This window comes from Salinisphaera japonica YTM-1, from assembly GCF_003788585.1.
GTDB classification, from domain to species: Bacteria; Pseudomonadota; Gammaproteobacteria; order Nevskiales; family Salinisphaeraceae; genus Salinisphaera; species Salinisphaera japonica.
This window is the reverse complement of record NZ_AYKG01000034.1, coordinates 1-57,671: the sequence shown is the minus strand read 5'-3', so window position 1 is coordinate 57,671 and position 57,671 is coordinate 1. Positions and strand designations below refer to the sequence as shown.

General features: G+C 62.8%; 54 protein-coding genes (1 of these 54 running past the window's edge). 17 read left to right on the top strand and 37 right to left on the bottom strand.

Going from position 1 to position 57,671, the window contains the following annotated elements:
* Positions 1 to 427, bottom strand: the 5' end (the start) of a protein-coding gene (gene kynU, locus SAJA_RS10645) for a kynureninase (RefSeq protein ID WP_123658659.1). Its footprint begins 830 nt before the window's first position; only the first 427 of its 1,257 coding nucleotides appear in the window; its start codon is at positions 425 to 427; its stop codon lies off the left edge, out of view.
* Positions 427 to 930, bottom strand: coding sequence for a GNAT family N-acetyltransferase (locus SAJA_RS10640; protein ID WP_184999848.1), 504 nt, complete (start codon positions 928 to 930; stop codon positions 427 to 429). Before SAJA_RS10640 ends, kynU begins: the two co-directional genes overlap by 1 nt.
* Before the next feature lie 123 nt (positions 931 to 1,053).
* On the opposite strand from SAJA_RS10640, the gene SAJA_RS10635 reads away from it, so the two are divergent.
* Positions 1,054 to 1,497, top strand: a complete 444-nt coding sequence (locus SAJA_RS10635; RefSeq protein WP_123658657.1) for a DUF6918 family protein — start codon at positions 1,054 to 1,056, stop codon at positions 1,495 to 1,497.
* Between the two features lie 15 nt (positions 1,498 to 1,512).
* Here the strand turns inward: SAJA_RS10635 and SAJA_RS10630 are convergent, their stop codons facing one another.
* On the bottom strand, positions 1,513 to 1,926 hold the full coding sequence (locus tag SAJA_RS10630; protein WP_123658656.1) for a hypothetical protein: 414 nt from the start codon (positions 1,924 to 1,926) through the stop codon (positions 1,513 to 1,515).
* A gap of 61 nt (positions 1,927 to 1,987) precedes the next feature.
* Positions 1,988 to 3,379, bottom strand: coding sequence for a class II fumarate hydratase (locus SAJA_RS10625; RefSeq protein ID WP_123658655.1), 1,392 nt, complete (start codon positions 3,377 to 3,379; stop codon positions 1,988 to 1,990).
* A 152-nt stretch (positions 3,380 to 3,531) separates the two neighbouring features.
* On the opposite strand from SAJA_RS10625, the gene purB reads away from it, so the two are divergent.
* The gene (gene purB / locus SAJA_RS10620) at positions 3,532 to 4,923 is read left to right on the top strand and encodes an adenylosuccinate lyase (RefSeq protein ID WP_123658654.1); all 1,392 of its coding nucleotides are present in this window, start codon (positions 3,532 to 3,534) and stop codon (positions 4,921 to 4,923) included.
* Positions 4,924 to 4,948: 25 nt separating this feature from the next.
* Complete coding sequence (locus tag SAJA_RS10615; RefSeq protein WP_123658653.1) at positions 4,949 to 5,560, top strand: nitroreductase family protein; 612 nt, start codon at positions 4,949 to 4,951, stop codon at positions 5,558 to 5,560.
* Positions 5,561 to 5,566: 6 nt separating this feature from the next.
* On the opposite strand, the gene SAJA_RS10610 is transcribed toward SAJA_RS10615, so the two are convergent.
* Complete coding sequence (locus SAJA_RS10610; RefSeq protein WP_184999847.1) at positions 5,567 to 6,007, bottom strand: acyl-CoA thioesterase; 441 nt, start codon at positions 6,005 to 6,007, stop codon at positions 5,567 to 5,569.
* Positions 6,008 to 6,107: 100 nt separating this feature from the next.
* Between SAJA_RS10610 and SAJA_RS10605 the strand changes: the two genes are divergently transcribed.
* From SAJA_RS10605 to SAJA_RS10595, 3 genes are all read left to right on the top strand, one after another.
* Complete coding sequence (locus SAJA_RS10605; RefSeq protein ID WP_123658651.1) at positions 6,108 to 6,743, top strand: TetR/AcrR family transcriptional regulator; 636 nt, start codon at positions 6,108 to 6,110, stop codon at positions 6,741 to 6,743.
* Positions 6,744 to 6,770: 27 nt separating this feature from the next.
* Positions 6,771 to 9,233, top strand: a complete 2,463-nt coding sequence (locus SAJA_RS10600; protein WP_123658650.1) for an acyl-CoA dehydrogenase — start codon at positions 6,771 to 6,773, stop codon at positions 9,231 to 9,233.
* A gap of 383 nt (positions 9,234 to 9,616) precedes the next feature.
* Positions 9,617 to 10,048: a DUF3293 domain-containing protein gene (locus SAJA_RS10595; RefSeq protein ID WP_123658649.1), complete on the top strand. Its 432-nt coding sequence runs from the start codon at positions 9,617 to 9,619 to the stop codon at positions 10,046 to 10,048.
* Here SAJA_RS10595 and SAJA_RS10590 read toward each other — a convergent pair whose 3' ends face one another.
* From SAJA_RS10590 to SAJA_RS10580, 3 genes are all read right to left on the bottom strand, one after another.
* Positions 10,049 to 10,342 carry an Rdx family protein gene (locus SAJA_RS10590; RefSeq protein WP_123658648.1) on the bottom strand — a complete coding sequence of 98 codons (294 nt, stop codon included), beginning with the start codon at positions 10,340 to 10,342 and terminating at the stop codon, positions 10,049 to 10,051.
* Positions 10,332 to 10,772, bottom strand: coding sequence for an acyl-CoA thioesterase (locus tag SAJA_RS10585; protein ID WP_123658647.1), 441 nt, complete (start codon positions 10,770 to 10,772; stop codon positions 10,332 to 10,334). The genes SAJA_RS10590 and SAJA_RS10585 overlap by 11 nt, the downstream gene beginning before the upstream one ends.
* 93 nt (positions 10,773 to 10,865) lie before the next feature.
* The gene (locus SAJA_RS10580) at positions 10,866 to 11,315 is read right to left on the bottom strand and encodes a DUF3015 family protein (protein WP_184999846.1); all 450 of its coding nucleotides are present in this window, start codon (positions 11,313 to 11,315) and stop codon (positions 10,866 to 10,868) included.
* 208 nt (positions 11,316 to 11,523) lie between these two features.
* Here SAJA_RS10580 and sufB point away from each other — a divergent pair, with 208 nt between their 5' ends.
* The 5 genes from sufB (at position 11,524) to SAJA_RS10555 (ending at position 16,836) form a co-directional block, all read left to right on the top strand.
* Positions 11,524 to 13,011: a Fe-S cluster assembly protein SufB gene (sufB, locus tag SAJA_RS10575; protein ID WP_123658645.1), complete on the top strand. Its 1,488-nt coding sequence runs from the start codon at positions 11,524 to 11,526 to the stop codon at positions 13,009 to 13,011.
* Positions 13,012 to 13,092: 81 nt separating this feature from the next.
* Entirely contained in the window at positions 13,093 to 13,854 is a 762-nt protein-coding gene (sufC, locus tag SAJA_RS10570) for a Fe-S cluster assembly ATPase SufC (protein WP_123658644.1), read from the top strand.
* Positions 13,851 to 15,188 carry a Fe-S cluster assembly protein SufD gene (sufD, locus tag SAJA_RS10565; protein WP_123658643.1) on the top strand — a complete coding sequence of 446 codons (1,338 nt, stop codon included), beginning with the start codon at positions 13,851 to 13,853 and terminating at the stop codon, positions 15,186 to 15,188. The genes sufC and sufD overlap by 4 nt, the downstream gene beginning before the upstream one ends.
* Positions 15,189 to 15,206: 18 nt before the next feature.
* Positions 15,207 to 16,478 carry a cysteine desulfurase gene (locus SAJA_RS10560; RefSeq protein WP_245963299.1) on the top strand — a complete coding sequence of 424 codons (1,272 nt, stop codon included), beginning with the start codon at positions 15,207 to 15,209 and terminating at the stop codon, positions 16,476 to 16,478.
* Positions 16,479 to 16,515: 37 nt separating this feature from the next.
* A complete protein-coding gene (locus tag SAJA_RS10555) occupies positions 16,516 to 16,836 on the top strand; it encodes a Rieske (2Fe-2S) protein (RefSeq protein WP_123658642.1) in 321 nt (106 codons plus the stop codon).
* A 345-nt stretch (positions 16,837 to 17,181) separates the two neighbouring features.
* On the opposite strand, the gene recJ is transcribed toward SAJA_RS10555, so the two are convergent.
* From recJ to surE, 8 genes are all read right to left on the bottom strand, one after another.
* Positions 17,182 to 18,897 carry a single-stranded-DNA-specific exonuclease RecJ gene (gene recJ, locus SAJA_RS10550; protein WP_245963298.1) on the bottom strand — a complete coding sequence of 572 codons (1,716 nt, stop codon included), beginning with the start codon at positions 18,895 to 18,897 and terminating at the stop codon, positions 17,182 to 17,184.
* A 10-nt stretch (positions 18,898 to 18,907) separates the two neighbouring features.
* Positions 18,908 to 20,296, bottom strand: coding sequence for a threonine synthase (thrC, locus tag SAJA_RS10545; RefSeq protein ID WP_123658640.1), 1,389 nt, complete (start codon positions 20,294 to 20,296; stop codon positions 18,908 to 18,910).
* A complete protein-coding gene (locus SAJA_RS10540) occupies positions 20,297 to 21,610 on the bottom strand; it encodes a homoserine dehydrogenase (protein WP_123658726.1) in 1,314 nt (437 codons plus the stop codon).
* A gap of 24 nt (positions 21,611 to 21,634) precedes the next feature.
* A complete protein-coding gene (alaC, locus tag SAJA_RS10535; protein ID WP_123658639.1) occupies positions 21,635 to 22,843 on the bottom strand; it encodes an alanine transaminase in 1,209 nt (402 codons plus the stop codon).
* A 102-nt stretch (positions 22,844 to 22,945) separates the two neighbouring features.
* Positions 22,946 to 23,899 carry a peptidoglycan DD-metalloendopeptidase family protein gene (locus tag SAJA_RS10530; protein WP_123658638.1) on the bottom strand — a complete coding sequence of 318 codons (954 nt, stop codon included), beginning with the start codon at positions 23,897 to 23,899 and terminating at the stop codon, positions 22,946 to 22,948.
* Between the two features lie 24 nt (positions 23,900 to 23,923).
* Positions 23,924 to 24,499, bottom strand: coding sequence for a YqaA family protein (locus tag SAJA_RS10525; RefSeq protein ID WP_123658637.1), 576 nt, complete (start codon positions 24,497 to 24,499; stop codon positions 23,924 to 23,926).
* A complete protein-coding gene (locus SAJA_RS10520; RefSeq protein ID WP_123658725.1) occupies positions 24,499 to 25,134 on the bottom strand; it encodes a protein-L-isoaspartate(D-aspartate) O-methyltransferase in 636 nt (211 codons plus the stop codon). The genes SAJA_RS10525 and SAJA_RS10520 overlap by 1 nt, the downstream gene beginning before the upstream one ends.
* A 41-nt stretch (positions 25,135 to 25,175) precedes the next feature.
* Positions 25,176 to 25,925 (bottom strand): 5'/3'-nucleotidase SurE, encoded by a 750-nt coding sequence (gene surE / locus SAJA_RS10515; RefSeq protein ID WP_123658636.1) that lies wholly within the window; start codon positions 25,923 to 25,925, stop codon positions 25,176 to 25,178.
* 140 nt (positions 25,926 to 26,065) lie between these two features.
* On the opposite strand from surE, the gene SAJA_RS10510 reads away from it, so the two are divergent.
* Positions 26,066 to 26,650, top strand: coding sequence for a Smr/MutS family protein (locus SAJA_RS10510; protein WP_123658635.1), 585 nt, complete (start codon positions 26,066 to 26,068; stop codon positions 26,648 to 26,650).
* 4 nt (positions 26,651 to 26,654) lie between these two features.
* Here the strand turns inward: SAJA_RS10510 and truD are convergent, their stop codons facing one another.
* The 21 genes from truD to rpsB form a co-directional block, all read right to left on the bottom strand.
* Positions 26,655 to 27,731, bottom strand: a complete 1,077-nt coding sequence (gene truD, locus SAJA_RS10505) for a tRNA pseudouridine(13) synthase TruD (RefSeq protein ID WP_123658634.1) — start codon at positions 27,729 to 27,731, stop codon at positions 26,655 to 26,657.
* Between the two features lie 219 nt (positions 27,732 to 27,950).
* Positions 27,951 to 28,376: a septum formation initiator family protein gene (locus SAJA_RS10500; RefSeq protein ID WP_123658633.1), complete on the bottom strand. Its 426-nt coding sequence runs from the start codon at positions 28,374 to 28,376 to the stop codon at positions 27,951 to 27,953.
* A gap of 80 nt (positions 28,377 to 28,456) precedes the next feature.
* A complete protein-coding gene (gene eno / locus SAJA_RS10495; protein WP_123658632.1) occupies positions 28,457 to 29,740 on the bottom strand; it encodes a phosphopyruvate hydratase in 1,284 nt (427 codons plus the stop codon).
* 85 nt (positions 29,741 to 29,825) lie between these two features.
* Positions 29,826 to 30,662, bottom strand: coding sequence for a 3-deoxy-8-phosphooctulonate synthase (gene kdsA, locus SAJA_RS10490; protein ID WP_123658631.1), 837 nt, complete (start codon positions 30,660 to 30,662; stop codon positions 29,826 to 29,828).
* Positions 30,662 to 32,326: a CTP synthase gene (locus SAJA_RS10485; RefSeq protein WP_123658630.1), complete on the bottom strand. Its 1,665-nt coding sequence runs from the start codon at positions 32,324 to 32,326 to the stop codon at positions 30,662 to 30,664. The genes kdsA and SAJA_RS10485 overlap by 1 nt, the downstream gene beginning before the upstream one ends.
* A gap of 70 nt (positions 32,327 to 32,396) precedes the next feature.
* On the bottom strand, positions 32,397 to 33,689 hold the full coding sequence (gene tilS / locus SAJA_RS10480; protein WP_184999845.1) for a tRNA lysidine(34) synthetase TilS: 1,293 nt from the start codon (positions 33,687 to 33,689) through the stop codon (positions 32,397 to 32,399).
* A complete protein-coding gene (locus SAJA_RS10475) occupies positions 33,686 to 34,657 on the bottom strand; it encodes an acetyl-CoA carboxylase carboxyltransferase subunit alpha (protein ID WP_123658628.1) in 972 nt (323 codons plus the stop codon). The genes tilS and SAJA_RS10475 overlap by 4 nt, the downstream gene beginning before the upstream one ends.
* 28 nt (positions 34,658 to 34,685) lie before the next feature.
* The gene (dnaE, locus tag SAJA_RS10470; protein WP_123658627.1) at positions 34,686 to 38,186 is read right to left on the bottom strand and encodes a DNA polymerase III subunit alpha; all 3,501 of its coding nucleotides are present in this window, start codon (positions 38,184 to 38,186) and stop codon (positions 34,686 to 34,688) included.
* Between the two features lie 83 nt (positions 38,187 to 38,269).
* Positions 38,270 to 38,890: a ribonuclease HII gene (gene rnhB, locus SAJA_RS10465; protein ID WP_123658626.1), complete on the bottom strand. Its 621-nt coding sequence runs from the start codon at positions 38,888 to 38,890 to the stop codon at positions 38,270 to 38,272.
* Positions 38,887 to 40,047, bottom strand: a complete 1,161-nt coding sequence (gene lpxB / locus SAJA_RS10460) for a lipid-A-disaccharide synthase (RefSeq protein ID WP_123658625.1) — start codon at positions 40,045 to 40,047, stop codon at positions 38,887 to 38,889. The genes rnhB and lpxB overlap by 4 nt, the downstream gene beginning before the upstream one ends.
* 13 nt (positions 40,048 to 40,060) lie before the next feature.
* Entirely contained in the window at positions 40,061 to 40,834 is a 774-nt protein-coding gene (gene lpxA, locus SAJA_RS10455; protein ID WP_123658624.1) for an acyl-ACP--UDP-N-acetylglucosamine O-acyltransferase, read from the bottom strand.
* On the bottom strand, positions 40,834 to 41,274 hold the full coding sequence (fabZ, locus tag SAJA_RS10450; protein WP_123658623.1) for a 3-hydroxyacyl-ACP dehydratase FabZ: 441 nt from the start codon (positions 41,272 to 41,274) through the stop codon (positions 40,834 to 40,836). Before fabZ ends, lpxA begins: the two co-directional genes overlap by 1 nt.
* A 16-nt stretch (positions 41,275 to 41,290) precedes the next feature.
* Positions 41,291 to 42,340, bottom strand: coding sequence for a UDP-3-O-(3-hydroxymyristoyl)glucosamine N-acyltransferase (gene lpxD, locus SAJA_RS10445; protein ID WP_184999844.1), 1,050 nt, complete (start codon positions 42,338 to 42,340; stop codon positions 41,291 to 41,293).
* Between the two features lie 53 nt (positions 42,341 to 42,393).
* Positions 42,394 to 44,703 carry an outer membrane protein assembly factor BamA gene (bamA, locus tag SAJA_RS10440; protein ID WP_245963295.1) on the bottom strand — a complete coding sequence of 770 codons (2,310 nt, stop codon included), beginning with the start codon at positions 44,701 to 44,703 and terminating at the stop codon, positions 42,394 to 42,396.
* 49 nt (positions 44,704 to 44,752) lie between these two features.
* On the bottom strand, positions 44,753 to 46,117 hold the full coding sequence (rseP, locus tag SAJA_RS10435) for an RIP metalloprotease RseP (protein ID WP_123658620.1): 1,365 nt from the start codon (positions 46,115 to 46,117) through the stop codon (positions 44,753 to 44,755).
* Positions 46,118 to 46,179: 62 nt separating this feature from the next.
* Positions 46,180 to 47,001 (bottom strand): phosphatidate cytidylyltransferase, encoded by an 822-nt coding sequence (locus tag SAJA_RS10430; protein ID WP_123658619.1) that lies wholly within the window; start codon positions 46,999 to 47,001, stop codon positions 46,180 to 46,182.
* 139 nt (positions 47,002 to 47,140) lie between these two features.
* On the bottom strand, positions 47,141 to 47,857 hold the full coding sequence (gene uppS, locus SAJA_RS10425) for a polyprenyl diphosphate synthase (protein WP_245963294.1): 717 nt from the start codon (positions 47,855 to 47,857) through the stop codon (positions 47,141 to 47,143).
* Between the two features lie 29 nt (positions 47,858 to 47,886).
* Positions 47,887 to 48,444: a ribosome recycling factor gene (gene frr, locus SAJA_RS10420; protein WP_123658617.1), complete on the bottom strand. Its 558-nt coding sequence runs from the start codon at positions 48,442 to 48,444 to the stop codon at positions 47,887 to 47,889.
* Positions 48,441 to 49,187, bottom strand: coding sequence for a UMP kinase (gene pyrH / locus SAJA_RS10415; protein ID WP_123658616.1), 747 nt, complete (start codon positions 49,185 to 49,187; stop codon positions 48,441 to 48,443). The genes frr and pyrH overlap by 4 nt, the downstream gene beginning before the upstream one ends.
* 211 nt (positions 49,188 to 49,398) lie before the next feature.
* Entirely contained in the window at positions 49,399 to 50,280 is an 882-nt protein-coding gene (gene tsf, locus SAJA_RS10410; RefSeq protein WP_123658615.1) for a translation elongation factor Ts, read from the bottom strand.
* A gap of 65 nt (positions 50,281 to 50,345) precedes the next feature.
* Positions 50,346 to 51,260 (bottom strand): 30S ribosomal protein S2, encoded by a 915-nt coding sequence (gene rpsB / locus SAJA_RS10405; protein ID WP_123658614.1) that lies wholly within the window; start codon positions 51,258 to 51,260, stop codon positions 50,346 to 50,348.
* Between the two features lie 228 nt (positions 51,261 to 51,488).
* On the opposite strand from rpsB, the gene map reads away from it, so the two are divergent.
* The 5 genes from map (at position 51,489) to dapE (ending at position 57,610) form a co-directional block, all read left to right on the top strand.
* Complete coding sequence (map, locus tag SAJA_RS10400; protein ID WP_123658613.1) at positions 51,489 to 52,256, top strand: type I methionyl aminopeptidase; 768 nt, start codon at positions 51,489 to 51,491, stop codon at positions 52,254 to 52,256.
* Position 52,257: 1 nt separating this feature from the next.
* Complete coding sequence (glnD, locus tag SAJA_RS10395; protein WP_123658612.1) at positions 52,258 to 54,939, top strand: [protein-PII] uridylyltransferase; 2,682 nt, start codon at positions 52,258 to 52,260, stop codon at positions 54,937 to 54,939.
* A 351-nt stretch (positions 54,940 to 55,290) separates the two neighbouring features.
* Positions 55,291 to 56,115, top strand: coding sequence for a 2,3,4,5-tetrahydropyridine-2,6-dicarboxylate N-succinyltransferase (gene dapD / locus SAJA_RS10390; protein WP_123658611.1), 825 nt, complete (start codon positions 55,291 to 55,293; stop codon positions 56,113 to 56,115).
* A 3-nt stretch (positions 56,116 to 56,118) separates the two neighbouring features.
* Entirely contained in the window at positions 56,119 to 56,472 is a 354-nt protein-coding gene (locus tag SAJA_RS10385) for an arsenate reductase family protein (RefSeq protein WP_123658610.1), read from the top strand.
* On the top strand, positions 56,444 to 57,610 hold the full coding sequence (gene dapE, locus SAJA_RS10380) for a succinyl-diaminopimelate desuccinylase (RefSeq protein WP_123658609.1): 1,167 nt from the start codon (positions 56,444 to 56,446) through the stop codon (positions 57,608 to 57,610). Before SAJA_RS10385 ends, dapE begins: the two co-directional genes overlap by 29 nt.
* The last annotated feature ends 61 nt before the right edge of the window (positions 57,611 to 57,671 follow it).

Below are 57,671 nucleotides of genomic sequence, written 5' to 3'. Positions count from 1 at the left end.
GTGCGGCCTGATCGGCGATATACAGATCGGTCGGAAAATTATCGCGCTCGGCGACGATTCGATGCCGGCCGGGCCGCTTGGCAAGCGCAGCCCCCAGCACCTTGTAAAGATTGACGCTCGTACTATCGCAACAGATCACATCTTCGGGCGCCGCACCGATCAAGGGCGCGATCATTGCCCCCACCCGATACGCCAGACCGATCCAGTCGGCCGTGTTCCAGGAGCCGACCAGTCCGCGGCCCCACTCGGTATCGACCGTCGCCGAGACGCCGTCCCGTGCGGCGTGGGTCAGTGGCCCGAGCGAGTTGCCGTCCAGATAGATCGTATCCACCGGCAGATCAAAGGCGGCGCGATAGCCGCCCAGAGGGTCCGCCGCATCGGCGGCTTTCGCGCGTGAGAACAAGTCGGCGTCAATTCGTGCTGCCATCAAGAACGCTCCGCCAGGCCGGGCCAGTCTTCGGTCGTCAACGCATAACGCTCGTGGTCACGCCATGCGCCGTCGATCCGTAGATAACGCGGCGAAAACCCCTCGAGCCGAAAGCCCAGTGACTGCACCAGGCGCTTGGAGGCTTGGTTGCCCGGCTGTACGTTGGCCTCCAGGCGATGCAGCCGATAGCCCGTAAAAGCCAGCTCGATAACCGCGGCCAGCACTTGGGTCATATAACCACGCCCGGCATAGGGCCGAAACACGAAATAGGCCAGATAAGCCGATTCCAGCGCGCCGTAGACGATCTCGTTGAGATGCACGGCGCCGATCAGTGCGCCGTTGGACGTATCCACCGCCACATGACTGGCCTGCGACGGCTGGCCGTAGCGCTTCAGATGCATACGAAACGAGGCTGCCGAGCGCGGCGGCGCAATCCACGGATGATGCAGGTCCCGGCTGGCCCGGGCGCCCGCGACGAACGCGGCCTCATGATGTGCAGCCAATGATTCGAGCCTGAACATAGCGTGCGCGGTCACCAAAACCTCAAGTGTAGCGATGTGATTGACCGCCTGCGGCCGATCTGGAAAGCTCGCCGACCTTTCACTTCCCCATAAGCAGGCCCTATCGTGCCCAGCGACCAACAAGGCCCTCTCGCCGATAAACTACTGGCCCCGGAAACATTCCCAAAGGTTCTCGAAGACAGCAAACAACTCGTGGCCAACGAGATCGACAAGAAGAACATCGCCCTGCGCACCGCGTTCAACATGGTGCGTCGTGCCAAGCCCGATCTGATCGATCGCGCCATGAATGCGCTACTGCCCGAGTTTGTCAGTGCCCTCGAGCCGTTCTATGCCGATGCACAAGCCAAACCGGACACCAGCTTTCGCGAGCATCTGGTCAACAACAAGGATGCTGCCGCCAGCGCCCTGCTGAGTGTGAGTGATCGGCGCGTGAAAGACGCCGACAACAAGATTGTTGAATCCGGTTACCAGAAACTGCGCGGGCGCGCGCACAAGGAAGTCATGGCCGCCATGCCCGGCGTGGCTGACGTGATGTCGCGTTACGCGTAACGCCTGCGGCCCGTCTCAACGCCGCGGCCCACGGGTCAGCGGCGTGGTGTTCGGGCGCTTGAACCAGCCGGCAGTGGGCTCGCGAAACACGATATAGAACCCGGCGATGGCAGCGATCGCCTGGCCGGCCGTCAATATCGCCAGTAGCGGTATCCGCGTGGCATAAGGCAGAACCAGAACCAGGCCGGGGGCGATCGCGATCAGAAATAACACGAACAGGCCGCCCCGAGCCCACGATGCCCCCTGCCACAGATAAACGATCAGCAGCGCCATCACCGAATAGGTCGCGGCGAAGGCAAAGATGGTGAAACCGTGGCCGCCGGCGCTGGGCGCCAGCGACAGGCTGCGCACCAGCTTGATCGCGCCGAACACCCAGACAGCGGTGAACAGCGCGGTGGCCAGACGTATCGCGGGCGGCTTGTTCGACATTGCTTTCCTCGATCATCACAGGGCGCGTCGACCGCCGGGCGGCGGCCGACGGCTATCACCCCTATTGCTTGATGCCGCCCTGGGTCAGATCGGCCGGATCAAGCAGGCGATCCAGCTCGGCCTCGGACAGGTCGGTCTGCTCCATGGCCAACTCCTTGACCGGGCGGCCTTCCTTGTAGGCCTGCTTGGCGATGGCCGCGCCCTTGTCATAGCCGATGACCGCGTTGAGTGCGGTGACCAGAATCGGGTTCTTCGACAAGGCCTCGGACAGATTGCCCTCGTTGACCGTGAAACCGGCGATCGCCTTGTCGGCCAGCACCCGAGCGGTATTGGTCAGCAACTCGATCGACTGCAGCAGGTTGTAGGCCACGACCGGCAACATCACGTTGAGCTGGAAATTACCGGCCTGGCCGGACACCGTGATCGTCGTGTGATTACCCATGACCTGGGCGGCCACCATGGCCGCGGCTTCGGGAATCACCGGATTGACCTTGCCCGGCATGATCGATGAGCCGGGCTGTAAAGCCGGCAGCTGAATCTCGCCCAGGCCGGCCAGCGGACCCGAGTTCATCCAGCGCAGATCGTTGGCGATCTTCATGACCGAGACAGCCACGGTATTCAGCTGGCCGGAAAGCTCGACCGCCGTGTCCTGGCTCGACAGGCTCTCGAAATAGTTCTCGCTGGTATGGAATTCACAGGAGCTGGCCTTGCTGATGGCCTTGGCAAAGCGCGCGCCGAACTCCGGATGGGCGTTGATGCCGGTACCCACGGCCGTACCGCCCTGGGCCAGCGCACGACTGCGGGTGAGCGCGGATTCGATCCGCGCGATGTTGGCATCGATCTGCGCGGCCCAGCCACCGAGTTCCTGATCAAAGCGCACCGGCATAGCATCCATCAGATGGGTGCGCCCGGTCTTGACCACTTCTGACAACTCGCTGGCCTTGTTGAGCAGCGTATCGCGCAGATGACGCAATGCCGGCAGCAGATGTTTTTCCGATTCCAGCGTGGCCGCCACGTGAATCGCGGTTGGGATCGTGTCGTTGGACGACTGGCCCATGTTGACGTGGTCGTTCGGGTGCACCGTCTGGCCGGCGGTCTCGCTGGCCACGTGTGCGATCACCTCGTTGGTATTCATGTTGGTCGAGGTGCCCGAGCCGGTCTGGAAGATATCGACCGGGAAATGCGCATCAAACTCGCCGGCGGCCACGCGGTTGCCGGCATCGACGATTGCCTGGGCGATCGCGTCGTCCATGAGCCCCAGATCACGGTTGACCTCGGCGGCACTGGCCTTGATCAGGCCAAGAGCATTGATCATGGCCCGCGGCGCACGCAGGTCGGAGATCGGGAAATTATCGACCGCACGCTGTGACTGGGCGCCCCAGAGCGCGTCCTGGGGCACGCGCAGCTCGCCCATGCTGTCTTTTTCGATACGGTAATTCTGGTCGGCGGCCATCGGTGTCTTTCTCCTGTACGCAAGCGATTGACGCGGCAGTTCGTCGATCTCGGGGACGACGAAGCCGGTCGTTCACGACGCCGCGGGCGACGGGCCCGGGACATTTTTGTAGAATCCGCGATTCTATCACCGCCCACCCGCGATTGGTTTTCATGGCTCTGCAACTCACAGCACTCACGGCGATTTCCCCGATCGATGGCCGCTATGGCAAGAAAACCGCCGATCTGCGATCGATCTGCAGCGAATACGGGCTGATCCGGTATCGCCTGATCGTCGAGATCCGCTGGTTTCAGGCCCTGGCCAACGAGCCGGCCATTCCTGAAATCACGCCCATGTCGCAGGCGGCCACCGATTATCTGGAATCCATCATCGAGGATTTCGACGAGGGCGAGGCCGAGGCGGTCAAGACCATCGAGCGCACGACCAATCACGACGTGAAGGCCGTGGAGTATTACCTGCGCGACAAGATCGAGCACTTCGACGAGATCGCCCACGTCAATCAGTTCATCCACTTCGCCTGCACCTCGGAAGACATCAACAACCTGGCCTACGCCCAGATGCTGCGCGATGCGCGCGACCGGTGTGTTCTGCCCCGCCTGGATCAGGTCATCGAGGCCCTGGCCACGATGGCCGATATCTACGGCGACTACGCCATGCTCTCGCGCACCCACGGCCAGGCCGCCTCGCCGACAACGCTGGGCAAGGAAATGGCCGTGTTCGTCCAGCGCCTGCGACGCCAGCGCGCAGCACTCGCCGCCATGCCCATGCTCGGCAAGATGAACGGCGCCGTGGGCAATTACAACGCCCATCTGGCGGCCTATCCCGAGGCCGATTGGCCGACGATCACGCGGGCCTTTATCGACGGCCTGGATCTGAGCGAAAGCCCGGCGACGACCCAGATCGAGCCACACGACTACGTCGCCGAGTTCTTCCACGGTTTGATGCGCACCAACACGATCCTCATCGATCTGGCACGCGATGTATGGGGCTATATCTCGCTGGGATACTTCCGCCAGGCCACGGTCGAGGGCGAAGTCGGCTCATCGACGATGCCGCATAAGGTCAATCCGATCGATTTCGAGAACGCCGAAGGCAATCTGGGCATCGCCAACGCACTGATGGACCATCTGGCGGCCAAGCTGCCGATCTCGCGCTGGCAGCGTGATCTGACCGATTCCACCGTGCTACGCAATCTGGGCGTCGGCGTGGCCCATTCCACCCTGTCCTATGACGCACTGCTGCGCGGCCTGGGCAAGCTGGAAGCCAATGCCGAGCGCCTGAATGCCGATCTGGAGAACAACTGGATCGTACTGGCCGAGGCCATTCAGACCGTCATGCGTGTACGCGGCATCGACCAGGCCTACGAACAGCTCAAGACGCTGACCCGCGGTAAACAGGTGGATGCCGACTCGATGAATGCCTTCATCGATACCCTGGCCCTGCCCGAAGACGACAAGGCCCGCCTTAAAGCCATGCATCCGGGCGACTATGTCGGCAACGCCCCGGCCCAGGCTCAGCGCGCAGCCGACGCCGTACAAGACTGACGCCCGCACCGATTCAAGGATTCTTTTGGACGTACTCGACGCTATTCGCGCCCGTCGCTCGGTGCGCAAGTTCGATCCCGATCACCGCATGCGTGAAGACGAGATCGACACCCTTCTCAGCCATACGCTGCTCTCGCCCACGGCCTTCAATATCCAGAACTGGCGCTTCGTGGCGGTCCAGGATGCCGAGATCCGGGCCGAGATTCAGAAAGCGGCCTGGGGCCAGAGCCAGGTCACCGAGTGCTCGTTGCTGCTCGTGCTGTGCATGGATCTGAAAAGCTGGGACAAATCGCCCGAACGCTACTGGGTGAATGCCCCGACGCACGTCTCGGATTCCATGGTGCGCAACATCCGGCATTTCTATCGCGACGATGACCTGCTGCAACGCGACGAAGGCATGCGCTCCTGCGGCATGGCGGCCCAGACGGCCATGCTGGCCGCCGTGGGCATGGGCTATGACTCATGCCCGATGGACGGCTTCGACTTCAAGCGCGTGGGCCACTTGATCAACCTGCCGCCCGATCATCGGATCTGTCTGATGCTGTGTATCGGCAAGCCGCTGACCGGCGCCCATCCACGCGCCGGCCAGCTCGATCTGTCCGAGGTCTTTCTGCACGACGGCTTCCCCGAGCGCTAGAGCGCCTCATTCCTCGGGGGCGACGGCTTCCAGCGCGCGGATACGCTCACGGACTGTCTCCGGAATCCGCATGCTGGTCTGGGCGCCGTAGTCGAACCAGACCACCACGTTGGCATAGACGGCGACCACGTCGTCGGTGCCGGCCAGGAACAGGCACTGCTCGATATCCAGACTCGAGCGGCCGATGCGCTTGACCCGGGTGCCGATCTCGACATCGGCCGGAAACCGCAGCTGTGCACGAAAGCTGCACTGCAGATCCGCCAGAATCGGCCCGTCGCTGGTCTGATGATCCGCGTCTTCACTGATTCCGTGGATATAGTCGATACGCCCGTCCTCCGAATAACGGAAATAGACTGCGTTATTGACATGCCCCAGGCTGTCCATCTCGCCCCATTTGACCTTGATCGGCGTCAGATGCGCGTAATCCGCGCGGTTTGGCTCGTGCATCAGCTGTTGGTCTCCCTGCATCCTTGTTCCATACGCCGGCGTATTGACACGTCAGCGATGGGCAAAGATTATACGTAGACGAGCCGATTTCGAAGCCTTCATGCCAAGCGAGACCAAAAACGCACTGTCTGCCAACGACTGGGCCGAGGCCGCACTGGCCGCGATCGCAGCCCGCGGTATCGAGGGCGTGGCCATCGAGCCGTTGGCGCGCGAGCTGGGCGTGACCAAGGGCAGTTTCTATTGGCATTTCGCCAATCGCGACGCACTGCTCAAGGCCGCGCTGGATTGCTGGGAAGCCCGTGAAACCGACGACGTGCTGGCCCGCGTGGCCGAAGAAACCGACCCGAAACTGCGTATTCAGCGCCTGATCACCGAGGTCAACACCTCCAAACGGGCCAGCCGGATCTATACCGCGCTTTCGAGCGCGTCCAAGCCGGCGCTGGTGCGCGAATACGTCGAGCGCGTCTCGCGCCGGCGGCTGGATTTCATCATCGATTGCTATGCCGGTCTCGGCATGCACGTGGATTCGGCACGACGCTGGGCCCTGCAGACCTACTCGGTGTTTCTGGGCTCGTTGCAGATCCGGCGTGACCTGCCCGATGAATGGCCGGCCTCGGACGACCCGGCGTTTGCCGAGTATGTCCGTTTTCTGATGATCAGCCTGTTGCCGCCGGAAGCACGTCCGGTCGCACAGGACACCCGTTATCAACGTGTTGCGCGCACCGGCACGTCGTAATCGTCTTATCACTCGAAGGAGGACGCCATGAGTGTCTTGTTGAGTATCGTGATCGCCCTGGCCGCGATCTGGTTCATGGCCTACAAGGGCTACTCCCGGGTGACCTGGAGTATCGCCACGGTCGTGTATTTCGCGGCGTTGGCCGTGTTTGGCGTCATCGGCCCGGTCGGGCTTTTGATTGCCGCCGTGGTCTTTGGCACGCCGATCGTCGTGTTCAACGTCGAGTCGCTGCGCAAGTCGTGGGTGACGAAAAAAGCGTTTGCCGGCTTCAAGGCCGTACTGCCGCCCATGTCGGACACCGAGCGCGAAGCCCTGGAAGCGGGGGCGACCTGGTGGGAAACCGAGATGTTCCGCGGCAAGCCTGACTGGTCCTATCTGCTGAATTTCAAGCGCACGCAGCTCACCGATGAAGAGCGCTCGTTTCTCGATAACGAGACCGACACCCTGTGCGCCATGCTCGACGAGTGGGAGATCCTCAACGAGCGCCACGATATTCCGCCCGAGGGCTGGGATTACATCCGCGAGCACAAGTTCTTCGCCATGCTCATTCCCAAAGAGCACGGCGGCCTGGGCTTTTCGGCCCTGGCGCAGTCGACCATCGTGGCCAAGATCGCCTCGCGCTCGTTGACCACGGCCGTCACCGTCATGGTGCCGAACTCGCTGGGCCCCGGTGAGCTGCTGGTGCACTACGGCACCAAGGAACAACAGGACAAATGGCTGCCTGGCCTGGCTGATGGCAGCCAGATCCCCTGCTTTGGCCTGACCGGCCCGGAAGTCGGCTCGGATGCAGGCGCCCTGCCCGATTACGGCATCGTCACCAAGGGCCAGTACAACGGCGAAGAAGTCGTGGGTATGAAGCTCACCTTCTCGAAACGCTGGATCACGCTGGCCCCGGTGGCCACGGTGATCGGCCTGGCCTTCAAACTGCAGGATCCCGAGCATCTGCTGGGCGATGAAAACAAGACCGATTACGGCATCACCTGTGCCCTGATCTCGGCCGACGAGCCGGGCGTAGAGATCGGCAAACGACATTTCCCGGGCGCGTTCATGAACGGCCCGATCCATGGCAACGAAGTATTCGTACCGCTGGATGCCATCATCGGCGGGCCGGAGCGTGCCGGCGGTGGCTGGCGCATGCTGGTCGAGTGCCTGTCGGCCGGGCGCGGCATTTCGCTGCCCGCACTGTCCTCGGCCGCGGCCAAGATGTCGTATCGCATGACCGGCGCCTGGGGTCGTATCCGGCGTCAGTTCAAGCTGCCGATCGGCAAGTTCGAGGGCGTGCAGGAAGCCACGGCGCGTATTTCCGGCCTGAACTACAAGATGGAGGCCGCGCGTATTCTCACCGCCTCCGGCGTGGATGAGTGCACGCCTTCCGTGGTGACGGCCATGGCCAAGTACCACATGACCGAATGGATGCGCACCGTGGTCAACGACGCCATGGACGTGCACGGCGGGCGTGGTATTCAACAGGGCCCGCGCAACTACCTGTCGAGCTCGTATGTCTCGATTCCGATCGCCATCACGGTCGAGGGGGCCAATATCCTGACCCGCTCGCTGATGATCTTCGGCCAGGGCGCGATCCGTTGTCACCCGTATGTCTTCCCCGAGATGGAGGCCGCGCGCGACGACAATCTTGACGAGTTCGATGACCTGCTCTGGTCGCACGTCGGCTATTCGGTCAACCGCGGCGCGCGTTCGTTCACCTTCGGTCTATTCGGCTCGTTCCTGGCCAAGGCGCCGGTCGACGGCGTGGCCGCGACCTACTATCGCAAGCTGGAGCGTTTCTCCTCGTCGCTGGCGATCGTCTCCGACGTGACGATGGGCATGATGGGCGGCGAGCTGAAACGCAAGGAACTGCTCTCGGCGCGTCTGGGCGATGTGTTGTCCGAGCTGTATTTCGCCTCGGCCACGCTCAAGTATTTCCACGACGAGGGCCAGCCGGCCGAAGACGTGGATCACCTGCACTATGTGATGGCTGAGTCGCTGGCCAATATCGAGAAAGCGTTCGATGCCTTCCTGCGCAACTTCCCGAACCGCTTCGTGGCGGGCTTCATGCGTGTGCTGGTCTTCCCGGCCGGGCGTCGGCACAAGGGCGCAACCGATGCGCTCATCAACAAGCTCGGCGATTTCATCATGGAGCCCTCCGCCTTTCGTGATCGGCTCTCCTCGGACATCTATCTCGGCAAGTCCAAGGACTCGGCCACCGGGCGTATGGAGCATGCCTTCAAGACGCTGATCGAGGTCGAGCCGCTGTATGACAAGTTCTTCAAGGCCGTGGCCAAGGGCCAGCTGGAGGGCCTGAACGTGGATGCACGCCTGAAGAGCGCGGTGGAAAAAGACATCCTGACCCAGGATGAGGCTGATCAGGTGAAGGCTTATGATGACCTGCGCTACGACGCGATCCTTACGGATGCCTTCTCCCCGGAGTATCTGGCGGACATGAAAAATCAGGACCACGTCGACGACCGTGTCGAAACCCGTGTTGCCTGATCGCGCCTTGTCCATCAGGCGGTGATAAAAAGCCCGGGTCATCAGATCCGGGCTTTTTTATGGCTCATCGCAGATTAGCGGGAAGTCAAGCCGCGCAGGCGACTCGTCCGCAAAGAACGCAAATGAGCGCAAATAACGTTCGATGTGGCATCGAAGCGGCGCGCGCCGTCCGAACGCGTGCGCGCTGCGCGTGGGTTATTTCGAAAGACGTCTTTCATGGGCCTTCATCGCAGACTTGATTCGCATGAATAGACGTGACCACTGTCGCCAGTAGTCTCTATTTGCGTTTTATTCGCGTTTATTTGCGGACCGCCATTCTCGAATCCCGATGATCTGCGAAGAACCTTTTTTATGTCGCAAATTCAGAAGAAAGGACCCTGCCATTGGCCTATTCGCACGACACGGACACGCCGCTGGCCCACGCGTTCGCGGCAACGATCTATCGCATCACGATGAACCCGGCAGTCGATCTATACGTGGATCACCCGGGCCCGGCCACGATCATCGAGTGGTGCCGGCGTGTTGCTGACGTACCCGGCGGCTGGATCATTACCGCCGATAATCCGGGCGCAAGCGCCCACTCGGCGATAGACAACCGCAGCCGCGGCGCTGCCCTGGACGCCGAACTTGCCAGCGCCGGCATCCCCGGCCTTGCAACCCGGCATATCGATCCCGCCGGACGATGGCCGGATGAATACGGGCAGCTGATCGCGACCGGCGACACCGCGTTCGTACAGGCGCTGGCTGCCCGCTTCGGACAGGCAGCGATCGTGTCCGTCGCGCCCGACCAATGCCGCCTGGTGTGGCTCGATTGATCAGCGATCACTGTGGCCAAGATCCTGATCCGGGGCGATGGCATCACGAATCATCTGCTTGACGGGCTTGGTTTCCGGAAAGCCCCCGGCCTCGCGCCGATCGTGCAGACAGACATCATTCAGCCAGATTTGAAACACCCCGGACTCGGCCGGGGCAATGGCGACTTCGTCAAGCGTGCCTTCAAAGGTCTGCAACAGCTCCTGGGCCATCCAGGCCGCGCGGGCCAGCCAGCGACAGCCCGGGCAGTAGCGGATAACGACACGACGCCGCGCCTGGCTCGTCTTATCCGTCATGGACGCGATAGGCCTCGGCGAACTCACGCGGCATGCGCCGCGGCCGCCCGTTCGATAACGTGATCGTCACGTACTGGGTGGCCGCACGAAAGATCGTTGCCCCGGTCAGATCGCGACGAATCTGAAAGCGTCGCCACATGGCAAGACGCTGGTCATTGGACTCGATCCAGGTCGCGATCCGAAGCGGCTGATCGATATGCGCAGCCGCCAGATAGTCGATCTCGTGCCGACGGACCACACAGGCCGCATCGAGCGCGCGATACGTCTCCCACGTCAGGCCCAGGGCTTCGGTATGCGCCCAGGCCGCGCGTTCCATGAAACGCAGATACGCGGCGTTATTGACATGATCGAGCCGGTCGATATCCGAGGCAGCGACCGTGACATCGATATGAAACGGTGCGATCACATCCCATTGATGGTTCACGGCCATGGGCAGGCGTCTCGTTGGCTTGATGAAACAGGCATGAAAAAGCCGGCGTCAGAAGCCGGCTTTTTGTCTGGCAACACTTGCGGTCCGGTTAGCTCAGCTCTGGGCGACGCGCTGTTGCGCGGCCATGTCGCTGGGCGCACCCATCACGTCGTAAAGACGGGTCAGGAATGCATCACCGGTGGCTTTACCCGAGAACAACACATCGTAGTTTGACTGCACGCGGGCCGCGAATGCCTGCTTGTCTTCGGCGCGCATCATGTACGCCAGCGCGTTCAGGTCTTCACCGTGACCGCGGGCGGCCTCGTTCTTGAGCATCGCATACTGCGAGTCGACGAATTTCCGACGCGCGTCGTGGTTCTGCGCGAACGCGCTGCGGCTGGCGTTCGTCGTGCCGTTGCTGGTCTGCTGGACCGCGTTGGTCGTGGCATCGGCGATACGTGCCGTGCCGTCGACGATCGTGTCCGAGGTGACGGTGATCTGCGAGCATCCGGTCATGGCCAGGCCGGCACCCAACACCAAACCGAAGCCTAGAAGATTACGCATCAGGTTCTCCCTGCGAATATTATTGTGAGCATCCATTAAAGCCTGACAGCACGTATAAACGCAAGATTGTTAGCACCTTGCTATGTCTTGAAATAGCAACATAGAAACCCACTATCATGTGCATCGAAAGTCGTCGATGTCGGGTGTACCGTCTTTCACGTTATACTTTCGTTTGCATCAACGATTTCAACCAACGATTCGAGTTGCTATGGCCGCACACGAACAAGATGTCGAACAACTGGTAGCCGAACGCGAGTATGAGGCCGGCTTTGTTACCGATCTCGAGTCGGATACGGTTGCCCCTGGTCTTGATGAAGACGTTATTCGGTTCATTTCCAGCAAGAAAGAAGAACCGCAGTGGATGCTTGACTGGCGCCTGGAGGCGTTCCGTCAGTGGAAGCAGATGAAGATGCCCAAGTGGCCACATCTGCACTACCCGCCGATCGACTTTCAGAAAATCTCTTACTACTCGGCGCCGAAATCGGCCGCCGACAAGCCCAAGAGCCTGGACGAGGTCGACCCGAAGCTGCTGGAAACCTACGAAAAGCTGGGTATCCCGCTGCGCGAGCAGGAAATGCTGGCCGGCGTGGAAGGCGCGCAGTATCCGACGTCCGGTAGCAATGTGGCGGTCGATGCCGTCTTTGACAGTGTATCGGTGGCCACCACGTTCAAGGACAAGCTGGCCGATGCCGGCGTGATCTTCTGCTCGATCTCGGAAGCGATCCGCGAGTATCCGGAACTGGTGAAAAAGCACTTGGGCACGGTTGTGCCGCGCGGTGACAACTTCTTCGCCGGCCTGAACTCGGCCGTGTTCACCGACGGCTCGTTCGTCTATATTCCGAAGGGCGTTCGCTGCCCGATGGAGCTGTCGACCTACTTCCGTATCAACGCGGAAAACACGGGCCAGTTCGAGCGCACGCTGATCGTGGCCGAAGAAGGCAGCCATGTCTCCTATCTGGAAGGCTGCACGGCACCGCAGCGCGACGAGAACCAGCTGCACGCCGCTGTCGTTGAGCTCGTGGCCGAAGATGACGCCGAGATCAAGTATTCGACGGTTCAAAACTGGTATCCGGGCGATGAGAACGGCAAGGGCGGCATCTATAACTTCGTGACCAAGCGAGGCGATTGCCGCGGCGACCGGTCCAAGATTTCCTGGACTCAGGTTGAAACCGGCTCGGCCATCACCTGGAAGTATCCGAGCTGTGTCTTGAACGGCGACAACTCGGTTGGCGAATTCTATTCGGTGGCCGTGACGCGCGGCATGCAGCAGGCCGATACCGGCACCAAGATGATCCACGTGGGCAAGAACACCAAGTCCACGATCATCGCCAAAGGTATTTCGGCCGCCCGCGGCGAACAGGCCTACCGCGGCCTGGTCAAGATTCTGCCGAGTGCCACAAACGCACGAAACTTCACCCAGTGCGATTCCCTGCTCATCGGCGACAAGTGCGGGGCGCATACATTCCCCTACGTCGAGTCCAAGAACAGCACCGCCAAACTTGAACACGAGGCCACCACCTCCAAGATTGGTGAAGACCAGATGTTCTATTGCCTGCAACGCGGGCTCTCGGAAGAGGACGCGGTCAGCCTGATCGTCAACGGCTTCTGCAAGGACGTGTTCAAGGAGCTCCCGATGGAGTTCGCCGTCGAGGCACAGAAGCTGCTGAACGTGACGCTGGAAAACGCCGTCGGCTGATCGCCGCCATTCATGCTCTTTTCGCCGGGCCCGCATCGCATTGATGCGGGCCTGTCTTAATTCAAACAGTCGATAACGAATATGATTTCAATCAAGAATCTGCACGCCGAGGTCGAAGGCAAACCCATCCTTCGCGGCGTCGATCTCGAGATTCCCGATGGCGAAGTACACGCCATCATGGGCCCCAACGGCTCGGGCAAATCGACGCTGGCCAGCATCCTGGCCGGGCGCGAAGAGTATGAAGTCACACAGGGCAGCGTGACCTACAAGGGTCAGGAACTGCTCGAGATGGATCCCGATGAGCGAGCCTGTGAAGGCGTGTTCCTGGGCTTCCAGTACCCGGTCGAGATTCCCGGTGTGTCCAATCTCTATCTCCTGCGCGCTGCGCTCAACGCGCGTCGCAAGTATCACGGCGAGCCCGAGATCGATGCCGTGGATTTCATGCAGATGGCCCAGGAGAAGATCGATCACGTCGGCATGAGCATGGAAATGGCCAAGCGTGGCGTCAACGAAGATTTCTCGGGCGGTGAGAAGAAACGCAACGAGATCTTCCAGATGCTCATGCTTGAGCCGAATCTCGCCATTCTCGACGAGACCGACTCCGGCTTGGATATCGACGCGCTGAAAGTGGTCTCCGACGGTATCAACCGTCTGCGCTCGCCTGAGCGTTCGGTCGTACTGGTCACCCACTACAAGCGTCTGCTCGAGCACTGTGTGCCCGACCGTATCCACGTCTTGTATCAGGGCCAGATCGTGCGTTCGGGCGGCCCCGAGCTGGCCGATACGCTCGAAGCCGAAGGCTATGCCAATCTCGAAACCGATGAGGCTGCCGCGACATCATGAGTGCTGCAGAACAAATCGATCCGAGCATCGATCACTATCTGGCAGAGTTCTCGCGCATCGAGCGTGACCTGCCGGGTAGCGACGATTCCAAGCGTGTCCGCTCGACCGAACTCAAGCGTTTCGCGGAAACGGGGTTCCCGACCGTTCGGGACGAGGAGTGGAAATACACCAGCCTCGCCGCCGTCGAAAAACGCCGGTTCGAGATCAACGATGAGTCGGCAGCGATCGACAAGAGCGCACTGGATGCGTTCATGCCCAAGGGCTTTGAAGCCCATCGCCTGGTCCTGGTCGACGGTTATTTCAATGCCGGGCTGTCCGATTTGAACGATCTGCCTGCCGGTGTGACCGTGCGCTCTTTCGCCGATCATCTGCGTGATAACGCCGGTGTCGGCGTCAAGGCACAGGAAGTCGACGACGAACCTGGCAGCCTTGCCGCGATGAACGCCGCTTTCTTTACCGACGGTGCCTACGTCGAGACGGCCTCGGGCGCAGTGCTGGAAAAACCGTTGCATATCATCTGTGTGTCCTCGGGCGCCCACGATGACCGCATGACGCAGGTGCGTCATCGCTATGTCTTTGGTGAAAACAGCCAGGCCACGATCGTCGAGCACGCGATCGGCTTGGGCGACAAGGCGTATTTCGCCAACGTCGTGACCGAAGCGGTCATGGGCCGCAACGCCCAGCTCAAGCGGGTGCGCCTGCAGGAAGAATCCGAGCGCGGCTATCACGTCTCGGCTTTTTTCGGCCAGCAGCGTCGCGATTCGCGGATTTTCAACCACGCCTTTGATCTGGGCGGGCGCTTGGCGCGTATAGACACCAACAGCCGGCTCGTGGATCAGAACGCCGAGGTGCATTTGAACGGCGTGTTCGTGCCGACCGGTCGTCAGCATATGGACAACCATACGATGATCGACCACGACACAGAGCACAGCATCTCTCGCGAGCAGTACAAGGGTGTATTGGCTGGCCATGGCCGCGGCGTGTTCAATGGCAAGATCCTGATTCGCAAGGACGCCCAGAAGACGGATTCCGATCTTTCGGTCGACGCCCTGCTGCTTTCGGACAAGGCTGAAGTCGATGCCAAGCCGGAACTGGAAATCTATGCCGACGACGTGACCGCCGGTCACGGCTCGACCGTGGGCCAGTTGGACGAAGACGCGGTGTTCTATTTGAAGAGCCGCGGGATCAGCGAGGAAGGCGCACGCGCCGTTCTGACCTACAGCTTCGCCAATGCACTGGTCGAGCAGCTCGGCATCGCCCCGATCGAACGTTATGTCGAGGCGACGTTGTTGAAGAAGTTGCCGGGCGGCGAGGCCTTCGCCGATCTGGCGTAAACCAATCGGAGACAGACCATGTCGCAAGTGACAATGCCCAATCGAGAAGACACGGCCGCGCCCCGCCCTGCGTTTGACGCAGAACGCGCCGCCCGGGATTTCCCGATTCTCGCCGAGGCCTTACCTTCCGGCAAGCGACTGGTCTATCTCGATAACGCCGCCACGACGCAAAAGCCGACGGCCGTGCTCGAGGCAAGCGACGCCTACTATCGACACGCCAATGCCAACGTGCACCGGGCGATTCATACCCTGTCGCAGCGGGCAACGGCCCAGTATGAAGGCGCACGCGACAAGCTGGCCGCTTTCCTGAACGCCGGCTCTCGCGATGAGATCGTGTTTACACGAGGCACCACCGACGGCATCAATCTCGTGGCTCAGTGTTATGCACGCCCGCGTCTGGCCGAGGGCGACGAGATTCTAGTGACCGAGCTGGAGCACCACTCCAATATCGTGCCCTGGCAGATGATCGCCGAAACCACGGGCGCCAAAATCGTGGTCGTGCCCCTGGGCGACGACGGCAGCGTATCGCTGGACGACTTCAAGGCCAAGCTGTCTGATCGAACCAAAATCGCCGCGTTCGCGCATATCTCCAACTCGTTGGGGACCGTGCTGCCGATCGCCGATATGATCGCCGCGGCCCACCAGGCCGGTGCGGTGACGTTGATCGACGGCGCCCAGGCAGTGGCCCATGCCCGCGTGGACGTGCAGGCGTTGGACGCCGACTTCTATGTCATGTCCTCGCACAAGCTGTTCGGGCCGACCGGGTTCGGCGCGTTGTATGGCAAGCGCGCACTTCTGGAGGCCATGCCGCCGTATCAGGGTGGCGGTGACATGATCGAGCGGGTCTCGTTTTCAGGGACCACCTATAACGAGATCCCTTACAAGTTCGAGGCCGGCACGCCCAATATCGCCGGCGCGGCCGCACTCGGCGCCGCCGTGGACTATGTCGAGCAGTTCGATATGGCCGAAGTCTTTGCCTATGAGCATGCCCTGCTGGCGCGTGCCACCGAGGCGATGGAGGCCATCGACGGCCTGCGTATCATCGGCACTGCGCCGGGCAAGGCGGGTATCATCTCGTTCGTGATGGACGGCGTGCACGCCCACGATATCGGCACGCTTCTGGATGAGTCGGGCATCGCGATTCGCACGGGTCATCACTGTGCCATGCCGGTGATGGAGCGTTTCGAGGTGCCAGCCACGGCGCGCGTCTCGTTTGCGCTCTACAACACCCAGGCCGACGTCGATGCATTGATCGACGGCCTGGGCAGCATCCAACGTATCTTCGGCTGATCGCAACAGCGCGATTCGATTAAGACAAGGAAACCGTATGACCGATTGGACCAAAGTCTGCGACGACGGCGAACTCAAGGATGGCCAGTGCCGTATCGTCGATGTCGACGACACGATGATCGCCGTGTTCTACAAGGACGGTGAATATCACGCCATCCAGGATATGTGCACGCATGACGGCGGCGAGCTGGCAAGCGGTGACGTTGAGGGCAACGAGGTGATCTGCCCGCGTCACGGCGCACGGTTCTGTATCAAGAACGGCAAGGCCCTATCGGCGCCGGCTTATGAGGACGTCGAAACCTTTCCGACCCGTGTCGAGAACGGCACGGTCGAAGTTCGCGACGACCGCTTCGACTAGCCGCTCATCAAACGCAGCGAACAAAAGCGACGTCGGCCGCCGGCGTCGCTTTTTTAATGGGCACTACAGCACTCGCCTGTTTTACCGAGCCGTCAGGTGATCCGCCGGGAATTAACGCGTGCTGCGCGCGATCGAGCAGATGCATTCAGCCCGGCGGCCCGGCAAGAAGTCATGGAAGTTCAGCCAGTCAAAGCACCCTCTCCAGTATACAGCGCAGCGGGCCGTCGTCCCCGAAGCGATCATTCAGCCGTCAACCCGCCGTCCCGCCAATTCCACATCTGCGCAATCTGCGTCATCTGCGGATAAAAAAAGAATAGGACGGTTGTTTGCGACGACGGCCGACGTTCAAACGCTCTGGCCATACTCGACCACCAGATCGAGCTTTTCCTCGCCGCGAAACTCATTGACCGAGAGCTTGTAGACCAGGCGATGCCCGATGGTTTCATCCAGTAGCGTGTCGTGATTGAACCAGATCCCATCGATTGTCGCCCCGCCGGTGGCCGGCATGAGCTTGAGCTTGAGGTGATGCTCGCCGACGATGCGCTGCGACACGACATGGAAGACACCGTGAAAGAGCGGCGCATCGAAACCCGCGCCCCAGGGCCCGGCTTCGCGCAGGCGCTTGGCCGTGGCCAGGGTGAGATCATGCGCAGCCAGCTCGCCGTCGGTATGAAAAGCCTGTGAAGCCAGCTCTGGTGTCAGGACGGCCCGCACCGCCGTATCGAAGGCTTCGATGAACGCAGGAAACGCGCTATAAGATAGCGTCAGGCCGGCCGCCTGGGCATGGCCGCCGAATCGTGTGATCAAACCTGGTTGGCTGGCCTGAACCGCTGCCAGCACGTCACGAATATGAACCCCCGGTATCGAGCGCGCCGAGCCCTTCAACTCGCCACCGGCACCCGGGGCAAAAGCCACCACCGGCCGATGACGCTGCTCGCGAATCTTCGAGGCGATCAGGCCCACGATCCCTTCGTGCCAATCCTTGCCGTGCACCACGATCCCGTCGCGCGATATGCCGTCGGCGTGCATGGCCGCCAGCGCGGCCTCGGCATCAGCGACCATGCGCCGCTGGCTGCGCCGCCGGTCACGGTTGATGCTCGATAGCTGCTCGGCTGCCTGTTGGGCCGGGCCGCTCTCGACGGCGCGCAGGCAATTCACGCCCAGCGTCATGTCGTCCAGCCGGCCGGCCGCGTTGATTCGGGGCCCGATGACAAACCCGATATCCTCGGGGCTGAGTTTACGCCAGTCACGCCCGGCCGCCTCGGCCAGCGCGTTGATACCCGGCCGGCCCCGACCGGCTCGAATACGCCGCAGGCCCTGGCTGACCAGCGTTCGGTTGACGTGATCCAGTGCCACGACATCGGCCACCGTGCCCACCGCGACCAGATCGAGATAGCTCGATAACGAGGCCAGCCCCGTGGTGCCGGTCGCGGCCAGGCGGGCCCGCAAGGCCGCCATCACGTAGAAGATCACGCCCACACCGGCCAGGCGCTTGGAGACAAACCGACACCCGGGCTGGTTCGGGTTCACGATGGCCTCGGCCGGGGGCAGCGTCTCGCCAGGCAAATGATGATCGGTGATGACCACCTGCCAGCCGGCGGCACGCGCGGCCTCTACCCCGGCAACGGCCGCAATGCCGTTGTCGACCGTAAGCAGAACATCGCCCGGGCCGGGTGCGGGCATCGCGGATACAACGAGCGGCGACAGCCCGTACCCGTGCGTTGCCCGCTGTGGCATGAAGAAATCCACGCGGGCGCCGAAGCTCGACAGGGCTTCGCAGGCCAGCGTGGTGCTTGTCGCGCCGTCGGCATCGAAATCACCCACGACGTGAATCGCCCGCTGCCGCGCCACGGCCTTTGCCAGAACATCCACCGCGGCCTCGATACCGGCCAGATCCGAGTAATCGGGCAGGCCGGCCAGACCGTAATCCAGCTCGGCCATGTCACACACGCCGCGTGCCGCATAGATCCGTTGCAGCAGCGGATGCCCGAGTGCGACAAGCGCGCCCGGATCACCGACCAGCCGGCGCTCGACGATACGCGAGGCCGTGGGGCTATCCACGCCGGGCGTGTCAGTGGCGATGACGGGCGACGAAAGCCTGTACCGTGGCCAGATCCGCATCGAGCACGTCGTAGTGCTCGTCCTTGGCCATCAGGTCGTGCATGGCCTCGGGCAGCGGCACCCCGTCGAAGCCTGCCCGCTTGATGGCGGCCTCGAACTTGGCCGGATGCGCCGTGGCCAGCGTGATCATCGGCGTTGTGGTATCCGTGCGGGCCACGTTGGCCGCGCGATAGCCACAGGCGGTGTGCGGGTCCAGCAGCTGACCGGTATGGGCCTGAGCCTCGCGGATGACCTCGAGAATGGTCTCGTCGTCCACGCGATGACTGGCGAACACGTCGCGCAGGCGGGCCAGCGGCGTGTCATCGATCTCGGCCCGGCCCTGGCCGAAGGCCTCAAGCAGGTCAGCCACGGCGTGGCTATCGCGTTCGTAGGCCTCGAACAGCAGGCGTTCGAAGTTGGACGAGACCACGATATCCATCGACGGCGCCAGCGTGGCTTCTAGAGCCCGACGCGAGAAATCGTTGTCGGCGATCGTACGGTGCAGGATGTCGTTGGCGTTGGTCGCGATCACGAACTGCTTGACCGGCAGGCCCATGCGCTTGGCCATGTAACCGGCATACAGATTGCCGAAATTGGCCGAGGGCACCGTGAAGGCTACCTCGCGATGCGGCGCACCGAGAGCCACCCCGGCCGCCACGTAATAGACAATCTGGGCCATGATACGGGCCCAGTTGATTGAGTTGACCGCGATCAGGCGTGTGCCTTCCAGAAACGCCTGATCGGCGAAGCTGGCCTTGACCATCGCCTGGGCATCGTCGAAATCCCCCTTGATGGCGATGTTGTGCACGTTGGGCGCATCGACCGTGGTCATCTGGCGTCGTTGCACCTCAGACACGCGCTCGTGCGGGTGCAGGATGAAGATATCCAGGTTTTCGCAGGGCTTGCAGCCCTCGATGGCCGCGGAGCCGGTATCGCCCGAGGTGGCGCCCATGATCACACCCTGCTCGCCCTTGGCGCCCAGGAAATGATCGAGCAGCCGGCCAAGCAGCTGTAGCGCGATGTCCTTGAAGGCCAGCGTCGGCCCGTGGAACAGCTCCAACAGATGGTGGTTATGGGACAGCTGAACCAGCGGCACCACGGCATCGTGGTTGAACGCGGTGTAGGTCTCGTGAACGATACGCCGAAACGTTTCATCGTCGATGGCATCGCCCACGAACGGGCGCATCACGCGATACGCGATTTCGGTATAGGGCAGCCCCGCCATCTCGGCGAGCTCGGCGTGGCTGAACTGCGGAATCGTCTCCGGCACGTACAGGCCGCCGTCCGGGGCCAGCCCGGTGAGCACGACGTCTTCGAACTCAATGGCCGGTGCAGTGCCGCGCGTGCTGATATAACGCATCTAGTCCTCGAACTCGGCCACGCGATAATGCACCACGCCGTCGCGCGTGGTCGGCAGCGCCACGATATGTGACAGCGCGTCCATGAGCGTGGCCTCTTTCGCGGTCTTGGTCACGATGATGATGCGTGCATCCTCGTCATCCCGCGGCGGGTCTTTTTGCAAAATCGCCTCGATGCCGATCGCGCGCTCGGCCAGAATCCGTGTGACCTCGGCCATAACGCCCGTCTGATCGGCCACCTGCACGCGGAAATAATGCCCGCAGACAAAGTCTTCGGAGCCAAGCACCGGTTCGGCGGTGATCTGATCCGGCTGGAAGGCCAGATGTGGCACGCGCCCGGCCGGGTCCACGCTCATCATGCGCGCGGTATCGATCATGTCCGCCACCACGGACGAGGCCGTGGGCCCGGCGCCGGCGCCGGCACCGTAATAAGCCGTGGCCCCCACGGCATCGCCGTAGACCATGATGGCGTTCTTCTCGCCCTCGACGTTGGCCAGCAGCGCGCGCTCGGAGACCAGCGTGGGATGCACACGCATGGAAACACCCTCGGGCTGACGCTGGGCGATGCCCAGATGCTTGACCCGATATCCCAGCTCGGCGGCGTATTCGATATCGTCGGCCGAGATCCGTCGGATACCGTCGGTCACGATCTTGTCGAATGACAACGGGATACCGAAGGCGATGCTGCCGATGATGGCCAGCTTGTGGGCCGCATCGATGCCCTCGACGTCAAAGGTCGGATCGGCCTCGGCGAAACCACGGGCCTGGGCATCGGCCAGGGCTTCATCGAAAGAGACATCCTCGAAGTTCATCTGCGACAGGATGAAGTTGCCCGTGCCGTTGATGATGCCGGCCACCCATTCGATACGGTTGGCGGCCAGCGATTCACGGATCGCCTTGATGATCGGGATACCGCCGGCGACAGCCGCTTCGAACGAAACCACCACGCCGGCCGCATCGGCTGCCGCGAATATCTCGTTGCCGTGTAGGGCTATGAGATGCTTGTTGGCCGTGACCACATGCTTGCCGTTGGCGATCGCGGCCATGACCAGATCATAGGCTTCGGTTTCACCGCCGATCAGCTCCAGCACCACGTCGATCTCGGGATCGGTGACGATTGAGTGGCAATCGGTTCCCAGATCGATATCGGCCGTGGCGCATTCGCGCGGAGCCTCCAGATTCCGTACGGCCGCCCGCGTGACACGAATCTCACGCCCGGCACGCCGGGCAATTTCGTCGCCGTTACGCGCCAGAAGATTGACCACACCGGCACCCACGGTGCCGAGGCCGAGCACGCCGACCTTGACCGCATCCATCATCGTCACTCTGCCTTTGTTGGTTTATGCCGCGACGAGACCGTCGCGTTTGAACATCCGTTTGATGTTACGCAGCGCCTGACGCGTGCGCTGATCGTTCTCGATCAGGCCGAAGCGCACATGTGTATCGCCGTATTCGCCAAAGCCGATACCGGGCGAGACCGCCACGTGAGCATCGGCCAACAGCTTCTTGGTGAACTCCAGAGAGCCCATCTCTTGATAAAACGCCGGGATCTCGGCCCAGACGAACATCGTGGCCTTGGGCGGCGTGACCGCCCAGCCGATATCGTTCAGACCGCGACACAGAATATCGCGGCGCTCGCGATAAAGCTCGCGGATATCGTCCACGCACTCCTGCGGGCCGTTCAAGGCCGCGATGGCGGCCACCTGTACCGGCGTGAACATGCCGTAGTCCAGATAGGATTTCATGCGCCCGAGAGCGGCGATCAGCTCGGGGTTGCCACACATGAACCCCACGCGCCAGCCCGGCATGTTGTAGCTCTTGGACAGCGTGAAACACTCCACGGCCACATCCTTGGCGCCCTCGACCTGCAGGATCGAGGGGGCTTCATAGCCGTCGAAGACCAGATCGGCATAAGCCAGATCCTGCACGATCCACAGATCGTATTCCTTGGCCAGCGCCACCATGCGCTCGAAGAACGCCAGATCCACGCCCTGGGTCGTCGGGTTGGAGGGGAAATTGAGCAGCAGCATCTTCGGCCGCGGCCAGCTTTCCTTGATCGCTTTCTCGCACTCGGCGAAGAAATCGGTATCGGGCATGGCCCGCACATGACGAACGTCCGCCCCGGCGATCACCGCCCCATAAGTGTGGATCGGATAGGCCGGGTTGGGCACGAGCACCTGATCGCCGTGCTCGAGAATCGCCAGCATCAGATGCGCCAGGCCTTCCTTCGAGCCCATGGTCACGATGGCCTCGGTGTCCGGGGCGAGCGTCACGTCAAAACGCCGGGCATACCAGTCGGTAATCGCCTTGCGCAGCCGGGGCACGCCCTTGGACACCGAATAACGATGTGTATCGCCGCGCTGGGCGGTTTCGGTCAGCTTGTCCACGATATGCGTGGGTGTCGGCTGATCCGGATTGCCCATGCCGAAATCGATGATGTCTTCGCCACGCGCTCGCGCGTCCTGCTTGAGGTCGTTGATGATCGCGAACACGTACGGCGGCAGCCGGTTGATACGTGCGAAGTTGGATTTCGACGAGATGGTGGCCATGACGACTCAAGGGATTTCAGCCGAACACAACACGACGAGAACACGCCGTGCAACGAATCCGCGAGTCTGCCAGATTCGGGCATCCGGCACTAGGTTGTCGCATCAACGCTTGGGCAGCCGGTCCTCGGGATCGATCGGTTTGCCGTCGCGCCGGATTTCGAAATGCAGCAAGGGCTTGTTGCCCGGGCCAAGGCCCATTTCAGCGATCTGCTGGCCCGCGGCTACTGTTTCACCCTGGCTCACTCGGCTGTCGCGCACGAAACCGTAGGCCGACAGATAGTGAGTGTCGTGCTTGATGATGATCAGCTGGCCGTAGCCTTTCAGGCCCGTGCCGTTATAGACCACCGTGCCGCTGGAGGCCGCATAGATCGCGCTGCCCGAGTTGCCGGTGATTTCGATGCCGCGGCCGCGTTCCTCATCGCCGTAGCTGCGATACAGGCTGCCGGTCGCCGGCCATTGCCAGCCGTCTTCGGACGGGCCGCCGGCCTTGATTGTCGATTGGTCGCTGGCGCTCTGATCCGTGGCCTGGGCGATTTCGCTGGACCGTGCGGCCTGCTCATCACGGCTTTCCTCGACCGAGCTGGTGGCGGGCGTCGATACGTCGGCGCCGGCAGACGGCGCCGGCGGCTCGGTCGACTCGGATGGATCCACACGCGGCGCCTGACCGGGCGGCGTGGTGTCTCCACGGCGTGCCGGCCGCGGTGGCGCTGGTTGCGGCGCCGGCGATGTCCGGCTCGCCCGCCGCGGTGCGCTGGGTTCGACCGGCCGACCCCGCGATGAGGCGTCACCGGATTCGAAACGGGCATAGTCGATCGGCGGGAACGGCTTCAAATAGAGCGTCTGGCCGACCGAAAGCCGATAAGGCGCATCGATGCGGTTCCAGCGCGCCAGCTCATGCCAGTCGACGTTGAAGCGCTGGGCGATTTCGGAGAGCGTATCGCCGCGGGCCACGGTGTAGGTATCGGCGCGCATCGCGCGGTCGACCGAACAGGCCGAGACACTTGCGGCCAGTGCCAGACCGATCGCCCACGTGCTGCAAAGACGCCCTGGATTCATGTCTTGTCTCCGCCGGAGTCCAGTTCAAAATAGCCGTATGGCGAGGTACACGATGATCGCCAACGCCACGAAGCTCCACCCGATCCAGTCCAGATACTTCAAAAATCGCTGCTCGAAAACCGGCCCCACCGCGCGGACCAGGCCGGCGACGATGAAAAACCGTAGCGCCCGCCCCACCGCCGAGGCCAACAGGAACACCAGGATCGGCATCGACAGCGCGCCGGCGGCGATCGTGAACAGCTTATAGGGGACCGGAGAGACACCGGCCAACAACACGGCCCAGAAGCCGTAATCCACGAACCAGTGACGCACCGTATCGTAACGGGCGGCGTAACCCAGCTCCGACAACCACGGCAAGAGCTGGTCGATGAAGAACAGGCCGATCAGATAGCCCAACGCCCCGCCGGCCACCGAAAACAGGGTCGCAATCGCGGCATATCGCCAGGCCCGCTCCGGCCGGGCCAGCGTCATCGGGGCCAGCAGCACATCACACGGAATCGGAAAGAACGAGCTTTCGATGAACGACAGGCCGGCCAGCCAGCGCGGGGCCGTGCGATGCGCGGCCCGGGCCACGGTCCAGCGATACAGACGTTGCCACATCAGCGGTCATTCTCGATCAGGGGTACGAAACTCACGGCGTCGAGAAACTCCTTGGAAAAATGATCGCCCTGGCGGCGCACCACCACCAGCCGCTGGCCGCCCGACTCGCCCACGGGCACGATCATGCGCCCGCCCTCGGCCAGCTGTTCGCACAGCGTCTCCGGCAGCTGGGCCGCACCACAGGTCACGATGATCACGTCGAACGGGCCGTAGTTGGGCAGGCCCAGCACGCCGGACGATGCCAGGCGTGCCCGCACGTTGCGATAGCCCAGATCGGCAAGACGCCGACGCACCAGGTTATGCAGCGGCTCGACCCGCTCGACTGTGTATACCTCGTCTACCAGCTCGGCCAGCACGGCCGCCTGATAGCCGCTGCCGGTACCGATCTCAAGAATCTTGCCCGGCAAGCCATAAGCCAGAACGAGCGTGGTCATCTGGGCCACGACATACGGCTGCGAGATAGTCTGGCCGTAGCCGATCGGCAGCGCCGTATCGTCGTAGGCCCGGCTGCTCATCGCCTCGTCGACGAACCGATGCCGCGGCACGCGGCCCATGGCCTCCAGCACGCGGATATCGGTGATGCCGAGTGCTTCCAGGCGATCAAGCAGACGGGCCCGGCTGCGCGCGCTGGCCATGCCATAACCGCGGACATGCGGATGCTTGTCGAACGTATCGCTCACAGACCGTCGAGCCAGCCGGTCAGCGGCTCGAGGCTGGCATGACGGGTCAGATCGATCTGCAAGGGCGTGATCGAGACGAAACCCTGGGCCACGGCATGAAAATCCGTGCCCGGCCCGGCATCGGCCTCGCCGCCGGCCGGGCCGATCCAGTACAGCCGACGCCCGCGCGGATCCCGGTCTTCAATGAGCCGCTCGGCGCGATGCCGATTGCCCAGGCGCGTGGCTCGAAAGCCAGCCAGCTCGGCCTCGGGAACATCCGGCACATTGACATTGAGAATCGTGTCGTTGGGCAGCGGATGACGCCGTATCCACTCGAACAGACGCGCGGTGACGGCACCGGCCGTATCGAAATGCGTGAAGGTCTCGCCAGTCAGCGAGACCGCGATCGCCGGCAGGCCCAGCGAGCGGCCCTCCGTCGCTGCGGCCACGGTGCCGGAATACAGCACGTCGTCGCCCATGTTCGCCCCGGCGTTGATGCCGGAGATGACCATATCGGCCTCGCGATCCAGCAGGCCAGTGGTGGCCAGATGCACGCAGTCGGTGGGCGTGCCATCAACGCTGAACACGCCTTCAGCAACGTCCTGAACCCGTAACGGCCGATCCAGCGTGAGCGAATTGGACGCCCCGCTGCGGTTACGGTCCGGGGCGATCGTGATGACATCGTCGCAGACCGCGGTGATCGCGGTGCGCAGCGCGGCCAGGCCGGGCGCATGACAGCCGTCATCATTGCTCAGCAATAAACGCATGTTCTCTTTTCGCTGGGGTCAGTGAGGCGTGCAGGCACGCAAGTACCCGGTTAGCATAACGTACCGACCGCTGCTTTGGCCGGCTCGTGTGGCCAGGCCCGCGGCGCAACCCGTGTTCGAGGCACAGGACGAGAAAGGCTGTGACGAAATCTCGCAACAAACCCCGACATCGCCCGGCCCGGAATACCCTGTCCGACGACGAGAGCGCCGTGTTTCGCGATGCCGTCGGCGCGGTGGCAACGGTCACGACCAATCGCAAACGCCGCCCGGAAAAGACGTTGCCCTCGACGCAGCCGATTATGCGCGAAGCCGACGAAGCCGCGGTGATGGCCGAGCTGCTCGACGATGCCCCGCCCGATCCGGATATCGAAACCGGCGATGATCTGGTGCACCGTCAGGAGGGTATCCAGCACGGCGTGGTGCGACGACTGAGGCGCGGGCATTATCGTTGCCAGGCAGAAATCGATCTGCACGGCATGGTGGTGGACGTCGCCAGACACTGCCTGGGTGTGTTCCTGCACGATGCCCTGGACAACGGTTATCGCTGCGTGCGTATCGTCCACGGCAAGGGGCTGCGCTCGGGCCATCGCGGGCCGGTTCTCAAGAACAAGGTGGCCGGCTGGCTGTCACGCCGTGAGGAGGTGCTGGCCTTCGTCTCGGCGCGCCCGGTCGATGGCGGCACCGGCGCGCTCTATGTTCTGCTGAAGAAACAAAAACCGTCCTAGCCCGCTATCTGATACGCATGGCATCGACGAAATCACCCAGCTCGCGCAGCACGCTGGTGGCAAAGGCTCCCGCCGGCAGCCCGAACGATACGATCAGATCATCACCGGCACGGGCGAGCCGGAAATCATCGACGGCCAAAACCAGTGAGCGTCGTTCCGCATCCACCCGAGCAGCCACGAGCCCGTCGATCAGATCCGGATAGGCCTGGCCTACCGCTTGCTCATGATCGGCGGCTGGTGATTCGGGCACGACCGCTCGGGGGCCGAGCTGGCCCGGCATCGGCCCGGTCGGGGCGATATCCCGGCTGGCCACGCGCTCGGCCAGCGCCTGCGCGGTTTCATCGGTCGTGTTGCCGGCGAACACGCTGTTGGTACCGGCCAGCATGAAAACATCGCCGGCCAGCGCGCGGGCCCAGGTGCCACCCGCCACGCGGGCGGCCAACACTTGGTTGAACAGGAACGAGCGTGCGGCGGAGAGCGCGATACTGCGCTTGTTACGTGGCAGGCGTTTACCGGCAAACACCTGACGGGCCATCTCGACGTTCGTGCCCTGGCGACCAAAGCGTTGTTCACCGAAATAGTTGGGCACACCCTGGCTGGCGATACGCGTTGCCAGCGCGGTCAACGATTCGCCGTCGTCGACGGCCTCGGGATAGGTGATGTCACGCAGCCGGATAGAGAATCGGTTGGCCGTGTGGGCCCCGCGCTTGAGCTTGCGCCCGTGGCGTCGTGCGGCATGCACGATCAGGTCATCGGCCACCGTCCATGTGGGTAGTTCGGCCTTGATCGGCCACGGCAATGACAGCCACTGATAGGTGCGGGCATGGCGATCCTTGAGCCCGGCGAAACCGATCTGGCGTGCGGCCACACCGCAGTCGCCGGCGATACGTTCGATCGCCTGATGCGTGGTCAGGCCGGTCTTCTCGATCCAGAGCCAGAGATGCTCACCCGCATCGTCCAGCGGATGCACAAAAACTTCCTCGACTCTGAAATCAGCCGACTCGACGCGATAGCGCCCGGCCATGGCCGGTACCGTCACGCGCGGCAGATCAGCGACATCGACGACGATGGGCTCGGGCATCCGAAAAACTCTCTTGGGTGGGGGCCCGTATCAGCGGACCTCTGGATCGTATGCGAGATTCAGTCGCCGCTGGGCGACGGACATCTCGTGCGCAAATAGACGCAGACAAGGCAATACAAAGATACGTCAAACGCCAACCCACCGGTCGTTGAGCGCTAGCTCAGTTTGGTGTCTGACAGAAAACGACCACGGCCGTGTCGTTCTGAGCTATGCCTTAAATCAGTCGTCGTCGGTCGGCGAGCGTTTGCGGGCGGGTTGGGCCGATGAACCGGTTTCGTCCGGGACGGTCAGGAAGAACGTCTCGCCCGACTTGACCATGCCCATTTCTTCTCGGGCCCGGGCCTCGGCCGCCCCGTCGCCTGCCTTGAGATCATCGACCTCGGCCTGCATGGCATCGTTTCGGGAACGTGCCTTGGCGTTGGCTTGGGCCAGCGCGTCACGCCGCATTTCGATGCGATGACGCTCGGCATAGCTGCCCTCGCCGACCCATAGGCGGTACTGCAGCCCCAGAAACACCAGGATCAACAGAACCAGTGCAACCCGAAACAACAGCCGACGATCGATCAGCGGCGCCGACTGTGTCTTGGCGGGCTGGCTTGAATCGGCTTCTCGCTTGCCACGATCCGGGCCGCCATCTCTCACCATGTATCACACGCGGCACGCGGGCCCGGCCATGGTGGCGACAGCGGCAACACGAATCGTTTCTCAAGCATCGCGTAGGCCGCTTAGACCGTGACGTTGAACGCCTTTTTACCCGGATAGACCGCGCGCGAACCCAGCTCGGCCTCGATCATGAGCAGGCGGTTGTACTTGGCCGTACGATCAGAGCGCGACAGCGAGCCGGTCTTGATCTGCGTGGCCGCCGTGGCCACGGCCAGATCGGCGATCGTGGCATCCTCGGTCTCGCCCGAGCGATGCGAAACCACGGCCGTGTAGTCGGCGCGGGTGGCCACATCGATCGCACGCAGCGTTTCCGTGAGCGTGCCGATCTGATTGGGCTTGATGAGAATCGAGTTGGCGATGCCCTGCTCGATGCCACGTTGCAGAATACGGGTGTTGGTCACGAACAGATCGTCACCGACCAGTTGGATCTTGTCGCCCAGACGCTCGGTCAGCAGCGCCCAACCGTCCCAATCGTCCTCGGCCATGCCGTCTTCGATGGTGATGATCGGGTACTGATCGACGAGCCCGGCCAGATATTCCACGAAACCCTTGGCGTCGTAGTCCTTGTTCTCACCGGCCAGACGATAGGTGCCGTTGTCGTAGAACTCGGTGCTGGCGGCATCAATGCCCAGAAACACCTCTTCGCCCGGCTTGTAGCCGGCACGCTCGATCGCCTCGACCAGTGTCTCCAGCGCGGCCGCGTTCGACGGCAGATCCGGGGCAAAGCCGCCCTCGTCGCCCACCGCAGTGGACATGCCGCGCTCGCCCAACAGCTTTTTCAGGTGCTGGAAGATCTCGGCGCCACACCGCAGGGCATCAGAGAACGTGCTCATGCCGGCCGGCACGATCATGAACTCCTGGATATCCACGTTGTTCGAGGCATGCTCGCCGCCGTTGATGACGTTCATCATCGGCACCGGCAGCTGCACGGCATCGTCGTGGCTGAGAAACGCGTGCAGCCCCTTGTTGGCATCGTTGGCCGCCGCATGGGCCGCGGCAAGCGAGACACCCAGCAGCGCATTGGCCCCCAGACGTGCCTTGTTGTCCGTGCCGTCCAGATCGATGAGCATCTTGTCGAGGCCCGCCTGGTCGTCGGCCTCGAAGCCCTTGATTTTCTTTGCGATCTCGCCGTTGACGTTGGCGACCGCACGGGTCACGCCCTTGCCGAGGAAACGGGTCGGTTCGTTATCGCGCAGCTCGACGGCTTCCAGGCTGCCGGTCGAGGCGCCCGAGGGCACCATGGCCGTGCCGGTCGCACCGCTGTCTAGCTCGATGCGTACGGCAACCGTGGGGTTACCGCGTGAGTCGATGACCTGATAACCGCGTGTACTGGAGATCTTGGACATAGGCTACAAAGACTTGAATCGTTGATAAAAACAGGCAAAAAGCTCGCCAGTCAGGCAAGCCTTTCAATCAGTCGCGATATCTGAGTTATTTCAGACTATCCTCAAGGAACGGCCGCTTTTTCACCACTGTATCAAGTGCGACGAGTGTTTCGACGAACTCTCGCATATGCGACAGCGGCAATGCGTTCGGGCCGTCGCAAAGCGCGGCCTCCGGATTCGGATGGGTTTCGGCGAACACGCCGGATACGCCCGCAGCCACGGCACTGCGCGCGAGCACGCCGATATGCTCGCGCGCCCCGCCCGACGCATGGCCGAGGCCACCGGGCAGCTGAACCGAATGCGTGGCGTCGAAGATCACCGGCGCCCCGGTGGCCCGCATGAGCGCCAGGCCGCGCATATCGACAACAAGATTGTTGTAGCCGAAGGAAAATCCGCGCTCGCAGACCATCACCGAATCATTGCCGGCCTCGCGTGCCTTGGCCACCACGCCCGACATTTCGCCCGGCGACAGGAACTGCCCTTTCTTGATATTGACCGGCACGCCGGCTGCGGCCACGGCCTGAATGAAGTCTGTCTGGCGACACAGAAACGCTGGCGTCTGGATCAGATCGACGACATCGGCCACGGGTGCGGCCTGGGCTTCGACGTGAACATCGGTGGTCACCGGCACGCCGATCTGTTTTTTCACCTCGGCCAGGGTGGCCAAGCCTTCATCGATACCCGGCCCGCGATAGCTCGCGTGCGAGCTGCGATTGGCCTTGTCGAACGAGCCCTTGAAGACATAGCCGATGCCCAGTTCGCGACAGATTTCGGCCACGTGCCCGGCCACGTCGAGGGCCAACTCACGAGATTCCAGGCTGTCCGGTCCGGCGATCAGGCACATGGGCTGATCGAGGCCCACTTCGAAATCCGCGATCCGCATCAGACGCTCGCCTCGCCACGGCGTGCCTGGCTGAACGCCCGGGCCGCGGCGATGAAGCCCATGAACAACGGATGGCCGGCGCGCGGCGTGGAGGTGAACTCCGGATGGAACTGACACCCGAGGAACCACGGGTGATCAGCGATCTCCACGATCTCCACCAGATCATCCTCGGCCGAGTAGCCCGAAAACGTCAGCCCGGCCTCGGCCAGGCGGTCGCGATAATGGTTGTTGAACTCGTAGCGATGCCGATGCCGCTCGTGGATCTCATCAGCCGCGTAACAACGGTGGGCCAGCGTATCCGGCGCCACGATGCAGCGCTGCTCGCCCAGGCGCATGGTGCCGCCCAGATCGGCGTTCTCATCGCGGATCTGGCGCATACCGCCGGCATCCATCCATTCGGTGACCAGCGCGATGATCGGATCGACCGCATCGGGGGCGAATTCGGTACTGTGGGCACCGGACAGGCCGGCCACATCGCGGGCATAGTCGATACAGGCGACCTGCATGCCCAGACATATGCCGAAATACGGCACGCCGTGGGTACGCGCATAGCGTGCGGCTGCGATCTTGCCCTCGATGCCGCGCTCGCCGAAGCCGCCAGGTACAAGGATGGCATCCACGTCTGAAAGCGCGCGTTCGGGCTCGCGGGCAACGCTTTCTGAATCGACATAGTCAATATCGACGCGGGTGGCCGTATGCAGTCCGGCATGAGACAGCGCTTCGTTGACCGATTTGTAAGCATCGGCCAGGTCGACGTACTTGCCGACCATGGCCACGCGCACGGTCACATCCTGACCGATACGGGCATCCACCAGGGCCGCCCAGTTGGACAGATCCGCCTCGGGGGCCTCGATGCCGAAATGGCCGATGACCAGATCATCCAGATGCTGGCGCTGCAACAGGCTCGGCATCTTGTAGATATCGTCGACGTCCTGGGCCGCGATGACCGAGCGATCGTGCACGTTGGTGAACAGCGCGATCTTGCGGCGCTCGTTCTCCGGCAGCGGCCGGTCCGTGCGACAGACCAGGATATCGGGCTGGATGCCGATCGAGCGCAGCTCCTTGACCGAGTGCTGCGTGGGCTTGGTCTTCATTTCCTGGCTGGAGGGGATATAAGGCACGAGCGTGAGGTGCATGAACAGCACCCGGTCATGGCCCAGTTCCACGGCGAATTGCCGGATGGCCTCCAGAAACGGCAGGGATTCGATATCGCCGACCGTGCCGCCGATCTCGACCAGACAGATATCCGCGCCTTCACCGCCTTCGAGGATACAGCGCTTGATCTCGTCGGTGATGTGCGGGATGACCTGCACCGTGCCACCCAGGTAATCGCCGCGGCGTTCCTTGTTGATGACGTTGTTGTAGATCTGGCCGGTGGTGAAGTTCGACAGGCGCGACGTACGGGTTTTCAGAAACCGCTCGTAATGGCCCAGATCCAGATCCGTTTCCGCGCCGTCGCGGGTCACATAGACCTCGCCGTGCTGGAACGGGCTCATGGTGCCGGCATCCACGTTGAGATACGGGTCGAGCTTGATCACCGAGACCGACAGCCCCCGTGCCTCGAGCAGCGCGCCGAGCGAGGCCGCGGCAATGCCTTTGCCTAGCGAGGAGACAACCCCGCCGGTGACGAAAATATAACGAGTGCCGTTGGCGTGCCCTGACATGCGCGCGATCGATCTACGGGGTGGCGTGCTGCGCATGCTAGCCCAAAGCCGTTGGGCGAACAACGCGAAATTAGTCGCCTGTCAGTCCGGGCCGCCACCCGATACGAGCTAGAACGCCGGCCAGCGCATCGGACAGCCCGGGCGCGATCCAGCGATCGGCCACGGCCACGAGACGATCCCCCTGATAGATCAACGGCAGCCGCGCGCGAATCCAGGGCGGAATTCGTCGCTGCTGGCAAAAATCCTTGAGCGGCTGGCTGTGCCCGTCGCCGCGGATCAGCCGTTCGCCGCCGCGACGAAAGCCAACGATCAGATCGTGGTCATCGACGGTTTTGCCGGCGACAACGAGCCGGCCGGCATCGCCGGGCAGGACGAGTTCGCTCCGGGCCGACCAGGCAAGACGCGTGGCCGGATCCGGCGGCGCGCCCAGCGCGGCCATCAAGAACAACTGGCCGTCGAAACGCCGGATATCGTGATCAGCCACGCGTACCCGGGGGCTGTTGTGCTCTCGACAGAACAAAAGCCGCTCGATCTCATCGAGCCGGGCCGGGTCGGGCAATGAGACGCCACGCGCGCGACACCAGGCCAGCAGGGTCTCGCGGCGCCGCGGCGATGACAGCGCGGCCAAAACAGCAATCGACAATCGATCATCGGCCACCCGCGCGGCAGCCAGATCGATCGCGGCCAGCTGATCCAGCGCCTCGCGGGCCTCGCTGGCGCGTTCGCCAACGCGCGAGAGCATGCGCGCCGCGGCCGGCCAGCCGGCGAGCAGCGCCGGCCAGATCTCGGCGTCCAGATAGCCGCGATCACGCGCCGGATCATGGTTGCTGGGATCATCGACCCAGGCCAGGCCGGCTGTTTCAGCGTGGGCCGCAATATCGGCCGCAGCGATCGTCAGCCAGGGCCGCCAATGGCGCCCGGCGCCCAGCGCGCGCCAGGCCGGCATGCCGGCCAGGCCGCGCACCCCGGCTCCGCGCAATGCCTGAATCAGAACCGTCTGGGCCTGATCTTCGGCGTGGTGGGCAGTGACAAGGACATCATCAGCGTTCAGCCAATCGCCGATCGCGCCGTAGCGTGCCGCGCGGGCACCGGCTTCGAGCCCGGCAGCATGCACATCGACCGCCACATCAAACCGCTTGAACGCGATGCCATAGGCCCGGGCACACTCGGCACAGAACGCTGCCCAATCCGCGGCCGCCGTTTCCAGGCCGTGACAAACGTGCAGCGCAAGCACGCGCCGAGGTTCAAAGATCTGACAACAGACATGCAGCAACGTGGCCGAATCACGCCCGCCGCTGAACCCGACGACAACGCGCCTAGCGTCGTCCGGCAGCGCACGAAGCGCCGCCGCCAGATCGGTCACCCGGTCGTCTTGAAATCGCCGAAGGCCATCCATCGCTGGTAGCGGGTTTCCAGCAGCTCGTCGATCGACATGGCGCGTAGTCGGGCCAGCTCGTCGACCAAGCGCTCCTTGAAGTGCGCCATGAGACCGGCGGGGTCACGATGGGCGCCGCCGAGTGGTTCCTTGAGCACCTCATCCACCAGCTTCAAGCGTTCGAGATCCACCGAGGAAACCTTCATTGCCTCGGCCGCTTCTTCAGCCTTGGCTGCGGATTTCCAAAGGATCGAGGCACAACCCTCGGGCGAGATCACGGAGTAGATGCTGTATTGCATCATCAGCAGCACGTCGCCCACGCCGATGGCCAGCGCCCCGCCCGAGCCGCCTTCGCCGACCACGGTACAGATCACCGGTACGCGCAGCTTGGCCATTTCGAACAGGTTGCGCGCGATGGCCTCGGACTGGTTGCGCTCCTCGGCGCCGATGCCGGGATAGGCGCCCGGCGTGTCGATGAAGGTGATGACCGGCAGGTTGAAGCGCTCGGCGGTCTTCATCAGGCGCAGCGCCTTGCGATACCCCTCGGGGCGTGGCATGCCGAAGTTGCGATGGATCTTTTCTTTGGTATCCCGGCCTTTCTGGTGGCCGATGATCATCACCGGCTCGCCGGCCAGGCGGCCCACCCCGCCGATGATGGCGGCATCATCGGCATAGGCACGATCACCGTGCATCTCCACGAACTCATCGATCATGCCGTCGATGTAATCCTGGGTATACGGGCGCAGCGGGTGGCGCGCCATCTGAGCGACCTGCCAGGTCGACAGCTTGGAGAAGATCTGCTCGGTCAGGCCACGGCGCTTGTCCTCCAGGCGCTGGACCTCTTCCGAGAGATTGACCTCACTGCCGTCGGCGACGAAACGCAGTTCCTCGATCTTCTCCTGAAGTTCGGCGATCGGCTGTTCGAAATCGAGATAATCGAGGTTTTTCTGCGCCATCGGTATCAGCGGTTGTTGCGTGAGTGGGTTACGAGCCGGACTGGGCGCGACGATAACGCACTTGCACGTGATCCGCACCCACCAGCGCGCGCAGATCCGTGAGCAGACCGTCGCAAAGAGCAAGCCGTGTCTCGCCGAGAGTGAGCACCGCGCGCGCCGTGTCGTTGGCATAGCGCACGACGACATCACAGCCGGCATCGGCCTTGTAACGATCAATACAGCCGGCCAGGTGATCCACCAGCCCGTCTATATCGTTACGCCCTTCGGCCTGTAGCTGTAACAGAATACGGCTGGCATAGGCCGCCCGCGCGCCTTCGATATCCATGACGTGGTTGGCGTTCAGGCGAAACCCGTCGGAAAAATCATCGTAGGACAGGCTGCCTTCGACGATCACCAATTTGTCGGCTTGTAGCAACGGGCCGTACTCGGCGGCTTTGTCCTCGAACAGCGGGCATTCGATCCGGCCCGAGCCATCATCGAGCACCACGATGATGCGCTTGCCTTTTTTCATGCGCCGCAGCTCGACCACCAGCCCGGCCACGACTGCGCTCTTGCGCTCGCGACGTCGCCCGCCGCCCTCCTCCGGACGTGGCATGGCCGCGACCTGATCGGCGATCTTGCCGTGGGTCATGTCGGCCAGCTCGTCTTCCCAGGCCTTGATGGGGTGCCCGGTCAGATACAAGCCCAGCACGTCGCGCTCGGCCTTCAGGCGCTCGTCCTCGGGCGCATCGGCCAGGGTCTCCAGTGGCGGGCCCGCGGTGTCCGGAGTCTCGGCCAGGCCGAACATATCGTTCTGGCCGACGTTGGCCGCCGAGCGATCCTGGTCGGCCGCGGCCAGCGCCCGAGCCAGGCCGCCCAGCAGACTGGCACGGTTGGGCCCCAGCGAGTCCAGCGCGCCGGCGTTGACCATGGCCTCCAACGCGCGGCGATTGATCTTGGCCGTATCCACGCGTCGACAGAAATCATAGAGATTGGCGTAGGCGCCGCCTGTCCCGCGCTCGGCCAGGGCCGTGTCGATCGCGCCCTTGCCCAGGCCCTTGATCGCGCCCAGCCCGTAGCGAATCGTGGCGTCATCGACCACGGAGAAATTGTACTCCGAGGCGTTGACGTCCGGCGGGGCCACCGTGATGCCCAATCGATGACATTCATCGATCATGATCACGATCTTGTCGGTGTTGTCCATATCCGCGGAGAGCACCGCGGACATGAAGTCGGCCGGGAAATGGGTCTTCAGCCACGCGGTCTGATACGAAACCAGCGCATAAGCCGCCGAGTGCGATTTGTTGAAGCCATAACCGGCGAATTTCTCGACCAGGTCGAAGATATAGGCCGCCGTGTCCTCTTCGATACCGTTATCGACCGCGCCCTTGACGAAGCCGTCGCGCTGCTTGGCCATCTCTTCGGGCTTTTTCTTGCCCATGGCGCGGCGCAGCAGGTCAGCCGCGCCCAGCGAATAACCGGCCAACACCTGCGCAATCTGCATCACCTGCTCTTGATACAGGATCACGCCGTAGGTCGGCTCAAGCACCTCGGCCAGACTGGGATGCGGATAAACCACCTTAGCCCGGCCATGCTTGCGATCGATGAAATCCTCGACCATGCCGGATTCGAGCGGCCCGGGCCGATAGAGCGCCACGAGGGCGATGATGTCCTCGAATTCGGCCGGCTGCAGACGCTTGATCAAGCGACGCATGCCCGAGGACTCGAGCTGGAAGACGGCCGTGGTATCGCCTTTTTTCAGCAGCTCGAACGAGGCCTTGTCATCGAGGGCGATATGACGCACGTCGATGGCCTCACGCCCGGCGGCCTCGAGCCGTCGATTGGCCACCTGCACGGCGTTGTCGATAATGGTGAGCGTGCGCAGGCCCAGAAAGTCGAACTTGACCAGGCCCACGGCCTCGACGTCGTCCTTGTCGAACTGGGTGACGCGGTTGGTGCCGCCCGGCTCACAGAACAGCGGCGTGAAATCATTCAGATCCGAGGGGGCGATGACCACGCCGCCGGCGTGCTTGCCCGCGTTTCTCGAGATACCTTCCAGGCTCAGCGCCAGATCCAGTAAGTAGCCGACCTCTTCGTCCTCGCGCGAGGTTCGCAGCTCTTCGGATTCTTCCAGCGCGCGGGTCAGCGTCATGTCCGGGGCGAACGGCACCTGCTTGGCGATACGATCGACAAAGCCATACGGATGGCCCAGCACGCGGCCGACATCGCGCACCACCGCCTTGGCCGCCATCGTGCCGTAGGTGATGATCTGGCTGACTTTTTCCTGGCCATAAGCCTGGGCCACGTATTCGATGACGCGGTCGCGCCCGTCCATGCAGAAATCGACATCGAAGTCGGGCATGGACACACGCTCGGGGTTCAGAAACCGCTCGAACAGCAGGTCATAGGCCAACGGATCGAGATCGGTGATGCCCAGCGCATAGGCCACCAGCGAGCCCGCGCCCGAGCCACGGCCGGGCCCGACCGGCACGCCGTTCTCACGCGCCCAGCGGATGAAATCGGCCACGATGAGGAAGTAACCCGGAAAGCCCATGGTGGCGATCACGCCCAGCTCGTGATCCAAACGATGCTGGTATTCCTCGACGTGTTTGGCGCGCTCGTCGGCGTCGGGAAACAGATTGTCCAAACGATCGGCCAGCCCGGCCTCGGACTCGGCACGCAGAAACGAATCGGTGTTGTGCTCGGCCGGCACCGGGAAATCCGGCAGTACGTTCTCGCCCAGGGTGAGCGTGAGATTGCAACGCCGCGCGATCTCGACCGAGTTCTCCAAGGCTTCCGGCAGATCGGAAAACAGCTCGGCCATCGCCTCCGGTGTCTTCAGATACTGCTCGGGTGAGTAGATCTTCGGCCGGCGCGGGTCAGCCAGGGTATAACCGCCGTGGATGGCCACCCGGGTTTCGTGGGCATCGAAATCGTCACGGGTGGGGAAACGCACGTCATTGGTGGCCACGATCGGCACGTCCAGTGCAAGGGCCAGCCCGACCGTCTCGGCCAGCCAGCCGGCCTCACCCGTGCGCCCACAGCGGGTCACTTCCAGATAATAACGATCGCCGAATACCGCCTGCCAATCACGGGCACGCTGACGGGCCACATCATTCTTGCCGGCCAGAAGTGCGCTACCCACGTCGCCGGCCATGCCGCCCGACAGCGCGATCAGCCCGTCGGCGTAGTCGATGACCCACTGGCGCTTGCACAGCACCCCGGCCTTGCTCTGGCCGTGCAGATAGCCCCGGCTCAACAGCTCGCAGATATTGCGATAGCCCGTGCTGTTCTGGGCAAACAGCGTCAGACGTGTGGCCGGCTCGTCGCCTTCGTCGATCAACAGATCCACGCCCACGATCGGCTTGATGCCCGCGCCCAGGGCGGCCTTGTAGAACTTGACCATGCCGAAGAGGTTCACGTTGTCGGTGACCCCCACCGCCGGCATTCCGGCCTCGCGCGCCGCGCTCACGAGCGGCTTGATCCGCACGATGCCGTCGGACAACGAGTATTCGGTATGCACACGGAGATGGACGAACGGGCTTTGCATATCGGCTCAGGGTCAGTCGGTCGAGGGGCAATCGGTCAAGAGTTGTCGGTCGAGCGTGGGTCGATCAACGGGACGCCGCGGCGTCACCCAAGATCCAGCGTACGCTGACCGGCACCCGCGGCACGAGCCACCGGCGCAAAACTGGTGCGATGAATCGGCGTGGGCCCAAGGCGCTGCAGGGCTTCGCGATGAAACGGCGTGCCATAGCCCTTGTGCGCGGCCAGGCCATAGCCCGGAAACTGCGCGTCGAGATCGGCCATCTGACGATCGCGGGCCACCTTGGCGATCACGGAGGCCGCGCTGATCGCCGGCACCTGCCCGTCGCCGCCCACCACACAGCGCAAGGGGCCGGTAATACCCGGGCTGCGATTGCCGTCGACCCACACCGCCGTTGGCCGAAGCGCCAGGCCCGCCACTGCGCGCCGCATGGCAAGCAGCGTGGCCTGCAGTATATTGATCGAATCGATCTCGGCGACACTGGCCTCGGCAACACACCAGGCAATCGCCCGATCACGAATCTTGATATCGAGCGCGTCACGATCGGCCTCGCTCAACGCCTTTGAGTCGGTCAGGCCGCGCGGCAAGGGTCGCGGCGCCAGGATCACCGCCGCGGCCACGACCGGGCCCGCCAGCGGCCCGCGCCCGACTTCATCGACCCCCGCCACCAGGGGACAGGCGAACTTGGCATGCCTGCGTTGTTTCATGCGCGGGCATCCACCAGCTCGGCCACCGCCTCCGCGGCCCGGGCGTTGGCCCCGCGCGCCAGCGTGTCGTGAAGCACGGTGAACCCGGCAATCTGGGCCCGGCGCTCGGGCGAGTCGGCCAACAGGCGCAGCGCCCAGGCACCCAGCATCGGGATCCGACTGTCGGTCTGTAACAGCTCCGGCACCAGACGACGCCCGGCCAACAGATTGGGCATGCTCACGAACTGTGTCTTGATCAGGTTCAAACCGCGTGCCAGCCAGTAGTTCATGCTCGATAGCTCATAGGTGACGACCATCGGCGTCTTGGCCAGCAAGGCCTCGAGCGTGGCGGTGCCCGAGGCCAGGATCAAGACATCACAAGCCCGCATCACCTCGCGCGAACGCCCGGCGATGATCGTGATATCGAGCCCCGCGCCCTCGGCGGCCGCCGCGGCTTCGACAAGCTGTTGCATACGCGGGCTGGCCGCCGGAATCACGAACGCGACATCGGGCCGGCGGGCCGCGATCCAGCGTGCGGTGGCGACAAGCCGGCCCGCCAGGCGCGAGACCTCGGCCCCGCGGCTGCCCGGCAACAGGCCGACAAGCGGCGGGCCGTGCGACAGATTCAGCGCGGCGCGCGCTGATCGCGCGTCCGGATACACGGGCAGTTCATCGGCCAGAGGATGGCCCACATAAACCGCCTCGATACCGTGGCGTGCAAAATACGCCGGCTCGAAGGGAAAGATCGCCAGCAGCCGGTCCACGGCCGCTCGAATATGGCGCACCCTGCCCTCGCGCCAGGCCCAGACCGTCGGGCAGACATAGTGCACGGTCTTGATCCCGGCCCGGCGCAGCCGGGTTTCCAGGCGTGTGTTGAACGCCGGTGCGTCGATACCGATCACAACCGCCGGCTGCATGGCCAGAATCTCTTGATACAGCCGGTGACGCAGGCGCAAAAGACGCGGGATCTGGCCGATCACTTCACTGATGCCGAACAGCGATAACGCCTCGATATCGGCCAGGCTCTCACAGCCGGCCGCGCGCATCTGGGGGCCTGTGACACCGACAAAGCGCGCCGTCGGATAACGGGCACGCAGTTCGTTGATGAGCCCGGCACCCAGCGTATCGCCGGAGGCCTCGCCGGCCACCAGCACGAACAGTGGATCGGCCGGGCTCACGTCGATGGCACGCTCAGCGGATGATGCCGCGCTCGGCCCGGTCGAGCGTGGCCAGCATTTCGGTCACCGCCGGGCTCGTCTTGGCCTGCTCGCGGATGGTCTCGCGGGCTTCTTCCAGACGCAGCTTGGAGCGATACAGCGTGCGATAGGCATGCTTGGTCGCGGTGATCTCGTCGTTGGAATAACCGTTGCGGCGCATGCCGATGGAGTTGATGCCGTGTGGCTCGGCGGGCGAGCCTGCCGAACGCACGAAGGCCGGCACGTCCTGGACCACGCCCGAACAATAGGCCAGAAACGCCAGACGGCCGACGTGACGAAACTGATAGACCAGCGCGAAGCCCGCCAGAATACAGTGATCGTCGATTGTCACGTGGCCGGCCAGACTCGCCCCGTTGGCCATGGTGATGTTGTTGCCTAGGACACAGTCGTGGGCGATATGCACATAGGCCATCAGCAGATTGTTGTCACCGATGCGGGTCACGCCTTTATCGAGCATGGTGCCGCGGTGCACGCTGCAATACTCGCGAAAGATGTTGCCATCACCGATGACAAGCTCGGTCGGCTCGCCCTTGTAACCGCGGTGCTGCGGCTCGGCACCCAGTGAAACAAAATGCGAAATCTGGTTGTTGGCGCCGATCGTGGTGTGCCCGTTGATTACCACATGCGGGCCAACGACCGTGCCCGGGCCGATCGTCACATCAGGGCCCACGACCGTGAACGGCCCGATTTCGACATCATCGGCGATATCGGCATCGGGATGAACGCGTGCGAGTTCGTCGACCGCCATTACGGCGCCCCGGGCACGGCCATCATTTCGGCGCGACAAGCCAGCTGCTCGCCCACCCAGGCCTCGGCGTTGAACTTCCACAGCCGTTTCTTGGCCGAGCCGATCGACAGCTTGAGGTGCAACTGATCGCCGGGGATCACCTGGCGCTTGAAGCGTGCCTTGTCGATACCGGCGATATACACGATCGTACCGTCGTCGGCGTCCATGGTGCGCATGCCCAGAATCAACCCGGCCTGAGCCAGCGCTTCGAGGATCAGCACACCCGGCATGACCGGCTGGCCCGGGAAATGGCCCTGAAAGAACGGCTCGTTGATGGTGACGTTCTTGAGTGCGGTGATCGACTCGCCGGGGATGCACTCGAGCACGCGATCGACCAGCAGAAACGGATACCGGTGCGGCACCATCTGCATGATCGCGCGAATTTCGTCTTGTTCACTCATCGATTGCTCCAGCAAGTCATTGGTTATCTTCCACGCGCGACAGCCGGGCTTCGATCTTGTCGAGCGCCCGGAACAAGGCCAGGCGCCGTCGCCAGGTACCGGCCGCCATGGCCCGAAAGGTCGAGGAGTATACCCCGGGCGCTGCGATATTCTTAGGCACCTGGCTGGCCGCGGTGATGGTCACGCCGTCGGCGATCGTCACGTGATCGCCGATACCCACACCGCCGCCGATCATGCAGCCCGTGCCGATGACACAGGAGCCGGCGATACCGGTGCAGCCGGCGATGACGGTATGGGCGCCGATACGGCAGTTATGGGCGATATGCACCTGATTATCGATCTTCACGCCGTCGCCGATGACGGTGTCGGTCAACGCGCCTCGATCGATGGTGCTGTTGGCCCCGACCTCGACGTTATCGCCCAGAACGACGCTTGCCAGCTGTGGCACGGGTTCGAGCCCGCCCGGGCCGGCCACCAGGCCGAAGCCGCGTTCACCGATGACCGCCCCGGCGGCAATCAGCGCGGCCTTGCCGATACGGACCCGATCGCCGAGCACCGCGCGTGCCCCGACACGCGAGCCCGGCCCGACCGTTACAGCATCGCCGATGACAGCGCCGGGCTCGATGACAACGCCGGCACCGATGTGCGCCGAGCGGCCGATCACCACCTGCGCGGCGATATATGCGCTCGGATCGATCGTGGCGTCATCGCCGATCACCGCCCTTGCGTCAATGCCTGGGGGCCGGCCCGTATTTTCGAAACGCGCCGCGAGACGCGCGAACATCAGGCGCGGCTGTTCGGTAACGATCACCGTGCCCGTGAATCGCTCGGCGAGTTCGCCGGGCAGGATCGCGACATCGGCCTGGCTTTTCGCCACGTCCTCGGCCTGGGCGGCGCGTTCGGCGAACGTCATATGCCGGGCTTTACCCGGCAACAACGCACAGGCACCGGCGACCGAGACATCGGCATCACCGCGCACGACCAAGTCCGTGCCCGCGACAAGCTCGGCCACGCGCCAGGGCGTGGACACGCTCGTCTTGCAGGTTGTATCGCTCGGCTGGGTCACGGGGCCTCGTTTGCCATCCAGCGGCCGGCTGGCCCGACCGCTGAATACCGGCTCTAGAAGTTCGCGCCGAAGGAGAACTGGAAGCGGTTCAGCTCGTCGCTGTCGCGTGCTTTATCGACATACGGGGCATAGCTGACCCGCAGCAGGCCGAAGAAGGGCGTGAACCAGTTGAACGACACGCCGGCCGATTTGCCCAGTTTGCCGATATCGTAGTCATCGACCTTGTCGTAGACGTTACCGATGTCATAGAACACCGTGAAACGCGTGGTCTTGTTATCCGAGGCCAGGAAGGTCGGGATCACGAGATCGCTCTGCAGTGTGGTCAGGAACTGGCCGCCGAAGGGATTGCCGAAGCTGTCCTGCGGGCCCAGACCACCGTTCTGGAAGCCGCGCACCGAGCGCGCGCCGCCGCCGAAGAAGTTGTCGTAGGGCGGCACGTCCCCGCTGCCCCAGTGCGCCGTCTGACCCACACGGCCATCGAGCTGCAGCACGAATTTGTCGGATATCTTGGGAAGCCAGGAGCCCACGCGCAGATAGCGCTGATGCTGCAGGCTGGTCTTGTAATACTCCAGATCCGAACCGGGGCCCTTGATATTGAACAGCAGCTCGGTCTGCGAGCCGCGGGTCGCAAAGAACGTCCGGTTTCGCGTATCGCGGTTGAACCCGGTCTGCAGCTCGTACGTCGTGGCACTACGGCCGTTGTCCTCGACGAAATCAGCGACCTGATCCGATACCACCTGATCGCCGTCGCGGTTGATAGCGGTCGTGATCTCGTTGTTCTCGATACCAAGGCCGGCCCGGAAGGTCGTGTATTCCGTGATCGGGAAGTTGAACGTCAACGCCCCGCCGACCGAGTTCAGATCAAAGCTCGACCCGGTACGGATCAGCTGATCGGTGTTGCGATAGAACGCCGAAAGCGTGCGCGATACGCCCTCCGGTGTGAAGTACGGGTTGGTATAGCTGCCCGAGATGCTCTGGGCAAAATCGTTGGTCTGGGCGTTGACCTGGACCGTGTTACCCGTACCGCGGAAATTGGTGTGCTTGACCCCGCCGTTGATCAGAAAACCTTCCGAATCCGAGTAGCCCACACCGGCGTTGATCTGGCCGGCCGCGCGCTCGGCGACGTTGTAGTTGATATCGACCAGGTCATCGGAGCCGGGCACTTTCTTGGTCTCGACTCGTACGTCCTGCATGAACGGCAGACGCGCGACACGGGTACGCGAGCGCTGGATCGCCCGGCGCGAGTACGGCGCGCCCTCGAACTGACGCATCTCACGGCGAAGCGTTTCGTCGTTGGTCTTGTCGTTGCCGTTGAACACGATCTGACGCACATAGGTGCGCTTGCCGGGATCAACGAAGAACGTCAGATCCACGGTCTTGTTTTCGTCGTCGATCTTGGTCAGCGGATCGACGCTGGCAAAGGCATAGCCGAAATCCGCCAGCCCCGAGCTGATGTTGTCCGACGAATCCTGCACCTTCTTGCGCGAGAAGATATCGCCGGCCTCGACGTTCACGCGGCGCTGCAGCGAGGCTTCCGGCACGATCATGTTGCCGGCGAACTTGAAGTTCTCGATCTTGTACTGCTCGCCTTCGTCAACGTTGATCGTGAGAAACACGTCCTGCTTGTCCGGCGAGAGCGATACCTGAACAGAGGTGACGTTGAAACGGATATAGCCGCGGTTCTGGTAGTACGAGTTCAACGACTCCAGATCGCCGACCAGCTTCTCGCGAGAATAGCGGTCCGGATGTTTCCAGAACGACAGTGGGTGGGTATAGAAACCGCTGGCCGGTTTGAGCGCGAATACGTTCTTGAGTTCGTCATCGGAAAACGTCTTGTTACCGATGATGTTGATGTCCTTGATCGAGGCGATCGGGCCTTCGTCGACCTTGATCGAGATCGAGACCCGGTTATTGCCCAGATCGCGCACATCGGTATCGATGTTCACGCTGTAATAGCCGTTGGCGTAATACTGGCGCCGCAGCTCTTGCTGCAACGAGTCGAGCAACGAGCGCTTGTAAAGCTCACCTCGCGCCAGCCCTTGATCCTTGAGGGCCTCCTTGAGCTGATCGCCGCCGATGGCCTTGTTACCGGTCAGCTCGAAGCTGGCGATCTCGGGGCGCTCGGCGACATTGACCACCAGCACACTGCCGCTGCGATCGAGGGTGACGTTTTCGAACAACCCCGAATCATAGAGCGCGCGAATGGCCTGCTGGGCACGGGCCTCGCTCATGCGATCGCCCACCGATACCGGCAGATACGTCAGAACCGTGCCCGGCTCCAGGCGCTGTACGCCCTCGACGCGAATATTCGAAATCTGGAAGTCGTACGACTGGGCAAAACTGCCCGCCGCGTACGCAACCATGAACACGCCGGCGGCGCGCGCTACCTTTCCAGCCATATATAAAGCTCCGCTACCCGAGCAAGCGCAGGATATCGTTATAGAAAGCCACGGTCATAAGCAGTAGCAGTGCCGCCATTCCGACCTGCTGACCGACAGCTTGTACCGCCTCTGATAAAGGCTGGCCCCGAATCCATTCGATCGCATAATACAGAAGATGCCCGCCATCCAATACCGGAATGGGCAAGAGGTTGATCAGCGCCAGGTTGATGCTGATGAATGCCAAGAAACTTATGAACGCCACAACGCCGACCGACGCGCTCTGGCCGGCCACGGTCGCGATCTGGATCGGACCGCCGACGTTGCGCCACGATATATCACCCACGATCATGCGCCCGATCAAACGAACCGAGAGCGCGGTCAGCTCCCAGGTGCGCGCCGTGGCCGCTGGAATCGCGGCAATCGGGCCGAGCTGCCGGGTGGTGCGCATGCCTTCAAAGACCGACGGGTCGACGGTGATCGCCGCGCCCAGCTGGCCCTGGCGCGTATCGTCTTTCTCACCGGCCACCGCGGCCAGTGCCACCTCGACACGCCGGGGCTGGCCATCGCGTTCGATCGTCATCGTGATCGTCTCGCCCGGATGCGCCTTGACGATATCGACCAGCCCGCCGGGCGAATCGATCGCCTGACCGTCGATTTCGCGCACCCGATCGCCGCTTTCCAGGCCGGCACGCGCAGCCGGCGAGCCCGACACGACACGATCGAGAATCGGTGTGGCCGGCGGCTGGTAGAGATCAAGGCCCAGCGCCTTGAACAGCTGATCCGGTTCGGCCGGCACACCCTGCAGATCAAGCGAGACACGTCGCTCGGCCCCGCCCGGCGTGCGCACGTCGGCCTCGACCGTATTCTGATCCAGGCCGCGCTCGACCAGCGTCATGCGCAGGTCCTGCCAGTCGGCAATCGTGCGGCCGCCGATGCCGGTGATCTCATCGCCCGATGCCAATCCGGCCCGTGCCGCGATCGAGCCCTCGGCAGGCGTATCGATGATCGGCTTCATGCCCGGCACGCCGATCATGAACACCAGCCAATAAGCCAGAATCGCGAACAACACGTTCACACCAGGCCCGGCTGCCACGATGGCGATCCGTCGCCACGGATGCACGCGGTTGAAGGCAAAGGGCTTGTCGGCCTCGGCCACGGGGGCTTCCCGCTCGTCGAGCATCTTGACATAGCCGCCCAGTGGCAGCGCCGACAGCCAGTACTCGATACCGGTCTTGCGACTCGTCCAGCCGAACACCCGGTGGCCGAAGCCGATGGAATAACGCAGCACGCGTACGCCCAGCCGGCGCGCCACCCAGTAATGCCCGTACTCGTGCACCGCCACCAGCACACCGATGGCCACGAGAAAAGACAATACAGAGACGAGAAGCTGGCTCATGTCGTCGTGCTCGAGGGCCGAAGGAACGTCGCGGGTTTAACGCGCACGGCAGGTACAGGCGATCAGGCGAGCAGCCATAGACCGACAACGAACCAGGGCGCTGCCGCGATCAGACTGTCCAGCCGATCCAGCACACCGCCGTGCCCGGGAAAAAACGCTCCGCTGTCTTTCAGACCGGCCGAGCGTTTGAACATGCTGATGGTCAGATCGCCCACGATCGACACCAGCGCAATCGCGGTCCCCATGACCGTGAAGCCCAGTATACGCAGAGCCGACAGATCAAGAACGAACGCGCCCAACGCGCCGAACGCCATCGCCGCGGCGATCCCGCCATAAGCCCCTTCAAGCGTCTTGCCGGGACTGACGGCCGGGATCAGCTTGCGCTGTCCCCATGTCTTGCCAGCGATATACGCGCCGGTATCCGCGCCCCAGATCATGAAACACAGCACCAGTATGAGCCATGCGCCCTGATCCTGATGATGAATATAGCCAAGTGCCGCCACCGGGGCGGCCAGCACGACACAGCCGGCGATCATGGCCCAGCCGGGCTGGCCGAGCGTGGCCGTCCACGCCTTCGGGAATCGTGCCAGCAATGCGACCACACCAACCCAGAACACACAGGCCGCACCGATGATCAGGGCACCACCGCCGTTGACAAATGCCGGCCCGGCCAATGCCCAGAACACACTGATGACGAGCGCCACCAGAGCCACGAACAACGCGCGCTGACCCCGATCGCCGCCCATCATCGAGGCCCATTCCCAGGCCCCGACCAGCATGAGCGCGGCCACGGCCGTTACCAGGCCACCGGTAGGCAGCCATACGATGGCGGCAATGGCCAGCGGCAAGGCAACGAGTGCCGTGAGAATCCGTGTCTTGAGCATAGTTGGGCCTGTCGGTGCCGAATACGAAGGCGACGTTAAAAACGGCGGGCATGCGCTATCAGCCCTGGCCCACCAATAGTCATCAGATGAGCCAGCAGCGCCTCTTGGCCGGCCCCGCGCGCCGGTTCGTGTTTACAGGCTAGCGCCGCGGCACGCCGGCCGCGACATCACCGAAACGCCGCTCACGGCGCGCGAACCAATCAATCGCCGCATGCAGTGTCTCGTCGGAAAAATCCGGCCACAGCACATCAGTGAAATACAGCTCGCTATAAGCGGTTTCCCAGAGCAGAAAATTCGATAGGCGCGACTCACCGCCAGTACGAATCAACAGATCCGGAGCCGGACAGTGAGCAAGGCTCATGCCCGTATCAAAACAATGCTCATCAATATCGTCGACGGCCAGCTCGCCCTGGCCCACGCGGCGTGCCAGTTCACGCGCGCGGCGCACGACATCCCAGCGCCCGCCGTAGTCGACCGCAATATTCAGCTGCAACCCGTGATTACCGGCCGTGTGCTGTTCGCCGTGATCCATCTCCCGGATCAAACCATCGGGAAAACGGTCCCGGCTGCCCACGAAAGACAGGCGCACGCCGTTGGCATGCAGGGCGGCCAGCTCTTTCTTGATCGTGCGTCGCAGCAGATCGAGCAGCAGACGCACCTCGTGTGCCGGCCGGCGCCAGTTTTCGCTCGAAAACGCGAACAGCGTCAGGGCCTCGACGCCCGCCCTGGAGGCCACGGCCACGATATCGTGTGCGATACGCGCACCGCGACGGTGGCCGGCGGCACGCGGCAATCCCCGTGCGCGCGCCCAGCGCCCGTTGCCGTCCATGATGATCGCCACATGTCGCGGCGCCACGGCTTGCCCTTGCCCCTCCCCGCTAGTCATTAGACCGTCATGATCTCCTGTTCCTTGTCAGTCAGCGCTTGATCGATTCGAGCCACATGCTCGTCGGTGAGCTTTTGAATACGCGCCTCACCGCCGTGCTGCTCGTCTTCGGTGATCTCCTTTTCCTTGAGCAATTCCTTGAAGTCCGCGTTGGCATCACGGCGTACGTTGCGTACGGCAACGCGGGCATCCTCGGCCTCGGCGCGCAGAATCTTGACCATGTCCTTGCGGCGTTCCTCGGTCATCGGTGGGAACACGATCCGGATTACTGCGCCGGCCGTGGAGGGGTTCAAGCCCAGATCAGCGCTCATGATGGCTTTTTCGATCTTCTGCACCATCGTCTTTTCGTAGGGCATGATCGAAATCGTGCGCGCATCCTCGGTGGCCACGTTGGCTGCCTGATTCAGCGGTACTTCCATGCCGTAATATTCGACCGTGACGTGATCCAGCAGCGAGGTGGATGCCCGCCCCGTTCGGATCTTGGCAAAGTCCTCATGCATCACGTTGATGCTCTTGTCCATGCGCTGCTTGGCGTCCTGGCAGATTTCATCGATCATCGGTTGGCTCTCGTTTGGTTGTTGTCGACCAGCGTGCCGACATCGCCGCCCATCGCGATATCCATGAGATCACCGGGCTTGTTGATATCGAACACGCGCAGCGGCATGCCGTTGTCACGGCACAGCACAATCGCCGTGGTGTCCATCACGCCCAGGCGCTGGTCGATGACTTCGTCATAGGTCAAATGGGTGTAACGCGTTGCGCTCGTATCGGTAAACGGATCCGCGCTGTAGATGCCGTCCACCTTGGTGGCCTTGAGCATCAGATCGGCGTTGATCTCGATCGCGCGCAGGCTGGCCGCCGAATCCGTGGTGAAAAACGGGTTGCCGGTGCCGGCAGCGAATATCACGACCCGGCCTTTCTCCAGGTGTCGTATCGCCCGGCGCCGGATATAGTCTTCACAAACCTGGTTGATCCGCACCGCCGACATCACACGGGCGTTCAACCCCGCGTGTTCGACCGCATCCTGAAGAGCCAGCGCGTTGATCACGGTGGCCAGCATGCCCATCTGGTCACCGGTCACGCGATCCATGCCGCGCCCGGCCAGGCCGATACCGCGAAAAATATTGCCGCCCCCGACCACCAGCGCAACTTGCACGCGCGCCTCGACCAGCTCACGAATCTCGCCGGCCAGCCGTTCGACGACATCGGCCGATATGCCGTATTCGCCGCGGCCCATCAGTGCTTCACCGCTCAATTTCAAAAGAACGCGACGATAGGCGGGGATCGGTTTATCGGTCATGAGCGCACGGCCTGGCTGGTGGCAAACGCGCGGATTATGTCACACCCATGCCGCGATGACCGCAGGCATGGCAGACAAAAACGCATCTGCTGAAGTAGAAATACGACCCCAGCGCGCATCGCGCGCCGGTGTTGACGTGGCGGTCTGCGGATTGTGGACATAAAAAAGCCGGCTGCATCGATCAGCAGCCGGCTTTTTCGCGAGACCGCGATCAGGCCGAAGCGCCGGCCTGTTTCTTCACCTCGGCGGCGAAGTCCTCTTCTTTCTTCTCGATGCCTTCACCGACTTCCAGACGAGCGAACGCCGTGATCTTGGCGTTCTTGTCCGCGGCAAGCTTGCCCACGGTCATATCCGGGTCCTTGACGAACGGCTGGCCGATCAAGGTGATTTCGCCTAGGAACTTGTTGAGACGCCCTTCGACCATCTTTTCGATGATGTCGTCCGGCTTGCCCGAGTCACGGGCCTGGGCCATCAACATTTCCTTCTCGGCGTTGCGGCGTTCTTCCGGGACGTCTTCCGTGGACAGGAAGGCCGGATTGCTGGCAGCCACGTGCATGGCCAGATCACGGGCCAGCGATTCGTCGCCGCCCTCGATGGCCACCACACTGGCGATACGCGCGCCGTGGGAATACACGTCGAGGTTGCCGCCAACGGCCTCCACACGCGCAAAACGACGCACTTCGATTTTCTCGCCCAGCGTGGCGGTCATTTCGCGACGACGTTCGTCCACGGTCTGACCGGCCAGATGCAGCTCGTTGACCTCTTCAGCCGACATGGGCTGTTTTTCGAGGATCAGAGCAGCGAGATCGTTGGCGAACGCGACGAAATCTTCGTTCTTGCCGACGAAATCGGTCTCGCAGTTGACTTCGACCAGAACAGCGGCGTCCTTGGCGGTCGAGGTCGCCGCGGCGATACGACCTTCGGCAGCCACACGGCCGGCTTTCTTGTCAGCCTTGGCCAGGCCTTCGCGGCGCATGTTCTCGGCCGCGGTTTCGATATCGCCATCGGTGGCGGTGAGTGCCTTCTTGCACTCCATCATGCCAGCGCCGGTGCGCTCGCGTAGCTCTTTGACCAGAGCGGCACTAATAGCCATGTTTCACTCCAGAAATAATAGATAGAGCGCGGTCGCCGTGATCGGCGACCGCGAGAAATCGCGTTTTATTGATCGGCCTTGTTCGGGTCGACCTCGGTGGGCTCTTCGGCCGGCACGGCAGCCACATCGCCCAGAGATGCGGTTGCGGTCGGCTCGGCTTCGCCCTGCGATTCCTGGATCACCGAGTTCTGCGTGGCCTTGGACTCGGCCTGTGCTTCGGCGGGCTTGCCCGGCTCGTGCTGATCGCCGGCTTCCTGGGTCTCGACGACGTTATCCTCGTCACCGGAGAACTGGCCCTTGCTGCCACGCCCGGTCAGGATCGCATCGGCCACCATCTGGGTATAGATACGAATCGCCCGAATGGCGTCGTCGTTACCCGGAATGACCACGTCGATGTTTTGCGGCGAGCAGTTGGTATCGACCACGCCCACGACCGGAATACCCAGCTTGCGGGCTTCATCGATGGCGATCTTCTCGAAGCCAACGTCGATGACGAACAGCGCGTCCGGCAGGCTGGTCATCTCTTTGATGCCACCGATGGAACGCTCGAGCTTGTCGCGCTCACGATACAGATCCAGTGCTTCGCGCTTGTTGAGCTTGCGAATCGAGCCGTCCTCGATCATCTGATCGAGATCGTGCAGACGCTGAATCGAGTTCTTGACCGTCTTGAAGTTGGTCAACATACCGCCGAGCCAGCGATAGTTGACGAACGGCATGCCAGCACGCTGTGCCTGCTTGCCAACGGCTTCGCGCGCGGCGCGCTTGGTGCCCACGAACATCACGTTGCCGCCGTTGGCGGCCAGACGGCTGATGTAGTTGTAGGCGTCCTTGATGAGCGGCAGCGTCTCTTCAAGGTTGATGATATGGATCTTGTTGCGATGGCCGAAAATGAACGGCGCCATCTTCGGGTTCCAGTAACGCGTACGATGACCGAAATGCACGCCGGCTTCGAGCAGCTGGCGCATGCTGATATCACTCATTGATTGTCTCCAGGGTTTGGCCTCCGCAACGTCCCATGAGACAACCCGCCTGAGCGGGCACCCCGCCTCATGTGTCGACGTGCGTGTGTATTTGGACTGTATTTGATGCATCGTCGGCGGCGCCGACACACCCGCGATTGCCGCGAGCGCCGGCGGTTTATACCATAGCCTGCTTGACGAGGCCAGGGTGCGCCCTGGCCGAAGCCCCCCTGGCAAGGATGTTGCCCGATGAGTGCAAGCATAAAGACTTCAGAAGAACAGGCCCGCATGCGCGAGGCCGGGCGCCTGGCCGCCCAGGTTCTGGACATGATCGGCCCCTATGTCGTGCCCGGCGTAACCACCGACGAGCTCAACACGCTGTGCCACGATTTCATGGTCGACACCCTGGGCACCACACCGGCGCCGCTGAACTACAACGGCTTTCCGAAATCGGTCTGTACGTCGGTCAATCACGTGGTCTGTCACGGCATCCCCGGTGACAAGCAGCTCAAGAAAGGCGACGCCGTCAACATTGACGTCACGCTCATCAAAGACGGCTTCCACGGCGACACATCGCGTATGTATTTTGCCGGCAAGCCTTCCGTTCGCGCCCAGCGCGTCGCCGACGTTGCCGAAAAAGCACTCTATGTCGGCATAGAGGCCGTCAAACCCGGGGCAACACTTGGCGATATCGGTGCCGCAGTACAGGCATATGTCGAATCCGAGCGCTGCTCGGTGGTTCGCGAATACTGCGGCCACGGCATCGGGCGCGGCTTTCACGAAGAGCCACAGGTGCTGCACTACGGCAAGGCCGGCACCGGCATGCGCCTGGAACCCGGCATGACCTTCACCATCGAGCCGATGGTCAACGCGGGCAAGCGCCACGTGAAGCTTCTGCCCGATGGCTGGACCGTGGTCACCAAGGACCACTCTCTATCCGCCCAGTGGGAGCACACCATCCTCGTGACCGATACCGGCGTCGAGATTCTCACGCCCAGCCAACAGGCCGCGTCCTGACATGACCACACCTGCCACGGCGGATACACCGGCCCATGCCGGCCTTGCCGGCTGGGACAGCTTCATCGACGGCCTGGCCGCGCTGGACACCACTGATCTAAAAGCCGTACGCGGTGCGCTGGCTGAAGGTCAGCGCCGCATCGCCGAGGCCTTCACCGCCGATGAAGCCACGATCACCCGGCTGGTGCGGGCGCGCGGCCAGGTCATCGACGCCGTGCTGCGCCAGAGCTGGGCCCAGCTCGTGGCCACCGAGCATGCATGCCTGGTGGCCGTGGGTGGCTACGGGCGCAACGAATTGCTGCCACAGTCAGACATTGATCTTCTGGTGCTCTATCAGGCCGATCAGTTCGATACCGCCAAGCCCGGCATCGAGCGATTTCTGACCCATCTCTGGGATCTGGGCCTTGAGATCGGACACGCCGTGCGCACACCGAGCGAGTGCGCCGAGTTGGCCCGCGGTGATCTGACCATTATCACCAACCTGATGGAATCCCGCGTACTGGCCGGTGACCCGGCATTGTTCGCTCGTATGCGGGCCGCCACCTCGGCCGAGCACGTCTGGCCCTCCGCGGATTTCTTCAGCGCCAAGGTCGAGGAGCAGCAGATACGTCACGCGCGCTTTGACGAAACCGCCTACAAGCTCGAGCCAAACGTTAAAGAGTCGCCCGGGGGGTTGCGCGATATTCAAACCATCGCCTGGGTCGCCAAGCGTCAGTTCTCGGCCCAGACGCTGGATGGCCTGGTCGACTACGGCTTCTTGAGCGAGCGTGAATACAACGACCTGCATCGCGGCCAGTCGTTTCTCTGGCGCGTGCGCTTCGCGCTACATGTGCTGACCGGGCGTAACGAGAACCGGTTGTTGTTCGACCATCAGATCCAGATCGCCCATATGCTGGGCTACAACGATGCCGAAAACACGCTGGCCGTCGAGCGTTTCATGCAGCGTTATTACAGGAATATCAAAGCATTATCCGCGCTTAATGATATTTTACTTCAGCTTTTCTCCGAAGCGATCCTGCATATCGATGACGACGACGAGCGTCCACGGGCGGTCAACGAACGCTTCCAGTCGCGTCACGGCTTCATCGAGGTCACGCACGAAAAAGTCTTCGAAGAACACCCGCCTGCCCTGCTCGAGATCTTTTATCTCATGGAGACGCGCCCGGGGCTGCAAGGCATCCGGGCACGCACGCTGCGCCTGATACGCCGTGATCGTCGCTTGATCGACGAAACCTTCCGCAATTCAATACATTGCCGGCGACTGTTCACCGAGATTCTACGCCAGCGTAGTGGCGTCACCCGTGCCCTGCGGCGCATGAATCGCTACGGCATTCTGGGCCGTTATCTGCCGAACTTCGGCCAGATCATCGGGCGTATGCAGTATGACCTGTTCCATACGTTGACCGTGGACGAGCACACGCTGTTCGTGATCCGTAATATCCGGCGCCTGTCGCTGTCGCGCTTCGACCATGAACTGCCGTTTGCCAGCGAGCTGATGCAGGCGCTGAACAAGCCGCAGATCATGTGTATCACCGGGCTGATGCACGATATCGCCAAGGGCCGAGGCGGTGATCACTCAGAGCTCGGCGCGGCGGATGCCCGGGCGTTCTGTGAAGCACACGGTATCTCCTCCGAGGACACCGATATGGTCTGCTGGCTGGTGCGCCAGCATCTTCTGATGTCGATGACCGCGCAGCGACGAGATATCAACGATGTCGAGGTGGTCAACGAATTTGCACGCGAAGTGGCCACGCGTGAGCGCCTGGATCGTCTGTTCATCCTGACGATCTGTGATATCCGTGCGACCAACCCCGAACTCTGGAACTCGTGGAAGGAAAGCCTGCTCACGGATCTCTACATGAATACACGGCGCGCGCTGGAGCGCGGCCTGGACGACCCGCTGGATCGCGACGAACTGGTAGCCGAAACCCGTAGTGCCGCCGCTGCCATGCTGACCCGCGCCGGCATCAACACCCCGCATTTCAAAACGCTGTGGACCCGCTTCGAGCCCGAATACTTTCTGCGCCACAGCCCCGAGGAGATCGCCCGACAGACCCGGGCAATCATCAAGCACGGCGATGACGATGCCCCACTGGTCACGCTGACCGATATCCCTGATCAGGGCACCACCCTGTTCGTGTATACCCGCGACCGGGATTATTTATTTGGCGTGACCACCGGCGTGCTCGCACAGCTCGGCCTGTCGGTACTGGATGCACGCATCAACTCCACCAGCGACGATTATACGCTGGACACCTATGTGGTATCCGAGCATTCCGGCGAGCCGATCAGCGAGGATTTCCGCCGCCAAGAGGTCGAGGCCGCTCTGATTGAGGCGATCGCCGATCCCACGGTCGAGAGTATCGACGTAACCCGGCGCGCCAGTCGGCGCAATCGTTATTTCAACGTGCCGACCCAGATCTATTTCTCGGCGGCGACCGAGCGCGATTGTACGGTCATGGAAATCATCACCGCGGACCGGCCGGGCCTGCTGTCGATCATCGGTGATGTCTTTCATCGCTGCGGCATTCTGATCGAGACCGCCAAGATCGCCACGATCGGCGAGCGCGCCGAGGACGTGTTCTTCGTCACCGATCGACAACAGATAGCGATTGCCGATGACGCCGTACTGCGCGAGCTACGCCGCACCATGACCACTGAGCTGGATCGCTCAGAGCATTAGGGGCTGTTGCCGTTTCGTACGAGCCCGCGCCAAGCGCTGTTTTGTGGCAAGACGAGGCGTGGCCCGCGCCGCGCAGTCATTGTCGCGCAGTGGGCTAGAACGCTGGATTGCCACACAACAGCGCTTGTCCCGAAGGGTTGGGCCCAAAATCTGGCCATGCGGCGTTGCTCACCTTGGTCGTGGCGCGCCACGACCCGTGGCTCGCGCCTTGCCTCGCCAGATTTTGGGCACCAACGCGGCGCTCGTACGAAACGGCAACAGCCCCCTAGACGTCGTATCTTTTCGCAAGCCAGTCAGGGCGCGTAAACTGCTGCGCCATCGCTTTTCAAGCCTTAGCAAAGGACACGCCCCATGGCCGATATTCAGACGATCATCGAAACCGCATTCGACAATCGTGATCAGCTTTCACCCACGAGTGCAGATCCCGAAATCGTCGACGCCGTTGAAGCCGCGCTTGCCATGCTGGACGCTGGCGAGGCCCGTGTAGCCGAGCCAACGGCTGATGGCTGGCGGGTCAACGAGTGGCTGAAAAAAGCCGTGCTGGTGTCGTTTCGTCTGCGTGACAATCAACCGGTTGACGGTGCGTTCACGCAGTACTACGACAAGGTACCGTCGAAATACGCCGACTACGACGAGGCCGCTTTCAAGGCCCAGGGCGCACGCGTGGTGCCGCCGGCGACGGTCCGCCGCGGTGCCCATATTGCGCCCAACGTCGTTCTCATGCCTAGTTACGTGAATATCGGGGCCTATGTCGGCCGCGGCTCGATGATCGATACCTGGGCCACCGTGGGCTCGTGTGCCCAGGTGGGCGAAGGCGTGCATTTGTCCGGCGGCGCGGGGCTTGGCGGCGTGCTCGAGCCGCTGCAGGCCGCCCCCACGATCGTCGAGGACGGCTGCTTCATCGGCGCACGCTCCGAGATCGTCGAAGGCGTACGAATCGGCAAGGGCTCGGTGATTTCGATGGGCGTATTCATCGGCGCCTCGACGCCGATCTATGACCGCGAAGCTGACACCATCATTCACGGCGAGGTGCCGCCCGGCTCGGTCGTCGTCGCCGGCAGCCTGCCGCGCGATAACGGTCGGTATTCGATCAATGCCGCCATCATCGTCAAGAAGGTTGACGAGGGCACGCGCGCCAAGGTCAGCGTCAACGACCTGCTGCGCAACGTCGAGTAAGCCATGAGCGTTCATCTCTATGGCATCACGAACTGTGATACCTGTCGCAAGGCCCGGCAATGGCTGGCCGCAGCCGGCATCGAGCATACCTTCGTGGATCTCAGACGCGAGCCGCCATCAGACGAGCGGCTGGCCGCCTGGCGGGATTCGCTGGGTGACAGCGCATTGATCAACAAGCGCAGCAAGACCTGGCGTGATTTCGACGACGCCACGCGTCGGGCCGCCGAGGCCGATCCGCTGCCGGTTCTGGCCGAACATCCGACGCTGATCAAACGCCCGATCCTCGAAACATCGACGACCACGCTGGCCGGCTTTTCATCGGCACGCTATGAAACGGTGCTCGCCGGTGCCGACTGATACCGGAGACACGGCCCTGGCGTTGGCGCGCGAGCTGATTCAGCGTGCCTCGGTCACGCCGGCCGATGCCGGCTGTCAGGCGTTGATTGGAAACCGGCTCGCCGCTGCTGGCTTCGCCGTCGAGCATCTGCGTATCGGTGAAGTCGACAATCTTTGGGCGGTGGCCGGCGATCACGGCCCGCTTACCTGCCTGGCCGGCCATACGGATGTGGTCCCGGTCGGCCCGGCCGATGATTGGGCCTATGATCCGTTCGGGGCGACCATCGACGACGCCGGCTGGCTGTACGGCCGCGGCGCGGCCGACATGAAATCGTCGGTGGCGGCCATGGTCTGTGCCGCAGAACGCTTTCGCGACAACCATCCCGACCACCACGGGCGTATCGCATTCCTGCTCACAAGCGATGAAGAAGGCCCGGCCGTGGACGGCACGCGAGCCGTCGTCGACTGGCTTGGAGAGCGCGGCGAAACCATCGAGCGCTGCCTCGTGGGTGAGCCCTCCAGCGAGACCACGCTGGGCGATACGGTCAAAAACGGGCGTCGTGGCAGTTTGAACGCACAGATTCGTGTGGTTGGCCGCCAGGGTCACGTGGCTTACCCGCACAAGGGCGATAACGCCCTGCATCGGCTTGTCGGCCTGCTGAATGATCTTATCGCCCACGTCTGGGATGAAGGCGACGAGGCATTTCCGCCCACCTCGTTCCAGGTATCCAATCTCACATCCGGTACGGGTGCTGAGAACGTCATGCCCGGCGTGGCGGAGGCGGCCTGTAACTGGCGCTTTTCCACGCTGCAAAGCGAGCAGAGCCTGCGCGAGATCGCCGAGTCTTATGCTGAACAACACGGCATTGACCCGGCCAGCTTCACTTGGCGATTGTCCGGCGAGCCTTTTGTCACGCGCGAGGGTGCGCTGATCGAGGCCACACGACATGCAATCATCGATGTCTGCGGCCACCCGCCTCTGCTGTCGACCGGCGGCGGCACGTCAGACGGGCGCTTCATTGCCCCGACCGGGGCCGAAGTACTGGAGCTGGGCCCGGCCAACGCCACGATCCATCAAGCCAACGAGCGGATCCCGGCGGCTGATATCGAGCCGCTATCGCGAATCTACGAGGACATTCTGGTTCGCCTGCATACCTGACGCGCGAAAAAAAACCCGGATCGATTGTTCTCGATCCGGGCTTCTCGGCGGCGACCGGTCT

Bases quoted from the DNA above. Each gene is read 5' to 3' on its own strand.
- truD (WP_123658634.1), bottom strand. From the start codon at position 27,731: ATGCCCGAGCCCATCGTCGTCGATGTCGCTGATCTGCCGCGCGTGACG.
- SAJA_RS10610 (WP_184999847.1), bottom strand. From the start codon at position 6,007: ATGCACGAGCCAAACCGCGCGGATTACGCGCATCTGACGCCGATCAAG.
- frr (WP_123658617.1), bottom strand. From the start codon at position 48,444: ATGATCGATGAAATCTGCCAGGACGCCAAGCAGCGCATGGACAAGAGC.
- SAJA_RS10525 (WP_123658637.1), bottom strand. From the start codon at position 24,499: ATGTGGCAACGTCTGTATCGCTGGACCGTGGCCCGGGCCGCGCATCGC.
- SAJA_RS10430 (WP_123658619.1), bottom strand. From the start codon at position 47,001: ATGCTCAAGACACGGATTCTCACGGCACTCGTTGCCTTGCCGCTGGCC.
- SAJA_RS10500 (WP_123658633.1), bottom strand. From the start codon at position 28,376: ATGGTGAGAGATGGCGGCCCGGATCGTGGCAAGCGAGAAGCCGATTCA.
- dapD (WP_123658611.1), top strand. From the start codon at position 55,291: ATGGCCGATATTCAGACGATCATCGAAACCGCATTCGACAATCGTGAT.
- SAJA_RS10485 (WP_123658630.1), bottom strand. From the start codon at position 32,326: ATGTCAGGGCACGCCAACGGCACTCGTTATATTTTCGTCACCGGCGGG.
- rnhB (WP_123658626.1), bottom strand. From the start codon at position 38,890: ATGAAACAACGCAGGCATGCCAAGTTCGCCTGTCCCCTGGTGGCGGGG.
- lpxA (WP_123658624.1), bottom strand. From the start codon at position 40,834: ATGGCGGTCGACGAACTCGCACGCGTTCATCCCGATGCCGATATCGCC.
- SAJA_RS10625 (WP_123658655.1), bottom strand. From the start codon at position 3,379: ATGGCCGCCGACCAGAATTACCGTATCGAAAAAGACAGCATGGGCGAG.
- sufC (WP_123658644.1), top strand. From the start codon at position 13,093: ATGATTTCAATCAAGAATCTGCACGCCGAGGTCGAAGGCAAACCCATC.
- dapE (WP_123658609.1), top strand. From the start codon at position 56,444: ATGAAACGGTGCTCGCCGGTGCCGACTGATACCGGAGACACGGCCCTG.
- dnaE (WP_123658627.1), bottom strand. From the start codon at position 38,186: ATGCAAAGCCCGTTCGTCCATCTCCGTGTGCATACCGAATACTCGTTG.
- SAJA_RS10585 (WP_123658647.1), bottom strand. From the start codon at position 10,772: ATGGCCGTGAACCATCAATGGGATGTGATCGCACCGTTTCATATCGAT.
- SAJA_RS10385 (WP_123658610.1), top strand. From the start codon at position 56,119: ATGAGCGTTCATCTCTATGGCATCACGAACTGTGATACCTGTCGCAAG.
- kdsA (WP_123658631.1), bottom strand. From the start codon at position 30,662: ATGCGGATCGCGGATTTCGAAGTGGGCCTCGATCAGCCCATGTGCCTG.
- eno (WP_123658632.1), bottom strand. From the start codon at position 29,740: ATGTCCAAGATCTCCAGTACACGCGGTTATCAGGTCATCGACTCACGC.
- SAJA_RS10540 (WP_123658726.1), bottom strand. From the start codon at position 21,610: ATGGATGCGGTCAAGGTCGGCGTGCTCGGCCTCGGCACCGTGGGTGCC.
- rseP (WP_123658620.1), bottom strand. From the start codon at position 46,117: ATGAGCCAGCTTCTCGTCTCTGTATTGTCTTTTCTCGTGGCCATCGGT.
- map (WP_123658613.1), top strand. From the start codon at position 51,489: ATGAGTGCAAGCATAAAGACTTCAGAAGAACAGGCCCGCATGCGCGAG.
- glnD (WP_123658612.1), top strand. From the start codon at position 52,258: ATGACCACACCTGCCACGGCGGATACACCGGCCCATGCCGGCCTTGCC.
- bamA (WP_245963295.1), bottom strand. From the start codon at position 44,703: ATGGTTGCGTACGCGGCGGGCAGTTTTGCCCAGTCGTACGACTTCCAG.
- SAJA_RS10475 (WP_123658628.1), bottom strand. From the start codon at position 34,657: ATGGCGCAGAAAAACCTCGATTATCTCGATTTCGAACAGCCGATCGCC.
- SAJA_RS10605 (WP_123658651.1), top strand. From the start codon at position 6,108: ATGCCAAGCGAGACCAAAAACGCACTGTCTGCCAACGACTGGGCCGAG.
- pyrH (WP_123658616.1), bottom strand. From the start codon at position 49,187: ATGACCGATAAACCGATCCCCGCCTATCGTCGCGTTCTTTTGAAATTG.
- alaC (WP_123658639.1), bottom strand. From the start codon at position 22,843: ATGGCCACCATCTCGTCGAAATCCAACTTCGCACGTATCAACCGGCTG.
- SAJA_RS10630 (WP_123658656.1), bottom strand. From the start codon at position 1,926: ATGTCGAACAAGCCGCCCGCGATACGTCTGGCCACCGCGCTGTTCACC.
- sufB (WP_123658645.1), top strand. From the start codon at position 11,524: ATGGCCGCACACGAACAAGATGTCGAACAACTGGTAGCCGAACGCGAG.
- fabZ (WP_123658623.1), bottom strand. From the start codon at position 41,274: ATGAGTGAACAAGACGAAATTCGCGCGATCATGCAGATGGTGCCGCAC.
- sufD (WP_123658643.1), top strand. From the start codon at position 13,851: ATGAGTGCTGCAGAACAAATCGATCCGAGCATCGATCACTATCTGGCA.
- SAJA_RS10590 (WP_123658648.1), bottom strand. From the start codon at position 10,342: ATGACGGATAAGACGAGCCAGGCGCGGCGTCGTGTCGTTATCCGCTAC.
- tsf (WP_123658615.1), bottom strand. From the start codon at position 50,280: ATGGCTATTAGTGCCGCTCTGGTCAAAGAGCTACGCGAGCGCACCGGC.
- SAJA_RS10520 (WP_123658725.1), bottom strand. From the start codon at position 25,134: ATGGCCAGCGCGCGCAGCCGGGCCCGTCTGCTTGATCGCCTGGAAGCA.
- purB (WP_123658654.1), top strand. From the start codon at position 3,532: ATGGCTCTGCAACTCACAGCACTCACGGCGATTTCCCCGATCGATGGC.
- SAJA_RS10600 (WP_123658650.1), top strand. From the start codon at position 6,771: ATGAGTGTCTTGTTGAGTATCGTGATCGCCCTGGCCGCGATCTGGTTC.
- surE (WP_123658636.1), bottom strand. From the start codon at position 25,925: ATGCGTTTATTGCTGAGCAATGATGACGGCTGTCATGCGCCCGGCCTG.
- thrC (WP_123658640.1), bottom strand. From the start codon at position 20,296: ATGCGTTATATCAGCACGCGCGGCACTGCACCGGCCATTGAGTTCGAA.
- SAJA_RS10530 (WP_123658638.1), bottom strand. From the start codon at position 23,899: ATGAATCCAGGGCGTCTTTGCAGCACGTGGGCGATCGGTCTGGCACTG.
- SAJA_RS10555 (WP_123658642.1), top strand. From the start codon at position 16,516: ATGACCGATTGGACCAAAGTCTGCGACGACGGCGAACTCAAGGATGGC.
- rpsB (WP_123658614.1), bottom strand. From the start codon at position 51,260: ATGAGTGATATCAGCATGCGCCAGCTGCTCGAAGCCGGCGTGCATTTC.
- SAJA_RS10580 (WP_184999846.1), bottom strand. From the start codon at position 11,315: ATGCGTAATCTTCTAGGCTTCGGTTTGGTGTTGGGTGCCGGCCTGGCC.
- SAJA_RS10560 (WP_245963299.1), top strand. From the start codon at position 15,207: ATGTCGCAAGTGACAATGCCCAATCGAGAAGACACGGCCGCGCCCCGC.